The 55441-nt window shown below is 72.0% G+C and carries 61 protein-coding genes (1 of these 61 cut by a window edge); 26 read left to right on the top strand and 35 right to left on the bottom strand.

All coding sequences use genetic code 11. From position 1 onward, the window contains the following. From QL987_RS00360 to QL987_RS00345, 4 genes are all read left to right on the top strand, one after another. On the top strand, nt 1-708 hold the 3' portion of the coding sequence (locus QL987_RS00360) for an aldo/keto reductase (protein ID WP_111074079.1). It extends 174 nt beyond the left edge of the window; the window shows 708 of its 882 coding nt (coding positions 175-882); its start codon lies beyond the left edge, outside the window; it ends in the stop codon at nt 706-708. Nucleotides 709-865: 157 nt separating this feature from the next. Next, nucleotides 866-1468 (top strand): PadR family transcriptional regulator, encoded by a 603-nt coding sequence (locus QL987_RS00355; protein ID WP_290155644.1) that lies wholly within the window; start codon nt 866-868, stop codon nt 1466-1468. Next, nucleotides 1465-2196, top strand: a complete 732-nt coding sequence (locus tag QL987_RS00350; RefSeq protein WP_253465547.1) for an ABC transporter ATP-binding protein — start codon at nt 1465-1467, stop codon at nt 2194-2196. The genes QL987_RS00355 and QL987_RS00350 overlap by 4 nt, the downstream gene beginning before the upstream one ends. Beyond that, the gene (locus QL987_RS00345) at nt 2193-5006 is read left to right on the top strand and encodes an FtsX-like permease family protein (RefSeq protein WP_290155640.1); all 2814 of its coding nucleotides are present in this window, start codon (nt 2193-2195) and stop codon (nt 5004-5006) included. The genes QL987_RS00350 and QL987_RS00345 overlap by 4 nt, the downstream gene beginning before the upstream one ends. A gap of 82 nt (nt 5007-5088) precedes the next feature. Here the strand turns inward: QL987_RS00345 and QL987_RS00340 are convergent, their stop codons facing one another. The 4 genes from QL987_RS00340 to QL987_RS00325 all read right to left on the bottom strand — a co-directional run bounded on the left by QL987_RS00340 (nt 5089) and on the right by QL987_RS00325 (nt 7326). After that, nucleotides 5089-5373: a hypothetical protein gene (locus tag QL987_RS00340; protein ID WP_111074083.1), complete on the bottom strand. Its 285-nt coding sequence runs from the start codon at nt 5371-5373 to the stop codon at nt 5089-5091. Nucleotides 5374-5614: 241 nt separating this feature from the next. Further along, nucleotides 5615-6280, bottom strand: a complete 666-nt coding sequence (locus QL987_RS00335; protein WP_290155635.1) for an SDR family NAD(P)-dependent oxidoreductase — start codon at nt 6278-6280, stop codon at nt 5615-5617. 82 nt (nt 6281-6362) lie between these two features. Further along, the gene (locus QL987_RS00330) at nt 6363-6764 is read right to left on the bottom strand and encodes a cupin domain-containing protein (RefSeq protein WP_290155633.1); all 402 of its coding nucleotides are present in this window, start codon (nt 6762-6764) and stop codon (nt 6363-6365) included. 55 nt (nt 6765-6819) lie between these two features. Then, nucleotides 6820-7326 (bottom strand): hypothetical protein, encoded by a 507-nt coding sequence (locus QL987_RS00325; RefSeq protein WP_290155630.1) that lies wholly within the window; start codon nt 7324-7326, stop codon nt 6820-6822. 138 nt (nt 7327-7464) lie between these two features. On the opposite strand from QL987_RS00325, the gene QL987_RS00320 reads away from it, so the two are divergent. Further along, a complete protein-coding gene (locus tag QL987_RS00320; protein ID WP_290155629.1) occupies nt 7465-8583 on the top strand; it encodes a PQQ-dependent sugar dehydrogenase in 1119 nt (372 codons plus the stop codon). Between the two features lie 26 nt (nt 8584-8609). Here QL987_RS00320 and QL987_RS00315 read toward each other — a convergent pair whose 3' ends face one another. Further along, on the bottom strand, nt 8610-9677 hold the full coding sequence (locus QL987_RS00315) for an SDR family oxidoreductase (RefSeq protein WP_290155627.1): 1068 nt from the start codon (nt 9675-9677) through the stop codon (nt 8610-8612). Nucleotides 9678-9885: 208 nt separating this feature from the next. Here QL987_RS00315 and QL987_RS00310 point away from each other — a divergent pair, with 208 nt between their 5' ends. Together QL987_RS00310 and QL987_RS00305 are read left to right on the top strand one after the other, a co-directional pair. Continuing rightward, the gene (locus QL987_RS00310) at nt 9886-11418 is read left to right on the top strand and encodes an NlpC/P60 family protein (RefSeq protein WP_290155625.1); all 1533 of its coding nucleotides are present in this window, start codon (nt 9886-9888) and stop codon (nt 11416-11418) included. A gap of 109 nt (nt 11419-11527) precedes the next feature. Continuing rightward, entirely contained in the window at nt 11528-12766 is a 1239-nt protein-coding gene (locus tag QL987_RS00305) for an MFS transporter (protein ID WP_290155623.1), read from the top strand. 55 nt (nt 12767-12821) lie between these two features. Here the strand turns inward: QL987_RS00305 and QL987_RS00300 are convergent, their stop codons facing one another. The 3 genes from QL987_RS00300 to QL987_RS00290 form a co-directional block, all read right to left on the bottom strand. Beyond that, complete coding sequence (locus QL987_RS00300) at nt 12822-13460, bottom strand: ATP-binding cassette domain-containing protein (protein WP_290155621.1); 639 nt, start codon at nt 13458-13460, stop codon at nt 12822-12824. Beyond that, entirely contained in the window at nt 13460-15487 is a 2028-nt protein-coding gene (locus QL987_RS00295; protein ID WP_290155619.1) for a hypothetical protein, read from the bottom strand. The genes QL987_RS00300 and QL987_RS00295 overlap by 1 nt, the downstream gene beginning before the upstream one ends. Nucleotides 15488-15598: 111 nt before the next feature. Beyond that, nucleotides 15599-16579, bottom strand: a complete 981-nt coding sequence (locus tag QL987_RS00290) for an NAD(P)-dependent oxidoreductase (protein ID WP_290155617.1) — start codon at nt 16577-16579, stop codon at nt 15599-15601. Nucleotides 16580-16667: 88 nt separating this feature from the next. On the opposite strand from QL987_RS00290, the gene QL987_RS00285 reads away from it, so the two are divergent. After that, on the top strand, nt 16668-17648 hold the full coding sequence (locus tag QL987_RS00285; RefSeq protein ID WP_290155615.1) for an aldo/keto reductase: 981 nt from the start codon (nt 16668-16670) through the stop codon (nt 17646-17648). Nucleotides 17649-17690: 42 nt separating this feature from the next. Here QL987_RS00285 and QL987_RS00280 read toward each other — a convergent pair whose 3' ends face one another. Further along, nucleotides 17691-18023: a hypothetical protein gene (locus tag QL987_RS00280; protein WP_290155613.1), complete on the bottom strand. Its 333-nt coding sequence runs from the start codon at nt 18021-18023 to the stop codon at nt 17691-17693. A 141-nt stretch (nt 18024-18164) separates the two neighbouring features. On the opposite strand from QL987_RS00280, the gene QL987_RS00275 reads away from it, so the two are divergent. Next, nucleotides 18165-19058 (top strand): SGNH/GDSL hydrolase family protein, encoded by an 894-nt coding sequence (locus QL987_RS00275; protein ID WP_290155611.1) that lies wholly within the window; start codon nt 18165-18167, stop codon nt 19056-19058. A gap of 47 nt (nt 19059-19105) precedes the next feature. On the opposite strand, the gene QL987_RS00270 is transcribed toward QL987_RS00275, so the two are convergent. From QL987_RS00270 to QL987_RS00245, 6 genes are all read right to left on the bottom strand, one after another. Beyond that, nucleotides 19106-20068, bottom strand: a complete 963-nt coding sequence (locus QL987_RS00270) for an SDR family NAD(P)-dependent oxidoreductase (protein WP_290155609.1) — start codon at nt 20066-20068, stop codon at nt 19106-19108. A gap of 88 nt (nt 20069-20156) precedes the next feature. After that, nucleotides 20157-20651 (bottom strand): DUF4126 family protein, encoded by a 495-nt coding sequence (locus QL987_RS00265; protein ID WP_111074096.1) that lies wholly within the window; start codon nt 20649-20651, stop codon nt 20157-20159. Between the two features lie 57 nt (nt 20652-20708). Continuing rightward, nucleotides 20709-21635, bottom strand: coding sequence for a carbohydrate ABC transporter permease (locus QL987_RS00260; RefSeq protein ID WP_290155607.1), 927 nt, complete (start codon nt 21633-21635; stop codon nt 20709-20711). Beyond that, nucleotides 21632-22567 (bottom strand): sugar ABC transporter permease, encoded by a 936-nt coding sequence (locus QL987_RS00255; RefSeq protein ID WP_290155606.1) that lies wholly within the window; start codon nt 22565-22567, stop codon nt 21632-21634. The genes QL987_RS00260 and QL987_RS00255 overlap by 4 nt, the downstream gene beginning before the upstream one ends. Before the next feature lie 113 nt (nt 22568-22680). Continuing rightward, nucleotides 22681-24009, bottom strand: coding sequence for a sugar ABC transporter substrate-binding protein (locus QL987_RS00250; RefSeq protein ID WP_290155604.1), 1329 nt, complete (start codon nt 24007-24009; stop codon nt 22681-22683). Nucleotides 24010-24048: 39 nt separating this feature from the next. Beyond that, nucleotides 24049-25194, bottom strand: coding sequence for an ROK family transcriptional regulator (locus tag QL987_RS00245; RefSeq protein ID WP_111074099.1), 1146 nt, complete (start codon nt 25192-25194; stop codon nt 24049-24051). A 216-nt stretch (nt 25195-25410) separates the two neighbouring features. Here QL987_RS00245 and QL987_RS00240 point away from each other — a divergent pair, with 216 nt between their 5' ends. Both QL987_RS00240 and QL987_RS00235 read left to right on the top strand, forming a co-directional pair. Beyond that, entirely contained in the window at nt 25411-26316 is a 906-nt protein-coding gene (locus tag QL987_RS00240; protein WP_290155602.1) for an ROK family protein, read from the top strand. 150 nt (nt 26317-26466) lie between these two features. Further along, nucleotides 26467-27807, top strand: coding sequence for a hypothetical protein (locus tag QL987_RS00235; RefSeq protein ID WP_290155600.1), 1341 nt, complete (start codon nt 26467-26469; stop codon nt 27805-27807). A 16-nt stretch (nt 27808-27823) separates the two neighbouring features. Here the strand turns inward: QL987_RS00235 and QL987_RS00230 are convergent, their stop codons facing one another. After that, the gene (locus QL987_RS00230) at nt 27824-28381 is read right to left on the bottom strand and encodes a MarR family transcriptional regulator (RefSeq protein WP_290155598.1); all 558 of its coding nucleotides are present in this window, start codon (nt 28379-28381) and stop codon (nt 27824-27826) included. Nucleotides 28382-28596: 215 nt separating this feature from the next. Here QL987_RS00230 and QL987_RS00225 point away from each other — a divergent pair, with 215 nt between their 5' ends. The 3 genes from QL987_RS00225 to QL987_RS00215 all read left to right on the top strand — a co-directional run bounded on the left by QL987_RS00225 (nt 28597) and on the right by QL987_RS00215 (nt 31518). Then, a complete protein-coding gene (locus QL987_RS00225) occupies nt 28597-28722 on the top strand; it encodes a hypothetical protein (RefSeq protein ID WP_258366233.1) in 126 nt (41 codons plus the stop codon). A 258-nt stretch (nt 28723-28980) separates the two neighbouring features. Further along, the gene (locus QL987_RS00220; RefSeq protein ID WP_290155596.1) at nt 28981-30882 is read left to right on the top strand and encodes a glycoside hydrolase family 43 protein; all 1902 of its coding nucleotides are present in this window, start codon (nt 28981-28983) and stop codon (nt 30880-30882) included. Between the two features lie 108 nt (nt 30883-30990). Then, nucleotides 30991-31518: a hypothetical protein gene (locus tag QL987_RS00215; protein WP_290155594.1), complete on the top strand. Its 528-nt coding sequence runs from the start codon at nt 30991-30993 to the stop codon at nt 31516-31518. A gap of 80 nt (nt 31519-31598) precedes the next feature. Here QL987_RS00215 and QL987_RS00210 read toward each other — a convergent pair whose 3' ends face one another. After that, on the bottom strand, nt 31599-32177 hold the full coding sequence (locus tag QL987_RS00210; protein WP_290155593.1) for a TetR/AcrR family transcriptional regulator: 579 nt from the start codon (nt 32175-32177) through the stop codon (nt 31599-31601). 88 nt (nt 32178-32265) lie between these two features. Here QL987_RS00210 and QL987_RS00205 point away from each other — a divergent pair, with 88 nt between their 5' ends. Continuing rightward, nucleotides 32266-33147, top strand: a complete 882-nt coding sequence (locus QL987_RS00205; protein WP_290155591.1) for an SDR family oxidoreductase — start codon at nt 32266-32268, stop codon at nt 33145-33147. Nucleotides 33148-33221: 74 nt separating this feature from the next. Here QL987_RS00205 and QL987_RS00200 read toward each other — a convergent pair whose 3' ends face one another. After that, nucleotides 33222-33449 carry a hypothetical protein gene (locus tag QL987_RS00200; protein ID WP_290155589.1) on the bottom strand — a complete coding sequence of 76 codons (228 nt, stop codon included), beginning with the start codon at nt 33447-33449 and terminating at the stop codon, nt 33222-33224. Nucleotides 33450-33673: 224 nt separating this feature from the next. Here QL987_RS00200 and QL987_RS00195 point away from each other — a divergent pair, with 224 nt between their 5' ends. Beyond that, complete coding sequence (locus QL987_RS00195) at nt 33674-34093, top strand: MarR family transcriptional regulator (protein WP_356839063.1); 420 nt, start codon at nt 33674-33676, stop codon at nt 34091-34093. A gap of 83 nt (nt 34094-34176) precedes the next feature. Here the strand turns inward: QL987_RS00195 and QL987_RS00190 are convergent, their stop codons facing one another. The 3 genes from QL987_RS00190 to QL987_RS00180 all read right to left on the bottom strand — a co-directional run bounded on the left by QL987_RS00190 (nt 34177) and on the right by QL987_RS00180 (nt 38085). After that, entirely contained in the window at nt 34177-35943 is a 1767-nt protein-coding gene (locus QL987_RS00190; protein WP_290155587.1) for a hypothetical protein, read from the bottom strand. Between the two features lie 326 nt (nt 35944-36269). After that, complete coding sequence (locus tag QL987_RS00185; RefSeq protein WP_290155584.1) at nt 36270-37322, bottom strand: BLUF domain-containing protein; 1053 nt, start codon at nt 37320-37322, stop codon at nt 36270-36272. Between the two features lie 214 nt (nt 37323-37536). After that, nucleotides 37537-38085, bottom strand: a complete 549-nt coding sequence (locus QL987_RS00180; protein WP_290155582.1) for a hypothetical protein — start codon at nt 38083-38085, stop codon at nt 37537-37539. A gap of 143 nt (nt 38086-38228) precedes the next feature. Between QL987_RS00180 and QL987_RS00175 the strand changes: the two genes are divergently transcribed. The 5 genes from QL987_RS00175 to QL987_RS00155 all read left to right on the top strand — a co-directional run bounded on the left by QL987_RS00175 (nt 38229) and on the right by QL987_RS00155 (nt 42201). Then, the gene (locus QL987_RS00175; RefSeq protein ID WP_290155580.1) at nt 38229-40193 is read left to right on the top strand and encodes an alpha/beta hydrolase; all 1965 of its coding nucleotides are present in this window, start codon (nt 38229-38231) and stop codon (nt 40191-40193) included. Between the two features lie 110 nt (nt 40194-40303). Further along, the gene (locus QL987_RS00170; RefSeq protein ID WP_290155578.1) at nt 40304-40702 is read left to right on the top strand and encodes a hypothetical protein; all 399 of its coding nucleotides are present in this window, start codon (nt 40304-40306) and stop codon (nt 40700-40702) included. Beyond that, nucleotides 40699-41187: a hypothetical protein gene (locus tag QL987_RS00165; protein ID WP_290155576.1), complete on the top strand. Its 489-nt coding sequence runs from the start codon at nt 40699-40701 to the stop codon at nt 41185-41187. Before QL987_RS00170 ends, QL987_RS00165 begins: the two co-directional genes overlap by 4 nt. Nucleotides 41188-41234: 47 nt before the next feature. Beyond that, nucleotides 41235-41708, top strand: a complete 474-nt coding sequence (locus QL987_RS00160) for a hypothetical protein (RefSeq protein WP_290155574.1) — start codon at nt 41235-41237, stop codon at nt 41706-41708. Between the two features lie 7 nt (nt 41709-41715). Next, complete coding sequence (locus QL987_RS00155) at nt 41716-42201, top strand: hypothetical protein (protein ID WP_146248083.1); 486 nt, start codon at nt 41716-41718, stop codon at nt 42199-42201. A gap of 32 nt (nt 42202-42233) precedes the next feature. Here the strand turns inward: QL987_RS00155 and QL987_RS00150 are convergent, their stop codons facing one another. The 9 genes from QL987_RS00150 to QL987_RS00110 all read right to left on the bottom strand — a co-directional run bounded on the left by QL987_RS00150 (nt 42234) and on the right by QL987_RS00110 (nt 49538). After that, nucleotides 42234-42518: a hypothetical protein gene (locus QL987_RS00150; RefSeq protein WP_111074140.1), complete on the bottom strand. Its 285-nt coding sequence runs from the start codon at nt 42516-42518 to the stop codon at nt 42234-42236. An 81-nt stretch (nt 42519-42599) separates the two neighbouring features. Continuing rightward, complete coding sequence (locus tag QL987_RS00145) at nt 42600-43520, bottom strand: PfkB family carbohydrate kinase (protein WP_290155572.1); 921 nt, start codon at nt 43518-43520, stop codon at nt 42600-42602. Further along, nucleotides 43517-45025 carry a cytosine permease gene (locus tag QL987_RS00140; protein WP_253465641.1) on the bottom strand — a complete coding sequence of 503 codons (1509 nt, stop codon included), beginning with the start codon at nt 45023-45025 and terminating at the stop codon, nt 43517-43519. The genes QL987_RS00145 and QL987_RS00140 overlap by 4 nt, the downstream gene beginning before the upstream one ends. Before the next feature lie 89 nt (nt 45026-45114). Then, on the bottom strand, nt 45115-46149 hold the full coding sequence (locus tag QL987_RS00135) for an ADP-ribosylglycohydrolase family protein (RefSeq protein WP_290155569.1): 1035 nt from the start codon (nt 46147-46149) through the stop codon (nt 45115-45117). Then, a complete protein-coding gene (locus tag QL987_RS00130) occupies nt 46146-46856 on the bottom strand; it encodes a GntR family transcriptional regulator (protein ID WP_290155568.1) in 711 nt (236 codons plus the stop codon). The genes QL987_RS00135 and QL987_RS00130 overlap by 4 nt, the downstream gene beginning before the upstream one ends. A 56-nt stretch (nt 46857-46912) precedes the next feature. Continuing rightward, nucleotides 46913-47368, bottom strand: a complete 456-nt coding sequence (locus QL987_RS00125) for a hypothetical protein (protein WP_290155565.1) — start codon at nt 47366-47368, stop codon at nt 46913-46915. After that, nucleotides 47365-47550 carry a hypothetical protein gene (locus QL987_RS00120; RefSeq protein ID WP_146248084.1) on the bottom strand — a complete coding sequence of 62 codons (186 nt, stop codon included), beginning with the start codon at nt 47548-47550 and terminating at the stop codon, nt 47365-47367. The genes QL987_RS00125 and QL987_RS00120 overlap by 4 nt, the downstream gene beginning before the upstream one ends. Nucleotides 47551-47897: 347 nt before the next feature. Beyond that, nucleotides 47898-48935 carry an alcohol dehydrogenase catalytic domain-containing protein gene (locus QL987_RS00115; protein ID WP_290155560.1) on the bottom strand — a complete coding sequence of 346 codons (1038 nt, stop codon included), beginning with the start codon at nt 48933-48935 and terminating at the stop codon, nt 47898-47900. A gap of 39 nt (nt 48936-48974) precedes the next feature. Continuing rightward, nucleotides 48975-49538: a TetR/AcrR family transcriptional regulator gene (locus tag QL987_RS00110; RefSeq protein ID WP_290155558.1), complete on the bottom strand. Its 564-nt coding sequence runs from the start codon at nt 49536-49538 to the stop codon at nt 48975-48977. Between the two features lie 91 nt (nt 49539-49629). Between QL987_RS00110 and QL987_RS00105 the strand changes: the two genes are divergently transcribed. Further along, nucleotides 49630-50706 carry a zinc-binding alcohol dehydrogenase family protein gene (locus tag QL987_RS00105; RefSeq protein ID WP_290155555.1) on the top strand — a complete coding sequence of 359 codons (1077 nt, stop codon included), beginning with the start codon at nt 49630-49632 and terminating at the stop codon, nt 50704-50706. Continuing rightward, nucleotides 50706-51392 carry an NAD(P)H-binding protein gene (locus QL987_RS00100; RefSeq protein ID WP_253465664.1) on the top strand — a complete coding sequence of 229 codons (687 nt, stop codon included), beginning with the start codon at nt 50706-50708 and terminating at the stop codon, nt 51390-51392. The genes QL987_RS00105 and QL987_RS00100 overlap by 1 nt, the downstream gene beginning before the upstream one ends. Here the strand turns inward: QL987_RS00100 and QL987_RS00095 are convergent. From QL987_RS00095 to QL987_RS00075, 5 genes are all read right to left on the bottom strand, one after another. Next, a complete protein-coding gene (locus QL987_RS00095; protein ID WP_253465667.1) occupies nt 51389-51556 on the bottom strand; it encodes a hypothetical protein in 168 nt (55 codons plus the stop codon). The genes QL987_RS00100 and QL987_RS00095 overlap by 4 nt on opposite strands. Beyond that, on the bottom strand, nt 51549-51707 hold the full coding sequence (locus QL987_RS00090) for a hypothetical protein (RefSeq protein WP_253465670.1): 159 nt from the start codon (nt 51705-51707) through the stop codon (nt 51549-51551). The genes QL987_RS00095 and QL987_RS00090 overlap by 8 nt, the downstream gene beginning before the upstream one ends. 162 nt (nt 51708-51869) lie before the next feature. After that, on the bottom strand, nt 51870-52184 hold the full coding sequence (locus QL987_RS00085) for an SMR family transporter (RefSeq protein WP_253465673.1): 315 nt from the start codon (nt 52182-52184) through the stop codon (nt 51870-51872). After that, the gene (locus QL987_RS00080; RefSeq protein ID WP_111074151.1) at nt 52184-52531 is read right to left on the bottom strand and encodes an SMR family transporter; all 348 of its coding nucleotides are present in this window, start codon (nt 52529-52531) and stop codon (nt 52184-52186) included. Before QL987_RS00080 ends, QL987_RS00085 begins: the two co-directional genes overlap by 1 nt. Next, nucleotides 52528-53142 (bottom strand): TetR/AcrR family transcriptional regulator, encoded by a 615-nt coding sequence (locus tag QL987_RS00075; RefSeq protein WP_221849282.1) that lies wholly within the window; start codon nt 53140-53142, stop codon nt 52528-52530. Before QL987_RS00075 ends, QL987_RS00080 begins: the two co-directional genes overlap by 4 nt. A 150-nt stretch (nt 53143-53292) precedes the next feature. Between QL987_RS00075 and QL987_RS00070 the strand changes: the two genes are divergently transcribed. From QL987_RS00070 to QL987_RS00060, 3 genes are read left to right on the top strand one after another with little or no spacing between them, the layout of a single operon-like run. Then, on the top strand, nt 53293-54177 hold the full coding sequence (locus tag QL987_RS00070) for an alpha/beta hydrolase-fold protein (protein ID WP_290155544.1): 885 nt from the start codon (nt 53293-53295) through the stop codon (nt 54175-54177). 44 nt (nt 54178-54221) lie between these two features. Continuing rightward, the gene (locus QL987_RS00065; RefSeq protein ID WP_290155542.1) at nt 54222-54716 is read left to right on the top strand and encodes an ASCH domain-containing protein; all 495 of its coding nucleotides are present in this window, start codon (nt 54222-54224) and stop codon (nt 54714-54716) included. Beyond that, entirely contained in the window at nt 54713-55237 is a 525-nt protein-coding gene (locus QL987_RS00060) for a hypothetical protein (protein ID WP_290155540.1), read from the top strand. The genes QL987_RS00065 and QL987_RS00060 overlap by 4 nt, the downstream gene beginning before the upstream one ends. The last annotated feature ends 204 nt before the right edge of the window (nt 55238-55441 follow it).

Raw genomic sequence — 55441 nt, 5'->3', positions numbered from 1 at the left:
GTCGAGCTCGGCGTGAACTTCTTCGACACCGCCGACTCGTACGGCCCCTACGTCGCCGAGGAGCTCCTCAAGGAGGCCCTGCACCCCTACGGCGACGACGTCGTCATCGCGACGAAGGCCGGCCTGACCCGCACCGGCCCGAACGAGTGGCCGCCGGTCGGCCGCCCGGAGTACCTGCGCCAGGAGGCCGAGATGAGCCTCCGCCGTCTGGGTCTCGAGCGCATCGACCTGTTCCAGCTGCACCGCATCGACCCGAAGGTCCCGCTGGAGGACCAGATCGGTGAGCTCAAGAAGCTGCAGGACGAGGGCAAGATCCGCCACATCGGCCTGTCCGAGGTCTCCGTCGACGACGTGAAGGCCGCGCAGGAGATCGCCACGATCGTCTCCGTGCAGAACCTCTACAACCTCACCGACCGCTCGGCCGAGGAGCTCCTCGACTGGTCGGAGCAGCAGGGCATCGGGTTCATCCCGTGGTTCCCGCTCGCGACCGGCGGGCTGACGGGCACCGACTCGCCGCTGACCGAGCTGGCGAAGCAGAAGGACGCCACCCCGGCGCAGGTCGCGCTGGCCTGGCTGCTCAAGCGCTCCCCCGTCATGCTCCCGATCCCGGGCACCTCGAGCGTCGACCACCTCGAGGACAACCTGCAGGGCGCGACGATCGAGCTCTCCGACGACGAGTTCCAGGAGCTGTCGAAGCTGCACAGCTGAGTTGTTCCGGTTCGACGGGAGGCCCGTGGCGGGATCGCCACGGGCCTCCCGTCCGTCGTCCGGATGATGTTCGCGCCGTTCGCTTGCCGACCCATACCGAGTATGTGCATACTCGGTATGCCCGCGGGGAAGTGCTCCGCCGGGTCGAGGGAGAACGATGAGCGTTCGCATGGGCGTACTCGCACTGCTGGTGGCCGAGCCGGGCTACGGCTACCAGCTCCGGGGGGAGTTCGAGCACCGCACGGGGGGCAGCTGGCCGCTGAACATCGGCCAGGTCTACACGACGCTCGACCGGTTGGAGCGCGACGGCCTCGTGGCCCGCGGCGACGCCGACGACGACGGACACGTCGTCTACACGGCGACCGACGCGGGACGCGAGGCGGTCGACCGGTGGTTCAGCGAACCGGTGCCCGCCAAGCGCGGCCGCGACGAGTTGGCGATCAAGTTCGCCATCGCGGTGACCGTGCCCGGCGTGGACGTGCAGCGCCTCGTGCAGGTGCAGCGGACGGCGGCGGTCCGGGCGCTGCAGGACCTGACCCGACTCAAGCGCACCACGGACCCCGAGACGGAGCTGGCGTGGTCGCTCGTCCTCGAGTCGATGGTGTTCCAGGCGGAGTCCGAGGTGCGGTGGCTCGACCACGTCGAGTCGAGCGTCGCGCGGTACCGACCCGCTCCCCGGGCGAGCGCCGACACCCCGGACGACGAAGACGTGTACGGCAGCGAGCCCACCGCCCGCCGCGGCACGGGTGTCGCCCGATGAGCACGACCGCGCTCCTCGAACTCGACGCCGTCGCCGTGCAGTACGGCAGCGGAGCGCAGGCCGTGACCGCCCTGGCCGGTGTCGACCTGACGATCCGTCCCGGTGAGATGGTCGCCGTGATGGGCACCTCCGGCTCCGGGAAGTCGACGCTGCTGTCGGTCGCCGGCACCCTGATGCCCCCGACGAGCGGCGAGGTCCGCATCGACGGCGAATGGGTGTCCGACCGCCCGGCCCGCGAACTGGCAGCCCTGCGGCGACGCGTGCTCGGCTTCGTGTTCCAGGACTTCAACCTCATCCCCTCGCTGACCGCGGTCGAGAACGTGGCGCTGCCGCTCGAGCTCGACGGCTGGCGCACCGGACGTGCACGGAAGGCGGCGGAGCTGGCGCTCGAGAGCGTCGAACTCGGCCACCGGCTGGACGCCTGGCCGGACGACCTCTCGGGCGGGCAGCGACAGCGGGTCGCCATCGCCCGCGGGGTCGTCGGCGACCGCAAGCTCGTCCTCGCCGACGAACCGACCGGGGCCCTCGACTCCCAGACCGGCGAGGTCGTGCTCCGCATGCTCCGCCGACACGTCGACTCCGGTGCCGGTGCACTGCTCGTCACGCACGACGCCCGGCACGCTGCGTGGGCGGACCGGATCGTGTTCCTCCGCGACGGCCGCATCGTCGACGAGACCGTGTACGCCGGCGTCGAGCTGGCCCTGACCGACGCGCAGGACCGCCCGTGAGCGAGCGGCCCCGTCGGGACACGCACCGCCCGACGATCCGCAGTCGGACCCCGTTCGCCGTCCGGCCGGCACTGCTGCTGGCCCGACGTCTGGCGTTCGCCCGACCCGGGCGGGCCGTGCTCGTCGCGGCGCTCATCGGGCTGCCGATCGCCGGCCTGGCCGCGGGTGGGGTGCTCATCGCGTCGACCACGCCGAGCACCCAGGACCGTTTGGACGTCGAACTCGGGCAGTCCGCGGCGATGCTCGAGGCGAACGGCCCCGACCTCGCCGGCATGCGGCAGGACCCGGTCGACCGGTACACCTCGACGATCGCCAAGAAGAGCCCGCTGCAGCGGTACTACGACCGACCGGACACCTCCGACGCCGACGCCAGCGCCTTCCCGACGCCGGACCTGCTCGGCTCCGTACCCGACGGGGCGGCGTCGATCCCGGTCCGGCAGGGCACCGCGGTCGTCAGCGGCCCGAAGGTCCCCGTCACGGTCAACGCCGTCGAGGGGCAGACCTGGGCCGGCGCACTGCAGGGGCACTGGCAGCACCTCGAGGGCAGCGTCCCGGAGTCGGGAGACCAGGTCCTCGTCACCCCGGCGACCCTCGACCGGTTGCACATCGCGATCGGCCAGACCCTGCAGCTCGACGACCCCGTCCAGCGGCAGGTCACCGTCGTCGGGACGCTCCGCGACCTGGGCATGCCGAACTCGAACCTCGCGGTCTTCGGGGAGTGGGGGTCGCTCGGGCTCGCAGACGACGGCACCACGCAGGTGTTCCTGCCCGACCGCAGCATCACCTGGCCGGAGATCCAGCGGTACAACGACCACGGCATCGTCGTCGAGTCGCGGGCCGTCGTGCTCCACCCGCCGTTCCCGAGCGCGAGCTCTCGCGGCTCGGGGTCCCTCATCAGCTACGGGTACGTGGGGCTCGCCGGGGTGTTCGCGCTCTTCGAGGTCGGGCTGCTCGCCGCGGCCGCGTTCCTGGTCAGCTCCCGCGCCGACACCCGCACCCACGCCGTGCTCGCCAGCGTCGGCGGGGACCGGCGCTTCCTGTTCACGGTGGTGTCGTCGTCCGGGCTCGTGCTCGGTGCCGTCGGGGCGGCCGTCGGGACCGCGCTCGGCATCGTCGGTGGCGTCGTCGCGTTCCACCTGCTCGACTCGGGCGACCGGTTGCAGTACCCCGGCGTGCACCTGCCCTGGCTGGTGCTGCTCGTCGTGCTGGTGCTCGGCGTCCTGGCCGGCTGGGCCGCGTCGCTCGTCGCCGCCCGGAGCGCCAGCCGGGTCGACGTCGACAGTGCCCTCCGTGGAGCCACCCGTCCCGCCCCGGTCTCCCGGCGGCGCTGGGCAGCGGCGGCCGGACCGGTGCTCACGGTCGTCGGCATCGCGATGACCCTGGTGTGCGGTGTCGTCGTCCTCGCGCTCAACGCCCGCCCCGTGCAGGAGGACCACCTGGCCCTCATCGTCGGTGCCGGCGTCGCCCTCGGACCCTGCCTGGCACAGCTCGGCATCGTCCTGGCCGCCCGGCGGCTGCTCGGCGCGGTCGCCCGGGTCGGCGAGCGGTTCGGCCTGCCCGCTCGGATCGCCGTCCGGGACGCCGTCCGCAACCCGGTCCGGACCGTGCCGGTGCTGGCGAGCGTGATGAGCGTCGTGTTCGTCGCCACCGTCGTCCTGACCTTCACGGCGTCGCAGTCGGCCCAGAGCAACGAGCAGTACACGTTCCGGACCGCTGAGGGCGTCGGTACGACCTCGGTGACCGACACCGACGGGGCAGCGGATGCCGACCTCACCGCGCGGGCGGTGCGCGTCGTGCGACAGGTCGTCCCGGAGGCGCACGTCCGCGTGCTCGGGGCGAGCATCGAGAACCGCTCGGACGACGGACCGATCACCCTGCCCGTCGACGTCCACCGGCCCGACTGCGCGAGCGGTGACAGCGGACCCTGCTCGGCCTGGTTGGCGGGGCCGGACAGCAGCAGCCCGCACGTCCTGACGGGCAGCGCCGACGACCTCGGCGTGCTGATCGGGCACCAGCCGTCCCGAGCAGCGCGCGCGGCCCTCGAGCGCGGCGACGCGGTGGCGGTCCGGAGCGAGTTCGTCGAGGACGGCGTCGTCCGCTTCGACACCCGAAAGGCCTCGCAGTTCGCGATGTACGGGGAGAAGCCGACCGGCAAGGCGCTGCACACCACGACCGTGCCGGCCGTCGTCGAGCAGACCGACGAGCCGCTGCAGATCGCCGTGTTCCTCACCCCGCAGGGTGCCGCACGGCACGGCCTGGAGACCGCGCCGAACTACCTGGTCGGCAGCTTCCCCGACGGCATGTCGACGGAACGCGCGGACACCCTCGCTGCCACCTGGCAGGCCGCCGCCGGGCAGCAGGCCGACACCTGGTACCCGTCGTTCACCGTCGAGACCGGGCCACAGGACCCGTTCCGTCCGATCGCCCTGGTCGTCGTCCTGCTCGCCGGCATCGTCACGCTCGGGGCCACGACGGTCGCGATCGGGTTGGCCCGCGCCGATGGTCGCCGTGACGACGAGGTGCTCGACGCGATCGGCGCCTCCCCCGGGGTGCGTCGTCGGGTCTCCACCTGGCAGGCCGCGGTGCTCACCCTGGTCGGCTCGCTGGTCGGGGTCGCGCTCGGGATACTGCCGCTCCGTGCGCTCACGCTGCGGTTCACGCCGACGCCGCTCGGCGTCTCGCACCTGCCGTTCGCGCCGGACCCGACCTCGCTCGTGGTGCTCGCGATCGGGCTGCCGCTCCTGGTCACCGCCGGGGTGTGGGCCGTGGCCGGGCGTCGGCGGCGGGTCGCGGTGCGCCGGACGGCCTGACCGGCGGACGGTCTGACCGGCGGACGGGAGGTGCGGTGCCAGCGGGCACCGTGCCTCCCGTCCGGTGTGTGGTCGCGGACCGCTACTCGGTCAGCCGGACGAGCAGGGGCAGGAAGAGCCCGGCGAGCCAGGAGAGCACGAGCACCGAGGCACCGACCGCCAGGAGGCGGCGGCGACTGCGCTGCTTCGGGCTCTCCGCGATGCCCCAGACGCCGGCGCGGACGAGCAGGCGGTTCGCTTCGCCGACGAGGCGGCGGACCTCCGGGTCCTCCATGTCGAGGTCGCCGTTCTCGGCGTGCTCGGCGATGGCGGTGGCTTCGTCGACCGTCAGCGCGGTGTCGCCCGTCGCACGGTCCCTGCGTCGCATGCGCCCACGGTAGCCCGCGGGTGCCCGGAGGGCCACCGTGGCGGCCGCGGGGCGGCGCGCGGCGCGCTCGGGCTGCGCACAACGGAAACCGGCTCGAACCACGGACTCCCGTGGTTCAAGCCGGTTGCGGTTGTGCGGCGGCAGCTCGCGCCAGCGGGCCGCCGCGCGCCAGCGGGCCGTGGGGCCGCGGCAGACGGGAGGCGCGGGGCGGGCCGGCACCGCGCCTCCCGTCCGGCGGCGGTCACTCGGGCAGCGGCTCCGCGTACGTGCGGAAGTCGCCGCGCTCGGTGTGGATCGCCCACAGCCGCTCGGCGATCGACCGACCCGAGTGCTCGTCCTGGCCGTCGTCGATGCCGAACGGGATGATCAGCTGGCCGACGTGGACGTCCTCGTCGCGGACGGCGTCGTGGAGCAGCTGTGCGTACGCGGTCTCGCCGGCGAACGCGACCGAGGTGCCGGTGACGCGGGCTCCCGGGCGGACGGCGCTGCCGCCGTTGACGAACAGGATCGTGCCGTGGCCGAGCGCCCGCATGCCGGGCAGGACCTGACGGACGGCGTTCACCGAGCCGTAGACCGAGAACTCGATCGGGCCGACGAGGTCCTCGGCGGTGGTCTCGAGGACGGGCCGCATGTACTCCTTCGCGGGCAGCGGGCTGTACTGCAAGACCTCGATCGGGCCGAGCTGCTCGGTGGCCTGCTCGAGGGCGTGGCGGAGCGAGTCGCCGTCACGGACGTTCGCGGCGAACCCGGCCGCCTGGTGCCCCTGCTCGCGGAGGGACGCGGCGAGCTCGTCGAGCCGCGCCTGGTTGCGGGAGATCAGGGCGACGGCGAAGCCCTCGCGGGCGAAGCGTTCCGCGACGGCGAGCCCGAGGCCCTTGCCGGCGCCGACGATGGCGATGGTGGTCATGTGGTCCTCCGGGGACGGTTGGTGGTCGTTCCACTGAACCAGGCGGCCCGGTGCGGCAGCCCGGGGTCGGTGGCCGGGACGGTCAGGGGCGGTGGTACTCGTCGTCGGCGACGTGCTCCAGCCAGGTCGTCGTCGTCGCGGGGTCGTCGGCGTTGTCGAGCATCGCCAGGTGCGCCATGAAGTCGTCGGGGGTCGCGCCGTGCCAGTGCTCCTCGCCCGGGGGCGTGTACAGCGTCTGGCCGGGGTGCAGTTCGACGACCTGGCCGTCCCGCGTGCCGACGAGGGCGACCCCGTCGGTGACGTGCAGCGTCTGTCCCTTGACGTGCGAGTGCCAGGCGGTCCGGGCTCCCGGTGTGAACCGGACCAACGCGACGGTCATCGTCTGCCCGGGCTCCTTCGGCGCCGCGATCGGGTCGAGCCAGACGTCGCCGGCGAACATCTCGGGCGGGTTCTTCGTGGTGGGCTGCTTCGGTTCGATCTGCATGCCGTCGACGGTAGGACGATCGGGTCGACGTCGGGAGGGTCTGGTCGAACACCCCTCAGCGGGAGCCAGAGACCTGCGGCGTCCACCCGGGTGTGGCGATCGTGCCGTACCAGAGCGCGTACTCCGACCGGTCACTCGTGCGCGCCTGGATCCACACCCCGGAACGAGCGGGCACGGTCACCGGGATGCGCGCCGTCCGTCCACACCGCAGCGCGGCCCGGCCCGCGACGACGCCGTCCTCGCCGTCGCGGCCCTCGGGGAAGACCCGGACCGTGACCCGGACCGCTCCGGCATCGCGGCAGACCGCGACGACGTCGTAGTCGCCAGCCGGGGTCGACTCGCTGATGAGGCCGCCCTCGGCGACGTCGCCGCTGCGGAGGAGCTGCCCACCGCCGCTGTCCCAGCCGTCGGGGTCGGCGACGGTGTCCGCGGTCCGGTCGAGCCAGGCCTGGGCGGAACGTTGCCGGTCGGCATCGGTGCCCGAGCACGCCGTCAGCGCCAGGACGCCGAGGACGAGTGCGGCGACGGCGACGAGCCGGCGGCTGCCAGCGGTGGTCTGCATGCCCGGAGCATGGCACGGCCGACCGACACGACGAGCGTGTCCGTGTCGTGTCCGTGTCGTGTCCGCGACCCGCACACGCCCAGCCCCTCCGCACCTCCGCGGGGTGCAATCGGTCCACACCCACCCCGGAGGCACCCCATGACGCAGACCCGTCGTACCGTCTCGGCCGTGAGCGTCGCGCTCGTCGCCCTGGCCCTCACCGCCTGCACCGGCGACGACCGGAGCGACCCGTCGGGCGCACCCCGGGCCTCCGCCCCGGCCGACCTGGCGACCGGCCAGGTCGCACCGGACGGGCCAGCGAGCGACGTGGCCACCGGACTGGAGGCGCCCTGGTCCGTCGTGCGCACCGGTGACGGTGCCGACGCGCTCGTCAGTCTGCGCGACTCGGCCGAGGTGCTCGAGCTGTCAGCCGACGGTGACACCCGCACCGTGGGCACCGTCCCCGGCGTCCGGCACGGCGGCGAGGGCGGCCTGCTCGGGCTCGCCCTGCACGACGACGACCTGTTCGTCTACTCGACCGGCGAGGACGGCAACCGCATCGAGCGCTACGACCTGCGAGGCTCGACCGGCTCGTACACGCTCGGTGACGCGACGACCCTGATCGACGACCTGCCCGCGAACACCTTCCACGACGGCGGCCGGATCGCGTTCGGACCGGACGGCATGCTCTACGCCAGCGTCGGGGACGCCGGCGCGAGCGAGGACGCGCAGGACCAGGACTCGCTCGCCGGCAAGATCCTACGACTGACCCCGGACGGCGACGTGCCGGACGACAACCCGTTCCCGGACTCCCCGGTCTGGAGCCTCGGGCATCGGAACGTCCAAGGGCTCGGGTGGAGTGCGGACGGCACGATGTTCGCCTCCGAGTTCGGGCAGGACCGACGTGACGAACTGAACGTCATCGAGCCGGGCAGCAACTACGGCTGGCCCGAGGTCGAGGGCACCGGCGGCGAGGACCAGGGGTTCGTCGACCCGGTGCAGCAGTGGGCCACCGACGACGCCAGCCCGAGCGGTCTGGCCGTCGTCGGCGACACGGTGTTCATCGCGAACCTGCAGGGACGGGTGCTCCGTGGCGTGCCGGTCGATGACCCCGGCAGCGCGCACGAGTACTTCGCCGGGGAGTACGGCCGGATCCGCACGGTCCTGGCCGGGCCGGACGACACGCTGTGGTTCGTCACGAACAACACCGACGGGCGCGGTGACCCCGGCGCGGGCGACGACCGGATCGTGCAGGTCCCATTGACCACCGGGTCCTGACGCCCCTCGTCGAGGACGCCCGGCAGTCAGGGGACGAGCCGCTCCGCCCGGTAGCGGTCGAACAGCCGGGTGAACGAGTCGAGGGTGCGGTGGTGCTCGGTGAACCCGGCGAGCCGGCTCTTCGACATGTCGGTCATCACCTCGATGTCCCGACCGAGGTCCGCGTCGGTGTGCCACCAGGACGCCAGGCGCTCCAGGTCCGGCTCGACCAGGCCGTGCTCGGCGACGATCTCGGCCCAGACCGGTGCCGCGTCGGCCATCTGCTCCTCGAAGGGGCGCGGGGCGGTGTCGAAGCCCTCGGCCTCGACGCCCAGGTGCGCGGCGATCCGCGGCCACATCCAGCGCCAGCGGAACACGTCGCCGTTCGCGGTGTTGAACGCCTCGTCGGCCCCGGCCGGGTCCGTCGCCGCCCACACCATCTGCGCGGCGAGCAGGTCGGCGTCGGTGACGTCGGTCAGGCCGTTCCACTGCGTCTCGCTGCCGGGGAACACCATCGGTCGGCCGGTGTGCCGGCTGATCGCCGCGGCGACCGCGATGGTGAGCCCCATGTTCATGGCGTTGCCGACCGCGTACCCGAGGACGGTGTGCGAGCGGTGCACCGACCAGGTGAAGCCCTGACGCGCGGCGACGGCGAAGAGCTCGTCCTCCTGCGCGTAGTAGAAGTTGTCGACGTCCAGGCGCGGCTCGTCCTCGTGGAACGGGGTGTCCGGCATCGCGCCCTGCCCGTACGCCTCGAACGGGCCGAGGTAGTGCTTCAGCCCGGTCATCAGCGCCACGTGCTGCACCGGTGCGTCGGCGAGCGCGGCGAGCAGGTCGCGGACCATGCCCCCGTTGACGGCGATGTTCTCGGCCTCGGTCGCCTGCCGCGACCACGCCGTGAAGAACACGTGGGTGGCGGGGACGTCCGCCAGGGTCGTGGTCAACGACCCTGCGGAGCGCAGGTCGGCGGAGCGCCAAGTGACGCCGTCGCGTTCCGCTCCCGGGCGGCGGGAGAGCGCGGTGACGGTCCACCCGTCGGCGACGAGGTGGTCGACGATCGCCGATCCGGCGATGCCGGTGGCGCCGACGACGAGGGCGTGCGGGGTCGCGGTCATGCGGGTCCTTCCGGTGGAGGGCGGTGAACCGGAGACAACACCTGTCGGCTGTGTGCATTCCGTCCCGCGCGTGGTCCTCCCCGAGCCCGCCCCGCTGAGACTCCGCACACCTCTGCGGCCGCGATGCCAGTACCGGAGCGGGATGTCCCCCAGCGGTCCTCCGAATGCCGGACTTGTCGACCCCTGGCAGCGGCCCGAGCATTCGATCGTGAAGCACACTCAAGGGGAACTCGGAACGACGCCGAAGACGGCGCGCTCCCGGGTCAAGGTCGGATTCATCGGGATCGTGACAGCCACGATCGCTCTGGTGGGGGCGGTGGGGCTCGCCACACCGGCCCTCGCCGCACAGCCCGGACAGAACACGGGCGGCGGGCCTTCCACAGCGGCCAACGACGCCATCGCCTACGCGGAGAGCATGTGGAGCACGAGCGACGGCGGCCAGAACAACAGCACCTACTACGCACTCGGCGGCAACGGCCCCAGCGCATGGGACTGCTCGGGCCTGGTCTGGAAGTCGTACCTCCAGGCCGGCATCGACCTGTCGAACGGTGCGTCCCGCCCGGTCGTCGGTGACGAGTACAACGCGTTGAAGAGCAACCTCGTGTCCCGGGCGAACGCGGAGCCCGGCGACATCCTGTTCTGGACGAGCACCGGCACCACCGGCGGCGACTTCCTCCACGACGGCATCTACCTCGGCAACGGGTACATGGTCGCAGCGGCCGCTCCGGGCGAAGGCGTCAAGGAGCAGACGCTCTGGTCGGAACCCGGTGAGCAGCTCCTCGACGTCGTCGGGCGACCGACCGGTTCGCTGAGCGGCTCGGGCTCGGGCGGCAGCACCGTGAAGACCACGACCTACGTCACCGCTGCACAGGTCAACACCGGCAAGCTCTGGAGTGTCACGGCGGGCAACGCAGCGACCGCCTACCCGGTGGGCGTCGCTGCGGGAACCAGCCCGGCGATCGCCACCCTCGGCGGCGGCAAGTACGTGACCGCGTTCCAGGCTGCGGGCGGTGCGCTCTGGACCGTCGATTCGGGCGGAGCGGCGACGTCGTTCCCGGTCGGCATGAAGGCCGGTACGAGCCCGTCGATCATCCCCACCTCCGGCGGTGGGTACGTCGTGGCGGTGCAGACCAACACGGGCAAGCTCTGGACGATCACGAACACGAAGGCGGCGACCGCGTTCGACATCGGCATGGCGGCCGGGACGAGTCCCTCGATCGCGGCTGTCGGCAGCGGCTACGTCGTCGCCGTCCAGACGAACACCGGTGACCTGTGGAGCGTCACGAACACCAAGGCCGCGACGTCGTTCGGCGTCGGGATGCAGGACGGCACCAGCCCGTCGATCACTGCCACCGCGAACGGTGGCTACGTCATCGCCGCGCAGACGAACACCGGTGCGCTGTGGAGCGTGACGAACACGAAGGCCGCAACCGCCTTCCCGATCGGCATGCAGGACGGCACCAGCCCGTCGATCCTCGCGCTCTCGAACGGCGGCTACGTCATCGCTGCGCAGACGAACACCGGCAAGCTGTGGACGATCACGAACGGCAAGGCGGCGACGGCGTTCGACATCGGCATGGCATCGGGCACCAGCCCGGCCATCGCCGCGGTCGGCAGCGGTTACGTCGTGGCGGTCCAGACGAACGGCAACGACCTCTGGACGGTCACGAACGACAACGCCGCAACCTCGTTCAACGTGGGCATGAAGGCAGGAACGAGCCCCGCGATCCTCGCCCAGTAGTCCGTCCTGCCCGATCAGGAGCACCCCGCACCACCCGGTGCGGGGTGCTCCTGCACGAGGTACGGACGTGACCTCCCTCGTGTGGTCGTCTGCGCCTACCGTCGTGGAGGTGACACCACAGACCCCGAACCCGTCCGGACCGCACGGCATGACGACCGGCCGTACCCTCCTGTTCGCCGTCGGCGGTGGCGCCGCGGTCGGGAACCTGTACTGGGCCCAGCCGCTGCTCGACGAGATCGCCGCGGACCTGCACGCTTCGTCGTCGCTGGCCGGGTTGCTCGTCACCGTGACGCAGGTCGGGTACGCGCTGGGGATCCTCCTGGTCGTCCCCCTCGGTGACGTCCTGGACCGTCGGCGTCTGGTCCCCGGGGTGCTCGTCGCGTCGGCCGTCGCGCTGCTGCTCGCCTCGGTCGCACCCTCGTTCGGCGTGCTGCTCGGTGCCCTCGGCCTGGTCGGGCTGACGACCGTTGCCGGGCAGCTCCTGACACCACTCGCCGGCGACCTGGCCGACCCGGCCGCCCGAGGTCGTGTGGTCGGCACCGTGGCGTCCGGCATGCTCACCGGCATCCTGGTGTCGCGGACGGTCAGCGGGCTCGTGGCCCAGGTGGCCGGCTGGCGCGCGATCTACGTCGTCGCCGCGGTCGCCGCCCTCGTGCTCGCGGTCCTGCTGCGCCGGGCGATCCCCCACCTCGACCGTCGCGACCGCGTGCCGTACCCACAGCTCATCGGGTCGGTGTTCCGGGCGGTGGCGCACCACCGGTCGGTGCAGGTGACCCTGGTGCTCGGCGCGTCGGCGTTCGCGGTGTTCACGATGTTCTGGACGGCGCTGACGTTCCTGCTGAGTGCTCCGCCGTTCGGGTACTCCCCTGCCGCGATCGGTCTCGTCGGGCTGGCCGGGCTCACCGGGGCTGTCGCAGCCCAGCGTGTCGGACGTCTGCACGACCGCGGATTGTCGGTGCCGGTGACCGGGGCGGCGCTCGCGCTCGGGCTCCTGTCACTGGTCGTCGCCGGGCTCGGAGCGCGGTCGATCGTGGTCGTCCTCATCGCAGTGGTCCTGCTGGACGTCGGGGTGCAGGCGGCGAACGTGCTCAACCAGACCCGGCTGTTCGCGATCGACCCGGCAGCTCGGAGTCGGCTCAACACGGCCTTCGTGACCGGGAACTTCATCGGGGGCGCCGTCGGTTCCGCGCTGGCCTCGGTGCTCTGGGGGCTCGGCGGGTGGACGGCGGTCACGATCGGTGGGGCCGTCCTGTTCGGGTTCGCCTTGACGGTGTGGGCGGTCCACCGCCGCGGGGCACTCGCGCTGCCGGGTGGTGGTGACGCCGCGGCGGGAGCCGGGAGGCCCTGACCACGACCGTCGCGGAGCAGCGGTCACACCGCACGCCAGGACCACTGCCGGTGGCTCACCTCAGACCCGTCGGCTCCAGCCGCAGGACGCTCGCCGCCCAGGCGACGACGGAGGGGTCGTGCGTCGCGACGAGCACAGCAGCTCCGGCCGATGCGAAGTCGGTGAGCGTCTCCGACACCATCCGGGCGTTGTCGTCGTCGAGTGCGCTGGTCGGTTCATCGGCCAGGATGACGTCGGGCTGCTTCACGAGGAGTCGAGCGAGTGCGACGCGCTGCTGCTCACCGCCGCTGAGGTCGTGCGCACGGTCGCTTCCACGTCCTGCGAGTCCGACCCGCTCCAACGCCTCGGCAGTCCGCATCCGGGACCCCCTTCGTGCACGACCCGGACGTCCGATGTCGATGTTGGCGTCGACCGTCATGTCGTGGACCAGGCCGAAGTCCTGGAAGAGGTAGCCGAGGTGGTCCCGCCGGAGTCGTCTGGCTCGACCGAAGCTCCTGCCCGCGGTCGTCCCGTCGATGCGCACAACCCCGGAGTCCAGCGAGTCGATGAGCCCGATGCAGTCGAGCAGGGTCGACTTGCCCGATCCGCTCGGTCCGGTGAGTGCGAGGACCTCGCCTCGCGCCACACCGAACGACAGGTCCTGCCAGAGCAGCCGGCCACCCCGGCGCTTCGTTGCACGGTCCACCTCGAGCATCACGATCCACCTCCACGGGACCGGACGACCGCCCGGGTCGAGACGGCGACCACGGCCACGGCCACCAGCGCGAGCAGCACGAGCACCGCGGCTGCCGATGCTCCACCCACGCCCGCCGAACGCGCGGCGGGATCCAGTGCCGAGACGGCTCCCGACCCGTCAGGTCGTGCTCGCCACCAGCGGTTCACGACCGCGACAGCGCCCACTGCCAGCAGGAGGCACTCGATGAGCAGCAGGTCGCCGTTCGCTCGAGCCGACGGGCGACCGGCCGCGATGCCGGTGAAGAGTCGACGGCCGTGACGTCGGTGATGTGCCGTGGTACCGATCACGGCGAGGGCGACGACGACCGCCAGACCACTGATCGTCGCGAGCACCGCGATGCCCACGGCGGTCTCGGCCTGGCGTCGACGTTCAGCTGCCGCCTGCCCCACGGACACGACTGCGCTGAACTCGTCGCCGAGATCGGCCGCGTCGATGGCGCGATCGGCAGCGGCTTCGGAGGTGAAGACGACGTCACCGGTGGACAGCCAAGCCCCGAGCTGGTCCGGCGTGAAGACACGGGAGGCATCCGGGACGACGACGACCACGGCATCGGTCAGCCAGGAGACCGCCGACGAGTCACCCGCGTACGTGTACGCCCCGGCGGATCGGAGGACCCCACCGCCGATGTGCCGTCGCTGCTCGTCGGACGCCCCGCGGAGTTCCCAGCCCACCAACGCACGGACCACCGCCGCTCGGTCGAGGTCGGACCCCGGCGGGGTCCAGACCGCGATGCGGTCGTCGGTCACCGTGATGCGGTCACCGTTCTCGGCCCGGAGGTCCTGATGACGCAGGTACTCGGCGTCGACGAACAGCGCGGGGGCGGACTCCGAACCGGTTCCCGTGCCGACCTCGACCGCGGCGGTGAGCAGGGCGTCGTGCCGGTCGAGCGCGGTGCCGACGAGATCACCGATCCGGTCCCAGTAGTCCTGCGTCGTCGATCCGGGCCGGGGGTCCGGGGTGACCCACAGTTGCACGGCTTGGCCGGCCGCACGGAGCTCACGGTCACCGGATCCCGACCGGGCCGCTGCGACTGCCGCCGTGAGGTCGAACACCGCGGCGACCAGAAGCAACGTCGCGGAGAGTCGAGCAACCTGTGCCACCAGGACGATCGTCCCCGGAGGGCGAGCTCCCCTGAGGGTGGCCGCGATCGGACGGCGGGCCGCGATGAGCGTTCCGCCGACGTGGACCGCCATGACCGGGATGAGCAGGGCTGCCAGGAACACCGCTGCCGAGGTCGCGAAGGTCGCCCACGCCGCGAGACCGTTGTGGCACCAGAGGATGAGTCCGACGACCGGTGCTCCGACCAGCGCGACGAGCACGGTCGCCCGGGCCTCGGACAACTCGGAGCCGACGATCGCCCAGGCGCTGCGACCGTGTAGACCGCGGACAGCCGTCCGGCGTGGCGATCCGACCGTCCCGACCAGGCAGAGCGTCACACAACCGAGCACGAGGCAACCGACGAGTCCGGACGTGCCCTTGACGCCCCCGGCGACGCCGAGGCGGTCGAGGACGGGGACCGACTCGGAACTGGTCGTGAAACCGGCGGCCTGCAGCGCTGCGACAGTGGCCCGTCCGGCGCCGTCGTCACCGATGACCTCGTACGAGCCGGCGGGGTCGTAGCGGTCGAGTGCCGCCATCGGCCGCACCGTCGTGCGTACCGTCCGGGAGAAGTCCGCGTAGCCGTCCCGCAGCCACTCGGCACCGTCGGTCCCCGGCGCGGCGGTCACCAGAGCGGTGCGCCGGGCGGTCGGTGCGGACCGGTCGGCGACGGTCCGGACGACCGTGGCCTGGTGTCGTCGTGCGACGTCTTCGAGGGCGGCGGCGATCCGGCCGTTCGACGTGATCCCGCGCTCGGCCACGGCCGTCACGACGGAGGCGACACCGACCACGCCGGACTCACTGAGTCGGGTCGCTCCGAGGAAGGCGAGGACGACGGCGAGCAGTGGGGGGATGACGTAGGCGAGACGCACAGAGCGCATCCGCATGGGTCTCCTTCCACGCAGCAGCAGTCACGACCAGGGAGCTGCCATGACCAGGGTGCCGGGTGGGGACACCCCCGGAGGAGTATGCCGTATTTCAGGCGTGCGAAAGGGGCGTCACACGAGCAACGCCCCCGCCACCTCGACCTCCCCGTGCTCCACGAGCCACCGCACCGCGTCGAGCACCGTCTCCTCCGCCGTGTACCGCGGCGCGTACCCGAGCAGCCGCCGAGCCTTGTCGATGCTGAACACGTGGCTGCGCGACAGGTGCTCCCAGCTCGCGTCCGCGTGCTCGGCGGCGGTGGCCTCGCGGAACCGGTCCCACGTGACGGGCTCGAGCCGGGCCTCCTGGCCGAACCAGGACGCGGCGAGCGCCGCGTACCCCCGCGCGTTCAGCGCCGTGGCGGCGACGATGGTGAAGTCCTCGCCGACGGCCGCGTCGCGGTGCTCGACGGCGAGCGCAAAGGCCTGGGCGACGTCGTCAGCGTGGACGTGGGCCATCGTCTCGGCACCGAGGCCGGGCACGAGCAGGGGTTCCCCGGCGCACAGCGTGCGCCAGACCGACGGGTCGAGGTTGCCGACCGGGCCGATCGGTGCCCAGCCCGGGCCGCTGATGTGCCCCGGGTGGAGCGAGGTCGTGGCGAGACCCCCACGGGCGGTTTCTTCCTTGAGCATCCGGGCGATGGCGTCCTTCTGCGTGCCGTACTCGCCCACCGGCGGGGTCGCGTTCTCCTCGGTGACGGGCAGCACGGCGCTGGGTCCGGCGCGCCAGATCGAGCCGCAGTGGACCAGGTGCACGTCGGTGCCGCGGAGCGCGTCGACGAGGGCGGTGGCGGACTCGAGGGTGAAGCAGACGAGGTCGATGACGACGTCGGGGCGCAGTCCGACGATGCGGTCGCCGAAGACGCCGTCGCGGTCCTCCTGCTCGCGGTCGGCGGTGACCTGCTCGACCTGCTGCCACTCCGGGGCGTCGACGTAGGCCGCGCGGGTGCCGCGGCTGATGGTGACGACGTCGTGACCGGCACGCACCAGACGGGGGACAAGGAAGGTGCCGATGTGGCCGGTGGCACCGATGACGACGACGCGCTGTCTGCTCATGCCGTCACCGTACGCGCGGCCCGCCGCTCGCCACGCGCAGCGGACGATGCCATCGTCCGCCCGGCGACCAGGGGCTAGCGTCGGTCCCATGCAGCGACGCACACTGGGCCGTACCGGCCGTGAGACCTCCGTGATCGGACTCGGCACCTGGCAGTTCGGCGGCGACTGGGGTCCGGTCGCGGCCGAGGACGCCTTCGCCGTGATGGACGCCTCCGCCGAGGCCGGCACCACCCTGTTCGACACCGCCGACGTGTACGGGGACGGCCGGAGCGAGCAGCTCATCGGCCGATGGGTCGCCGCGCACCCCGAGGCCGGGGTGACCGTGGCGACGAAGATGGGTCGCCGCGTCGACCAGGTGCCGTCGAACTACGTCGCCGCGAACTTCCGGCAGTGGGTGGACCGGTCGCGTGAGAACCTCGGCCAGGACACGCTCGACCTCGTCCAGCTCCACTGCCCGCCGACCGAGGTCTTCTCCGACGACGCCGTCTACGACGCGCTCAACGCCCTGGTCGCCGACGGGTCGATCGCGGCGTACGGCGTCAGTGTCGAGACCGCGGACCAGGCCCTGACCGCGATCGCCCGACCGGGGGTCGCGAGCGTGCAGGTCATCCTCAACGCGTTCCGCCTGAAGCCGCTGGACCGCGTGCTGCCCGCCGCCCGGGAGGCCGGGGTCGCGATCCTGGCGCGCGTCCCGCTGGCCTCGGGGCTGCTCACCGGCAAGTACACGACGGAGACGACGTTCGCGCCGGAGGACCACCGCACCTACAACCGGGAGGGTCAGGCCTTCGACCAGGGCGAGACCTTCAGCGGCGTGCCGTTCGAGGACGGTGTCCGTGCCGCGCAGGAGTTCGCCGCGTCCCTGCCCGAGGGCGTCTCCGTCCCGCAGGCAGCGCTGGCGTGGGTCGTCGCCCAGGAGGGCGTGACCGCCGCGATCCCCGGTGCACGGAACGCCGAGCAGGCCCGGTCGAACGCGGCCGCCGGGTCCCTCGACCTGCCGGACGACCTCGACGCGACCGTGCACGAGCTCTACGACCGGTGGTTCCGCGCGACGGTGCACGAGCGCTGGTGACCGGCGGCCCCGGGGCCCGCTGACGTCCGGAGCGGTCCGGACTCAGGAGGGACGACGAGCCGGACCGCTCGCCGGGAGGATGTCGTCCTCCGTGATCACGAATGCCGTCACCCCTCGGAGCCGCCCGGTCGTCACCTTGTCGTCCAGGTGCACCATCAAGAGTCGGTACCCGAGGTCCTCGTCGTCGATCCCCGCCCGCCGACCCCAGACGGCCCGGCCGGATTCGACGAGCCGCGGCAGCATGCGCTGAACGTGCGTCTCGGAGAATTGGACCGTGATCGTCCGACCGCGTGACGACGTGCTGAAGTCGAAGGTGGTCGCCCCGACGTTGCTGGCGTCGTCGCACGTCAGCAGCCAGTCACGGAAGCGTCGCATGGTCCTCCTCGGGCGCGCAGTGGTGGCGCTCAGTGTCCCACGGCCGGGTTCCTGTGGTCCGCTCGGAAGGACCTCAGGAAGCGGGACCACTTCACATCCGGCCCGCGGCCTGCGCGGGCCGGCCGGTCCTACGGTGATGCCGTGCAACCACGTGCCCTCCGTCAGCCCCGCGTCCACGAGCCCCGTCCGGGTCGTCGCCGACGCATGCTGTGCGTCGCGGGGGTCCTCGGTGCCGCCGCCCTGCTCGGCGCGGGCGTGGTGGTGGTGGTGCCGGGCATCGTCTCGGCGGCTGAACACCCGGCGGTCGTCGGGAGTGCGCCCCACGAGCGCGGAGCGGGCGTCGTCCCCGCGGGCACCGTCCGGGTCGACGCCGAGCGCACGTGGGAACTCGACCACACGCCGGACCAGGTGCTGACCGGGCCGCTCGGTGCGGCAGCACCGGGTGCCGTGCGCTTCGCGTACGCGGGAGACTCGGTCACCGCCCGCCCCGGTTCGTGGTTGCGGGACCTCGCCGCCGATCCTGCCGTCCACGCCATCGGCGGGTACGCCCACAGCGGGTACCGTGCCGACCAGGTCGCCGCGCTCATGCCCGCCGTGCCCGGAGCCGACGTCCTGGTCGTCGAGCTCGGCACGAACGACGTCAACCAGGACGTCCCGGCCACCCGCACGATCGCGGCGATCAACGCCCTGGTCGCCCGTGACGGCGCACCGCACGTCCTGGTCGTCGACACCCCGCCATCCGACCACACGACGAGCCTGTGGGGCGTCGACCGGCGGACCGGGAACGCCGAGATGAACCGTGACCTCGCGAGCGACGCCCGGCACCACGGCTGGACGGTGATCGACCCGTTCGCCGCCGTCCGCACCGCAGACGGCGCGTACGCCCCGGGCACGTCGCTCGACGGGATCCACCCGACGACGGCGGCCAACACCGCGATCGCGCGGCGGTTCGCCCGGGCGATCGTCGCCGCGGGCCACTCGGCGACCACCGCCACGACGGCGGCCGGCACGACCGCGACAGCGACCGGGGCCTGACGCCCCGACGTGCTCGGGGCGGCACCGCAGCGTGCTCTGCTGACCGCTCAGCGCGTGGCGAGCAGCGCGTCGCTCGCGTCCCACAGCCGCTCGGCGGACTCCGGGTCCAGCGCCTCCGGGCGCACTCCCACGAGCGGCCGGTCGTCGCTCGCCGGCACCGCCTCGGCGCAGTCCTCGAAGTACCGGCCGCCGACACCCTCGACGAGCGGTGAAGCCGCCACGAGCACCGAGGTCGCGGCACCCTGCTCCGGGGTCTTGAAGCCCTCGGCCGGCGAACCGTCCTCGTGGACGATGCCGATCGCGAGCGCCTGCTCGTGCGACAGGTGCCGGGAGAGGTCGGTGAGGATGCCGCCGGGGTGCACGGCGTTCGCGACGATGCCGTCGGCGGCCCAGCGTCGGGTGGCCTCCACCGCAAAGAGCGCGTTCGCGGTCTTCGACTGCCCGTAGGCCACCCACGGGTCGTAGGGGCGCCGCTCGAACATGAGGTCGTCGAGGTCGATCCCTGCGGTGTGGTGCCCCGCGGAGCTCAGCGCGACGACCCGTGCGGCGCGTCCGGTCCGGTCCGCCCCGGCGCGCAGGGCGTCACGGAGGCCGGTGACCAGGCCGTGGTGCCCGAGGTGGTTCGTCGCGAACTGCAGCTCCCAGCCCTCCGGCGTCCGGAGCTCGGGGGTCGCCATGATGCCGGCGTTGCCGATGACGACGTCGAGCGGCCCCGTCCACGCGGCGACGAAGGCGCGGACGGAGGCACGGTCGGCGAGGTCGAGCGGGCGGACCTCGACCGAGGCACCGGGGACGTCGGCGCGGAGGCGTCCGGCCGTCCGCTCCCCCTGCTCGGGCCGCCGCACGGCGAGGACGACCGAGGCCCCGGCACCGACGAGGGCGGCCGAGGTCGCCGCGCCGATCCCGGCGGCACCGCCGGTCACGATGACCCGCAGCCCCGTGAGGTCGATGCCGCGGAGGACCTCCGCGGCGGTGGTCGTGGCGTCGAACGGGGTCGTGATCCTGGACATGTCCGGAGTCTACGCAACAGGTGTCGTTGACGGACGGGAGGCCCGGCGCACGTCGTGTGCCGGGCCTCCCGTCCGTCAGGTGGTCACGTCAGCCGGCGCGCACCACCGCGCGCGAGCCGGCGATGACGGCGACGTCCTCGGCGACTGCGACGACCGGGTCGGGCAGGACCGTGCCGACGGCCTTGCGGGCGGCCCAGGCGACGTAGGAGCCGACGAGGGCCCCGATCGCGCCGAGGATCGCGCCCTCGATGCGCAGGTCCGACTTGCCGGACTTCGTGGTGGTGCCGAGGGCGAGACCGGCGAACGCGCCCGCACCGATGCGGCCGAGGAGCGCCGGGAAGGCGATCCGGTTCGGGGTCTTCGGCATCTTGTCCGCGACGATCTCGCCCGCGGCGCCGACGACGAGACCGGCGCGACCGATCGACGAGTCGAAGGTCTTCCAGTCCTGCCACTCACCGCGCAGGTCCTTGTCGCCGTGGTGCAGTCCGAGGACGGCGAGCGGCGTGGCGGAGCGACCGCCGCTGAGGATCCCGAGCAGCAGGGCTCGCGTCAAGGTGCTGGTGGTCCGGCTCTTCTTCGACATGTGTTCCGTCTCCTTCGTGTCCCGGTCGACGCTACTCAGTCCGGCTGTCTCCGAGGCTCAGCCCTTGACCGCTCCGGCGGACATGCCGGACACCAGGTTGCGCTGGATGATCATGAAGAACACCACGACGGGCAGCGAGAACAGCACGGAGGCGGCCATCTGCCCGGTGAAGTCGGTGCCGGCGGTCTGCGTGGTGAAGGACGCCAGCCAGACCGGCAGCGTGTAGTGCGCCTGGTCCTGCATGAACGTGTAGGCGACGATGTAGTCGTTCCACGCGGCGATGAACGCGAACACGCTCGTCGCGATCACGCCGGGCATCACGAGCGGGAACAGCACCTTCGTCAGGACCTGCCAAGTGCTCGCGCCGTCGATGCGGGCCGCCTCTTCGATCTCGATCGGGATGGCGAGGAAGAACCCGCGCATCACCCAGATCGAGAACGGCAGCACCGCGGCGACGTAGGCCAGGATCAGGCCGAAGTAGCTGCCGGTGAGCCCGGTCTGGTTGAAGATGAGGAACTGCGGGATGAGCAGCGCGGTGCCGGGCAGCATCTGGACGAGCAGGATCACGACCAGGATCGTCCGGCGTCCGCGGAACCGGAAGCGCGACAGCGCCGCCGACGCCAGGATCCCGAGCACCAGCGACAGGACGACCGCCCCGACCACGACGATGCTCGAGTTCTTCAGGTAGACGAGGAAGTCGGCGCGGGTGAACGCGGTGACGAAGTTGTCGATCGTCGGGTGTGCGGGGGCGAACAGCGGGGTGCTCGTCAGCGCTTCCGACCGCGGCTTGAACGCGGTGTTCACCATCCAGTAGACGGGGAAGATCCACACCACGCAGAAGACCACGGCGATGGTGCTGCTGATCCACCGCACCGGTCGGCGGCGGCGGCGGATGCGCTCGGTGGCCGCGACGCCCTTCGGGGTGGGGACGGCGGCGGGGACGTCGGCGTCGACGGGTACGCCCGTCGGCAGTGCGGTGGTCACAGCTCTTCTCCCGATCGGACGAGGTTCCGGATGTAGAGGGCGCTGAGGGCCATGAGGATCAGCGCGGCGATCACGGCGACGGCGGACCCGGTGCCGATGTCGTGCCCGACGAAGGCGGTGATGTAGGTGAAGACGCCGAGGGTCGAGGTCGCACCGTCGGGGCCGCCCTGCGAGACGAGCCAGATCTGGTTGAAGACGTTGAAGTCCCAGATGATCGAGAGCATCGTCACGAGGAGCAGCGTCGGGCGGAGGTACTCGATGGTGACGACGCGGTAGACGGTCCACTCGGAGCCGCCGTCGAGTCGGACGGCTTCCTTCACCTCGAGCGGGATCTGGGTCTCGGCCGCGTAGAGCGTCAGGGCGATGAACGGCACGGCCTGCCAGACGACGAGCATCCAGATCGACGTGTACGCCAGTCCGGCGCTGTTGCCCCAGTCGGTGTTCGTCATGTCGCCGAAGACGTGCAGCTGGGTGAGCACCCAGTTCACGACGCCGTAGCCCGGCTGGAACAACCAGTTCCACACGAGCGAGGACGCCACGTTCGGCATGCCCCAGGCGCAGATCAGGACGATCGTCACGGCGTACCGGAGGACCACGCCGAGCCGGGTCATCAGGTGGGAGACGCCGGCGCCGATGAGGATGCTGCCGAGCACCATCGCGGCGGTGAACAGGACCGTGCGCACCAGGGAGGCCCAGAACGCCGGGTCGGTGAGGATCTGCACGTACTGCGCCAGGCCGACGGCGTCGTAGGCCCCGGTGTAGAGCGAGCGCTGGTCGTAGTCGGTGAAGGACGTGAAGACCAGGAAGACGATGGGGGCGATCGTCACGAAGACGAGCACCAGGCCCGCCGGCGTGAGGAGCCACAGCGGGGCGGACGAGCGAGCGGGACGGCCGGTGCGCTCCTGGCTCGGGCGGGTGGCGGAGACGGTCACGTCTGGCCTTTCCGTGAGGGGCGGACGGTGCGGGTGCCGCGGCGGTCGCCGTGGCGGGTGCCGGGGTGGTGCCGGGGCACCCGCGCCGTCCTGCGTCGGTCGAGGAGTGCGGCCTACTTCTTGTTGAGCGTGGCGTCGGCTGCCTTGTCGAAGGTCGCGGCGGCCTCCTCCGGGGTCTTCGAGCCGGAGACGATGCTCGAGAACAGGTCGTTGATGCTCTGGTCACCCTCGAGGTCGGCCCAGCGGGAGTTCGCCGGCGTCGCCTTCGAGTTCAGGGCTGCCGTGAAGAAGCCCTTGTTGATGTCGCTGAGCGTCGAGTCGGCGGCCTTGATGCCGTCGGTGCTGTTCGGGATCCAGCCGTTGTCGCCGTAGACGTACTTGCTCTGCATGTCCGGGCCGGACGCGATCTTCACCCACTGCAGGGCCAGGTCGGTGTTCTTCGACTTCGCGGCCACACCCCAGTCGGAGCCGCCGAGCATGACGGGCTGGGTCTTCCCGGACTTGCCCGGGAACGGGAAGGTGCCGAGCTTGTCCGCCGTCATCTCGGGGTTCGCCTGCTCGATGAGCCCGAGCGTGCCGCTGGTGCTGAGGATGGCCGAGGCCTTCTCGTCGGCGAAGACCTGGTTCATGTCCGGGCTGTCGGTGTTGAGCGTCGCCGAGGCCTTCGAGGAGTAGTCGTTGGCGAACTCCTTGAAGTCCGTCAGACCCTGCTGCGCCTTCGCGTCACCGAAGCCGGCCTTCCAGGTGCCGTCCTGCTCGGTCGCGATCTCGCCGCCGGCGTCCCAGACGAACTGCATGCCGGCGTACCAGTACTGACCGGGCATGTAGAAGGCCGAGAAGTCGTTCGCGGTGTTCTTCGCCTTCACCTTGTCGAGATCCGCGGTCAGTTCCTCGTAGGTGGTCGGGGCCGTCGTGATGCCGGCGTCGGCCCACATCTGCTTGTTGTAGATGACCGACCGGGCACCGGCGAACCCGGGGACACCGTACAGCGAGCCGTCGACGGTCGCCGGGTCCGAGAGCCCGGCGAGCCAGGTCTGCCCCTGCGCCAGGTCCTTCTTGTAGGGCGTCAGGTCGAGGAGCGCCCCGTTGGCGGCGTAGCTGGCGACCTGGGTGTTGCCGAGGTCGAGGACGTCCGGCGGGGTGTTCGTCGCCAGGGCGGTGGAGATCTTCGTCGTGATGCCGTCCCACTGCTGGATCTGCACCTTGACCTTCGCACCGGTCTTCGCCTCGAACTCCTTGTTGATCGCGGCGATGGTCTTGTCCGAGTAGTCCCCGGTCATGGCCCACACGGTCAGCGTCTTGCCGTCGCCCTTGACGTCGGCGACGTCCTTGGTCCCACCGCCGCCCCCGCCACCGGCGTTGCCGGCGCTGGAGCAGGCCGTCAGGCCCATCGCGATGGTCAGGGCCACGGCAGCTGCTGCCGCGAACTTCGTCGTACGCATTGCTTCTCCTTGGTGGTCGTTCTGCTGTGTCGGGTCGGGTCAGCTGACGCCGAGCTCCGCGGCGAGCAGGAAGGCTGCTCCGCCCCGGAGGATCAGGTCGCTGTTGGTGGAGGTGGCGGTCACGGCGAGGTCGTTGCCGACGCTCGCGAGGGTCCGTGCCGTGGCCGTCGCGCGGACGGCCTGGATGAAGGGACCCTGCACCAGATCGGCGGGGCCGGTGACGACGATCTCGGTGATGTTCACCGCGCTGATGATCGGCGCGAGGACACCGCCGAGGGTGCTGCCGGCGGAGCGCAGGACCGCGTCGCGGCCGTCGGGCGACGCGGCGATCCGGCGGGTCAGGTGTTCGGCGCCGATGAGGACCTCGAGGCAGCCCCGGCGACCGCAGAGGCAGGGTTCGCCGTCCTCGTCGATCGTCAGGTGCCCGATCTCACCGGCGGCGAACCGTTCGCCCAGCACCAGGCGGCCGCCGAGCACCATGCCCGTGCCGACGCCGTGTTCGAGTGCGACGACGAGCAGGTCGTTGCCGGGCTCGGCCTCGAACGCGTGCACCCCGAGGGCCGCCGTGTTGGCGTCGTTGAGCACGTGCACGGGCAGCCGGAAGTGCTCGGTGAGCTGTGCCTGCAGCGGCAGGTCGGCGCCGAGGGCCACGGAGTGCAGCACGGTGCCGTCGGCGTCGATGACCCCGGGGCAGCCGACCGCGATGCCGAGCAGGCGGCGGGTGGTCATCGTCGCGAGGCGTTCCACCAGCCGGATGATCCGGACGACGGCCTGTTCCCCGGTGGCACCGTCGACCTCGATCTTCGCGCTGTCCACCACGTCGCCGCGGAGGTTCGTGACCGCGCCGACGAAGTGGTCGGGGAGGGACAGGTCGACGACGACGATGTGGAACGCGTCCACGTTGAGGGTGATGAGGGTCGCGGGCTTGCCGACCCGCAGGTCCTCCCGCGGGCCGAGCTCGGTGACCAGTGCGTCGACCTCGAGTTCCGCCACGAGTCCGGACACGGTGGGGCGGGTGAGGCCCGACTGCCGGGACAGGTCGGCGCGGCTCATGGCCCCGTCGGTGAAGAGCGTCTGGAGGATCAGCGAGCGGTTGTGGGCTCGGCTGTGCTGCGGGAGCGCCTTGCTGCGGGAGCGTCGGAGCTGCGCGCCGAAGGTGGTCTGGACGTCCGTCTCGTTCGGCATCAGATCTCCTCCCTCCGAGCGGTTGCCTTAGTAAAGGACCGTTCCTAATCACCTGTCAAGACCCGATCTGCAGCCGTAACACGTGCGTGATCTGGCGGAAACAGGCGGAAGTCATCGCTTGCCACGGATGCGTAAGGCGTGTTTACTAACCCGCATGCGCAGCCCAGACGCCGCGTCCTCGACGCCGAGGCCGGACACCCCGACGACCGGTTCCCGATGAGGATCGGCCTGGACATCGGCGGGACGAAGATCGACGCCGTCGCGGTCGCCCCGACCGGCGAGACCGTCGACCGGGTCCGCGTGCCGACCGGCTTCGGCGCCGACGCCGTCGTCCGGAACACCCTGCAGGTGATCGACTCGCTCCGCGCCCGGACCGGCACGGCACCGACCGCGGTCGGCATCGGGATCCCCGGGCTCATCGACCACGAGACCGGCTGGGTCCGGCACGCCGTGAACCTCGGGTTGTCCGAGGTCGCCCTCGGACCGCTCGTCGCCGAACACGTCGGACTGCCCGTGCAGGTGGAGAACGACGTCAACGTCGCCGCGCTCGGAGCGGCGCAGGCCATGCAGCTCGACGGGCCGCACGCCTACCTCAACATCGGCACCGGGTTGGCGGCGGGCATCGTCGTCGACCGACGGCTCTGGCGCGGTGCCCGGGGCAACGCCGGCGAGGTCGGTCACATCCCCGTGCTCGCCGACGGCCCGGTGTGCGTGTGCGGGCAGCGCGGCTGCCTCGAGACGGTCGCGTCGGGCTCGGCACTGGCCACCGCCTGGCCCGGACACCCGGGCAGCACCGCCACGAACGTCTTCGACAGTGCGGACGCCGGGGACCCGGCCGCGACCGCCGTGCGGGACCGGTTCGTCGCCGGCGTCGCCTCGGCCGTCCGGATCCTCGTCGTGACCGCCGACGTCGAGTCCGTCGTCATCGGTGGCGGGCTCGCCACCCTCGGCGAGCGCCTCCTCCTGCCGCTCCGCGCGGACTTCGACGAGGCCGCACGCGCCTCCCCCTTCGTCGCGTCGCTCGGCCTGTCGTCCCGCGTGCGCCTCGCACCGCTCGACCAGCCGCTCGCCGCACTCGGTGCCGCCCACCTGGCTCCCGAGTCCGCCGTGACGACCGCCTGACGCGAGGGGCGGGACCCGGCCGAGCCGGGCCTCCCGTCCGCCGCGTCGGTCGCCACGGCCCTGTCGGCGCCGACCACCCGGTCGGTCCGGCGCCCCTCCCGTCCGGATCCACCGTCCGCCGCGACCGCCGCGGCTGGAAGTGAGCACGCCATGACCGACCCGACACGTCCCTCCGAGCCGTCCGCCCCTGCCGACCACCGTGCGTCCGGCTCGCTCAGCCGCCGTGGCGTCGTCCTCGGTGGCGCCGCCGCCGTCGCCGCCGCAGCCGTGGCCCTCGGTTCACCGGGGGTCGCCTCGGCCAGCCCGGGAGGCGCGGCGACCGTCGCGAGCACCGGCCGCCGGCCCGGCGCTCCCACGCTGTCCCGCACGCGCTCCCGGGACCTGGCGTACGAGTACCTCGACCTGCGGATGGACGAGTACGGCAGCGGGACCGCCCTCCGGCTGCCGCGGAGCTACTCCGGCGGCTACTTCGCGTCGCTGCCGACGGAGTTCGTGTCCTCGTTCGCGTACGACGACGCGCTGATGGTCCTGGCGTGGCTCGGACGCGGTCGGCGGAGCGACGTGCAGCGGGCGACGGTCCTCGGTGACACCCTGTTGTCCCTGCAGGCGGCGGACCCGATCGGGGACGGCCGGACGCGGGCGTCGTACCAACCGGACACGTTCCCGGTCGCGAGCCCGCCGCGGCCGATCGGCATCGGTTCCCCCGCCGCCTACACGGGCAACCAGTCCTGGGTCGGGATGGCGTTCTGCCGGTTGTACGCGGTGACGCGGCAGCGACGGTTCCTGGACGGCGCCCTCCGCCTCGGCACGTGGATCGAGGAGCACACCCGCGACGACGTCCGTCAGCCCGCCGGGTACACCGGTGGCCGGAACGCCGACGACCAGCCGATCACCTACAAGTCGACCGAGCACAACATCGACGTCACCGCGTTCTTCACCCAGCTGGCGCAGCTCAGCGGCGACCGGGTGTGGAAGCGTCGAGCAGCACTGGCGGAGTCGTTCGTGCGGGCGATGCAGGACCGGACGGACGGGCACCTGTGGACCGGCACCGACCCGGACGGCGTGACGGTCAACCGGGTGCCGATCCCCGAGGACGTCCAGGTCTGGGCGTTCCTGGCGACCCTCGACCGCCGGTACGCGGCATCGGTGACGTGGGTGCTCGACACCCTCATCGCACACGACGGTCCGTACACCGGGCCGTCGTTCTCGGACACCGACACGAGCAAGGTCTGGTTCGAGGGGTCCGGGCAGCTGGCGCTCGCGCTCGAGGTCCGTGGTGCGCGCGGCGACCGGGCCCGGGCCTCGTCGATCCTGGACAGCGTGCAGCTCGCGCAGCGGACGCAGCCGAACGGGGACGGCAAGGGGATCGTGTCGGCGTCGTCGGACGGGCTCGACACCGGGTTCGGGGACCTGTACTACGCGAGCCTGCACACGGGTGCGACGGCGTGGTACCTGCTGGCGGTGACGCGGACGAACCCGTTCCGCCTCTGACGGCGCCGTGCCGGGGTCAGTGGTGCGCGGGCAGTGCCACGGCCCCGGCGCCCCGGGCGTCGTCGGGCACGGGGTCGCCGGTGGCCGCCTCGTCCATCGCGGCGGTCATGTCCTCGAAGAAGGCGCTCATCTCGGTGAGGGTCGTCGCCGAGAGCCGGTCCGCGGCGGCGATCATCCGCGCGTGCACCCCGGTCAGGTGCGACCGGACGGTGTCGTCGCCGTTGTCCGTGGCGACGAGCAGGAACCCGCGGCCGTCGCTCGGGTCGGTCTGTCGTTCGACGTGGCCGGCGGCGACGAGTCGCTTCACCAGCGCCGTGGTCGACGCCGTCGTGATGCCGAGGTGCGCCGCCAGGCCGGTCGGCTTCACGACGGTGCCGCGCTGTCGCGCCTGCAGCAGGAAGCGGACGGCGGCCATGTCGGTCGGACCGAGCTGCATGGTGTCGCGGGTGCGCTGCCGCATGGCGACCTCGGCGGACCGGTAGCGGCGCATCGCGTTGAGGAGCTCCACGCCGGTCTTGGTCGCGCGGTCGGGGTACCAGTACCCGGACTCGTCGTAGGTCCTCGCGTCGACCATGGCGTCCCACCTCGTCCTCGACCGCGGGGTGCAGCCGATCCCCCAGGAGTACCAGCACGTCGGGGTGCCGGGTCCAGCGCCTCCGCGGACTTGTCCCCCGACCGCCGACTGCTCGAGAGGCGCCCGCCCGCGCGTCCCCCGCGAAGTGGACGGAGGCGGGAATGCGCGCAGGGATCCGCGTGTACAGATGATCACCTCGACGAAAGGAGTCCGCCGTGATCGACGACGACCGCACCCCAGGCCAGCGCACCGACGTGGCCCAGCACCCGCAGTTCCGCCTGCAGGACGACGAACCGACGGGCTTCGGCCGCTGGCTCGGACTCATCAACGCCGGAGACTGAGCGCTCCGGCCGCGCCGGCCGCCGCTCCGGCGGCGACCACGACACGGACGGGAGGCGCGGTGCCAGCTGGCACCGCGCCTCCCGTCTCGTTGTCCGTTCCGCCCCGGAACCTTGCGCTCCCCGTGGCCTGGCCACAGGATGTTGACGTTGCCAACGGAGGCAGCACGAGCTGAGGAGGCCGGATCGATGGGGATTCGCCAACGACGGACAGAGCGCGACACGACGTCATCGGGCCGGTGGTGGCGCCTCGCAGCAGGGGTGACCGCAGCCGCCCTCGCGATCGGGGGGCTCGGTGCCGCACCCGCCCTCGCGGACACGACGCCCGCGACCTTCCACCCGGGCCAGCAGTGGCTCGACGACACCGGGCAGCCGATCCAGGGACACGGCGGCCAGGTCGTGACGAGCACGGATGACGCCGGCGGGACCATCTACTACTGGTACGGCGAGGACCGCGTCAACGGGTACACCGACACCCGCGGCGTGCACGTCTACTCGTCCCGGGACCTGACGAACTGGACCGACCAGGGCCTGGCCCTCCGGACGATGACGGCACGGTCGGACTTCGACCAGCCGTACTTCTCGGCCCTCTACGGCGGCTACGACGGCTCGCAGCGCGACGACGTGTACCGCGACCTCGGGGTGACGGCCGAGAGCGCCACCCGCCCCGGCGCGATCCTCGAGCGGCCGAAGGTCATCCACAACGCGAAGACCGGGCAGTGGGTGATGTGGGTGCACGCCGACGGTCCCACCGCCGACTCGGACGCGCAGTACGCCAAGGCCACCGCCGGCGTCGCCGTGTCCGACTCCCCCACGGGGCCGTTCCGCTACATCGACTCGTACCGCCTGGACCGGGTCCCCGCCGACGACCCGACCAACCACCAGCCGGACTCCCCCGGCATGGCCCGCGACATGAACCTGTTCGTCGACGACGACGGCACCGCGTACATCGTCTACGCCAGCGAGGAGAACCTGACCCTCTACATCTCGAAGCTCGACGCCGACTACACGAACCTGTCGGCCGAACCGAGCAAGGCCGTGGAGGGCGTCGACTTCCGCCGCCCGCAGCCGTGGATCGGCGGGCAGCGCGAGGCACCGGCCCTGACGAAGGTCGGCGGCACCTACTACCTGGTCACCTCGGGCGCGACCGGCTGGGCACCGAACGCCGCCGCGTACGCGACCGCCACCGACCTGCTCGGCACCTGGACCGCGCACGGCAACCCGGCCACCGGCACCGGCGCCGACACGACCTGCAACTCGCAGAGCACGTCGCTGCTGAACCTCGGCGACGGCCGCGTCGTGTACATCGGCGACCGGTGGAACAACGCCACTGACCTGCGGACGGCACCGTCGGTGTGGCTGCCGGTGACGTTCGGCGAGGGCGGAGCGATGTCGTTCTCGTGCGACACGACCTCGTGGTCACTCGCCGACCTGCATCCCTCCACCCCGTGGACGGTCACGACGCCGATCGCCGGCCAGGCCACGCTCGACGACGACACCAAGGCGCTGCCGGGCAGGGTCGCCGTCCGCGAGGGCTCCACCACCCGCACCCACCGCGTCACCTGGGCCGACGACGCCCTGGCGACCGCGGGCGAGCGGACCGTCACCGGGACACTCGACGACGGCCGCACCTTCACCCGCACCGTCACCGTGTTGCCGAAGAAGATGTCGTACTTCGTCGACGCCGGTGGGCAGGGCACCGCGGACCACACCGCGGACCTGGCCTTCCTGCAGAAGCGCGGCGACCGTCTGCTCAACAGCGTCGAGGACCAGCGCTTCGGCGTCGACCCCGCCACCGGGAACCACTGGGGGTACCTCGGCACCACCGGCGGCACCTCGGGGACGAGCGGCGGCACCATCACGGACACCGTCCGCTGGCAGGCCGACAAGACCGACCTGGAGTACGCCCTGGGCGGCCTGAAGAAGGGCTCGTACCGCGTGGACGTCGGGTTCTGGGACCCGTGGACGAAGAGCGCTCCGGGTCGGGCTGCCGCGGTCGCCGTCGACGGCGAGACCGTGACGACGGACCAGCCGATCGACGGCACCTTCCGCACCCTCGCGACCACGGCGACCGTGGGCAAGGACGGCATCGTCGACCTGCGCATCTCGCCGGCCACGAAGTACGGCATCCAGGTGAGCTGGATCATGGTGTCGAAGGGCTGACACGCACCGACGGGAGGCCCGCCACCGGTCTGCGGGACCGGTGACGGGCCTCCTGTGCGTTGCCCCGGCGACCAGCGCCACGCACGCCGACGCGGGTACGGTCGGAGCGTGCACGGGATCGGTGAGGTCGACGAGGCCGGACGGCTGCGGCTGCTCGGCAGCGCCGCGGCGGGTGCGGGCTTCGCGCTCGTGTTCACGATGCTCGTCCTGTCGTCGTTCCAGACCGCGACGCCGCAGGTGCTCGTGTCGGTCGGACTGCCCGCGGCGCTGATCGGTGCCGGGGTCGCCGGTTGGTTGCAGCTCCGCTCCTGGCGGGTCGACGGCGGCTACGAGGCCGTCGTGATGGTCGAGCGCTGGGTGACCGAGCGGCAGGTGCCGACCGGGGTGCCCGCGGAGATCTGGGTCCCACGGCTGCAGGCCCAGGCCGACCAGCAGACCGCCGGCTGGGGCAAGATCGTGCTCGCGGTGTTCTGGAGTGCGATGACGTGGTCGATGCGCGACCAGCACGGCACCGTGATCACGCTGCTGCTGCTCGGGCTGTGGGCCTGCCTGGCGCTGTGGAGTGCGCTGTGGGTGATCCCGCGGTCTCGCGTGGCGCGCGACATGCTGCGGCAGGGCGTCGTCGTCCGCGACTGAGCTGTCGGGTCAGCACCACGGGTCGGATCAGCACCACGGGTCGGGTCAGCACCACGGGTCGGTCAGCCTGACCGGTCGGGTCAGCCGAGCGCCGCCGTCGCGGTCCGGAGCTCCTGCAGGACGTCGAGCGCGTGACGCGCGAGCCCGTCGTCGTCGCTCCGCTCGCCCTCTGACCAGCGCGCGTAGCCCTGCTTGAACGCCAGGACCCCCATCTCGCTGGCCAGGTGCGCCGTGGTCTCGGGGACGCCGCGCTCGAGCAGCGCCGTGGTCATCGCCGCAGCCATGCCGACGCTCTTCAACGCGTCCCGCTCCTGCAGTTCGGTGCTGGCGGCGACGGCGGCCTTCAGGCGCGGGCCGAGTTCGCGGTTCCGGGGACCCATCTCGCCGGAGGCCCGTTCGAGTCCGGCGGCGACGGCCTCCAGCGGGCTGGCGTCGGCCGGGGCTGCGGTGATCCCCTCGGCGAGCAGGCGACTCAGGGTCTCCTGCCCGGCGACGAGGAGCTCGCGCTTGTCGGGGAAGTGCCGGAAGAAGGTGCTCTTCGTGACCCCGGCGCGTTCGGCGATCTCGGTGACGGTCGTCGCGTCGTAGCCCTGCTCGGTGAACAGGTCGACGGCGGCGAGGACGAGCCGTTCGCGTGCTCCTGGTTCCCATCGCGCCATGGTCCGATCCTAGTCGATGAGACAATTGTCCCATCACGGGTCTACAGTGACGGTACACATGTCCCATCACTCGACTCGAGGAGTCCCCATGCACGTCTTCGTCACCGGTGGCACCGGCACGATCGGCACCGCCGTCGTCGCCGAACTGCTCGCCCACGGCCACACCGTCCTCGGCCTCGCCCGCTCGGACGCCTCCGCCGCCACCCTCACCACTGCCGGCGCAGAGCCACTGCGCGGCTCCCTCACCGACCTCGACGCCCTGCGCGCCGGTGCCACCCGCGCCGACGGGGTGATCAGCCTCGCCTTCAGCCGCGACTACGGCAGCGCCGAAGCCCTCGAGCAGGGACTGACCGAGGAGCGTGACGCGATGGCGACCCTCGGTGCCGCGCTGATCGGCACGGACAAGCCGCTCGTCACCGTCTCGGGCACCCCGTGGGTGACGGGACGCGCCTCGACCGAGGCCGACCCACTGCCGACCGAGGGCCCGGTCGCGAGCCGCGCGATCGCCGTCACCGACCTGCTCGCACTGTCGTCGCAGGGCGTCCGGACCTCGGCCGTCCGGATGCCCCGCACGGTCCACGAGGACGGGCAGGGCGGCTTCGCCGGGCTGCTCACCGACGCCGCCCGGCGCTCCGGGATCGCCGGCTACCCGGGTGACGGTGAACAGCGCTGGCCCGCCGTGCACGCACGCGACGCCGCTGCGCTCTTCCGGCTCGCGCTCGAGTCCGCACCCGGTGGCACCGCCTGGCACGCCGTCGCGGACGAGGGCGACCGGGTCGTCGACATCGCCACCGTCGTCGGGCGTCGCCTCGGCCTGCCGGTGCAGTCCGTCCCGGACGAGACGTTCGGCCCGTTCGGACCGATCTTCGCGATGGACCAGCCGTCCTCCAGTGCGCACACCCGGCAGGCGCTCGGGTGGGAGCCGACGCACCCGTCGCTGCTCGAGGACCTCGAGGTGCTGCAGCCCTGACCGACGCACCGCGCGGCGGACGGGAGGCGCCCCACCGGCTGGTGGGGCGCCTCCCGTCCGTGCCAGGAACGCGGTCAGCGCCGATCGCTGCGGTTGCGGAGGCGCAGGCGCGCGACGGTACCGACGTACGCCCCGCTCGCCCCGGTGGCCACGCTCGAGGCCAACACCCCGATCCAGTGGGTCGGGGTGTCCATGGTCGCCGCGAAGCAGGCGGAGCCACCGACGAGAGCACCGATGGAGACGATGATCGCGAAACGCACGCTCGTGAGCACGCGGACGAGGACCTTTCGGGCGTTCGACAACCTCGCACCTCACACGTTCAGGTCGCCCGACCGGCGACTCGTGTCGGAACCGTACCGAAGCGCCGCGAGGACCGCAATGTGATGTTCCAACAGATCGGCCGGCGGCACTCAGTGCTCGACGAGCGCCGGCAACGCGCGGTCGGTCTCGGCGACCTCGGTGAGCTCCGCCGCGAGCGGGCGGAGCGGCTTCGCCATCGCGGCCAGCGCCGCCATCGCCCATCGGCGTGACGCACCATCCGGCGTCGCCTGCCGTCACCACGTGCCCGCGGTGCCACGTCGACATCCGCACCTGCTTCGGACAGGTGCTCTGGGCCGACTCGTCCGGGGATCCGCTCTCACCCGCTCGGCTCGGGCAGCGGATCGGCATGACCTCCGGCTCCGTCACGGTCCTGGTCGACCGTCTGGAGGCCGCGGGCCTGCTGGCACGGAGCCGTGAGCACAGCGACCGCCGCCGGGTGACCCTGCGGCCCACACCCGCGGCGCGGGAGCGTGCGCGCGCGTTCCTGGCGGAGTCGAGCGCCGAGATCGCCGCCGCGCTGCAGGGGTCGTCCGCCGCCGACCTCGCGACCTCGACGGCGTTCGTCCGCACGATGGCCGCCGCCGCGTCGGAGGCCACGACGAGGCTCCGGGCCGGACGCTCGTAGCCGGCACCACCTGACGGACGGGAGGCCCGGTACCAGCTGGTACCGGGCCTCCCGTCCGTCAGGTGGTCGCGTCGCGACCGCGGTCAGTTGTAGCTGGCCACCCGGTTCGGCGCGGTGTTGCCCGCCGGGGTCGGGACGGCACCACCGACGCCGTTGATGACGCTCGAGATGGTGCCGGTGTCACCGAGGGACACCGTGACCAGCCCGTGTGCCTTCACGCCGGCGGTCTGCGGGACCTCGAACGCGCGGTCGGCGTGCACCGACTTGTTCGTGTTGAAGAAGCAGTAGACACCGCCGCCCCAGATCTCGTGCGTCGTGACCGTCGACGCCACCTTGTAGGCGGCGTACCCGGCGCCGGTCGGACTCTGCCACGAGGCGTTGTCCGGCACGTCGTACGGCATCTCGTTCTGGAAGAAGATCGTCTTCCCGTTGTTGCCGTTCCACTGCACTTCGTACTTTTGGTAGTGCTCGACGAAGAGTCCGGTGGCCAGGACGTCGTTGCCGTTCACCTCGACCCCGGTCGCGCCGGTGTTGACCGTCCAGCCCGTGGCCGCCCCACCGTGGTCGGCGCGCCAGGCCCAGATGTGGTCGACGAGGGTGTCGTCGGCGTTCACCTGCAGCGTCGTCGTCGCCCGGCCCTGGATGCTCGAACCGACGCGGAAGAACACGTCCTGGATGCTCTGCGGGTCGGCCGCGTGGTCGACGTGCGAGCCGCTGGTGCCGAGGCGGAGCAGCTGTGCGCTGTTCTGCGAGCCCGCGTCGACCACGAGGTTCGACACGTTCACGCCGGCGACGTCGGACGAGGTCAGCACGGCGTTGCCGGCCGTCGGCACGAGCGTCGGGAAGCCGATCCCGGTCACGACGGTGTCCGCCCTCGTCACGTTGAGCGCGGCGTTGAGTTGATAGGTACCGGGCGTGAAGAACAGGTTGAGGCCCTGCGCCAGCGCGCTGTTGATCGTCGCCGCGGAGTCACCCGGGTGCGCCACGTAGAAGTTCCGCATCGGCAGGTCCGTGCCGCCGGTGTTCGGCCAGGTGACACCGCTCGAGTTCTGCTTGAGCGACGGGACGAAGACGTGGTACTTGTTCGACGAGTCGATGTACAGGTACGGCTTCTCGCGGGTCGTCGGCGTGGTGGCGAGCGTCGTGTAGCTCTTCGAGAAGTCGTTCGCCGGAGCACCCTGCACGCCCGAGAACGTCATGTTCCAGTTGCCGCCCTGCCACGACCCGAGCGTGGAGTTGCGGGTGTACCACTGCTGCTGCGAGCCCGAGGTGACCGTGCCGTCGACCTTGCTGTCCGCGATGTACCCGCCCGACGAGTAGCCCTGACCGCCGTCCTGGTTCGACGGCCCCATCGTCAGGTTGCCCTTGATGTGTACGCGGCGCATCGGCGCGGCCTGCGACACCGCCCAGCGGTCGGTCCCGCCCTCGGGCACGATCGCCAGGTTCTCGACCGAGCGCCAGAAGTTCTGCGTGGCGTTCGACTCGTCACCGGCGTTCCACCCGGAGTCGACGTTGACCGCACCGTTGATCGTGACGTCGTCCGGGTTCTTGCCGAGGCCGGCGACCGAGGTGTAGAACCCCAGGTTCGCCCACACCCGGCCGTAGTTGCCCGGCTTGAACAGGAACGTCGACCGCTGCGTGCCGAACTGCGCGGTCGGGCTGCGGAGCTGGGCGTTGAACGCGGCGTCGACGTCGGCCTGGATGGTCGACGTCGGTGTCGAGGGGCTGTAGACCTTCACGTTGCTGCCGAAGTCCGGGGTGTCGCTCGTCGTGACCGCCTGGGCCGACATCGCCGGGACCAGCGCCCCCACGACGCCGGCACTCACGGCGAGGGCGACGAGACTTCTCATCCGTCGTTGCATGATGCTCGATTCATGACCGGTGCGGCGTCGTTGCCGCACGGTCGCGACGCTAGACCTGGTCGAGCACGCTCCGCAGTCCCACGAACGGCGGACAAGTGCCGACCCGGAGAATGCGTTCGGCCGCCTGATCACCACCCGAAGGCGACCAGACGGCCGGCTCACCACCCTGGGTGAGAGAGCAGGGCGCAGATACCCGGTCCACGCCCTGGGGACCATCATGGCGGAACCGGGAGCCCTCCACCGCCCCCACTCCACGGCTAGACCGGTTGGTCGGGGCGGAGCGGGGTGCGGCGGGGCGCGGCGCGGCGCTCCGCTCAGCGGGACGGGGCGACCGGGATGTCCCAGTACGTCGGCTGCTCGTACTGCTCGGACCAGCCGCGGCGCATCCGGGCGGCCGCGCGGTCGAACGCGTCGATGGGGTCCGTGTCCGGCGTGAGCAGCGCCTGCAGCCGGAGCCCGTCGTAGAGCGCCAGCAGCTGCTGCGCACCCCGCTCCGGGTCCATCGTGGCCGGCTCACGACCGTCGCGGACGTCCGCGGCGAGCGCCGTCCGGATCGTCTGCCGGAACTGCAGGTACGCCGACCGGTAGTAGTCGGCACCGTCGACGGTCGGGTCGGTGGCGGCGCCGAGGATCGAGGCCAGCAGGCGCATCAGGCCCGGCTCCTCGACGTGGGCGGCGAGCAGCGTGTGCAGGAACGCGACCGTGCCGCGCTCGGTGATCATCGGCAGGAGCGGTGCCGACACGGCGAGGCTCCAGCGTTCGACGGTCGCGGCCAGCAGGGCGTGCCGGTTCGGGAAGAGCCCCTCGACCTCGGCGACGCGCATGCCGCACCGCTCGGCGACCGCCTCGGTCGAGAACGCGACCGTGCCGGCGTCGTGCAGCACCGCGATCGCACCGTTCAGGACCCGGGTGCGCGGTGCTTCGGCGTCTGCCGAGTCCTGGCTCGTCAGCGGTGCGAGCGGGTGCTTGCGGAACCACTCCAGCAGCGCGCGGGCCCGGGAGGCGCCGGCCTCCGCGTCGGTCGGGCGCTGCGTGTCGAACAGGTCGCTGAAGCCGGGGACCTCGCGCATCAGCGGGTCGAGGGGCTGGAACGCCATCGACCAGTCCGGGAACGAGCGCTGCTGCACCGGGTCGTCGCAGAGCACCCGCACGTTGGTGTGCCGCGGGTCGAGGCGGATCTGCTCGAGGCGCTCGTGGACGACGTCGTCCTCGCCCTCGATGATCCCGATGCAGTTGGCGTCGCGGTGGGCGAGCATGCCGGTGACGCCCATGCGCGTGTTCTTCTCGCGGCCGACGGCCAGGATCTGCGCGAGCTCCGAGTCCGAGATCGGCCGGGTCTGCGTGCTGGTGTAGACGAGCGAGCGCATCGCCGGCCTCCCTGTGTCGAGGAAGGGGGCGGTGTGCCCCCGGAACGAGTCAAGCGCTCCGCGGGCTGCGGCACCAGCCCCGTCTTCGGGTCGCGTGGGCGCGGTGGCGGCGGGACCGCCGGACGGGAGGCGCGGGGCGGGGCCGGGCCGCGCCTCCCATCCGGCAACCGGTCACCGGGTCACCGGGTCAGCGCTCTCCGTCTCTCCGGCTGGGTCAGGGTGTCGGAGACGACGTGCTCTGTCGTCTCCGTTCCTCGACCGCGCTGCCCTCGGCGCACTCGGAGACGCCGACGACGCTGAAACGTCGCGCGTCGGCGAGGAAGTCCATCGACGTCGCGGGGCCGCCACGTCCGCGGATGCCGAGGATCGGGTCCGCGGCTCCCGATCGGTACCGCTCGGTCGTGATGCCCCTGTCCTTCCACAGCTTCTCCACCGCTGCGACCGCCTTCGCCGGATCGATCCGTGGCCCGTCCTGCATGAGGATGTACGTGTAGGTGAGGCCGTCGTCGGCTGCTTCGGTGCAGGACTCAGCGGTCGGTTCGCTGTACACCTTCCAGTGGCCGCCGATCGTCGCTGTCGTGTCGTCCACGACGCTGACGATCGACTTCTTGGCTTCTTCGGGCTTCACGTGCGCGCCACCGGTACAGGCGGTGAGGGCCAGCGTCAGCGCGACGACTGATGCCGCAACGACGCTGCGGGTGCGGACGCGGTCCGCGTTGGACGCCAGTCGCCCTGTCGTACCGGTCGTCGTCGCGTGCTGCATCCCCGTGCCTCCCCCGGTGCGCCCGGACGCACCAGCACGACAGTAGCCGCGTGGTCGCGCCGGGAACTCGACCATGGGCAACGAGCGACACGGTGGGTACAGTCGGACGAGCACACCTGTGAGGGTGCGCAGGGGGGAACATCGTGGGGGACATCCAGTACGACGAAGCGTCCGCCGACGCACTCGTGCGCGCGGCAGATGCCGCTGCCGAGCAGCTGCGCGGGCAGGGCACCGGACGCCGGGCCGCGGTCGAGAAGGGCACCGACGACTTCTCGGGCGCCTACGCCACACGCTTCGAGGAGTCGGCGCAGATCGAAGCGGCGGACCGGCCGAAGCTCGCGACCGTGCTCGACGACCTGAGCGACCAGGTGACCGCGGCGACCGCGGCCGCGAAGCGCGAACGTGAGCGGCAGGAGGACCTGGCCGCGTGGCAGGTCCGACAGGACGAACGGGACCGTAAGGCTGCCGAGTCCCCGACCACGTTCTTCGAGCCCCCGCCCACACTGGGCTTCGACTTCAAGCCGTCCGAGACACCGATCGCGCCGCCGAGCATCTCGGCAGCGTTCTCGGCGCGGTCTCGGACACGGACCGGCAGCGGGACGTCCGGCGGGAAGAGCTCAGCCGACCCGGACCACCTGCGGTCCTTCGCGACGGACTACCGGGCTCTCGACCTGGCGACGACGGAGAAGCAGACGACGCTGCGCAACGCGTGGAACGGCTTCACGGGCTCCTGCGGGTGGGTGCGTGTCTCGTCCGCGACCTTCTTCATCGGCTTCGACCGGTTGCTCGAGGAGAACGGCGAGGACGCTGCCTGGGCCGACCGGATCGCCGACGCGTTCGAACGAGCGGGCGGTCAGGGGTCGATCTCGAACGCGACGCTCGACGTCTCGGCCGCTGCGGAATTGCCGGCGGCCATCACGGAGCTGCTCGACCCGGACCTCACCCCCGCGCAGGTCGCCGAGCGCTGGGCGGCGCTCGGGTACTCGAAGGCGGACCAGCGCGACCTCGAAGCCCTCCCGATCCCGGTGCTCAGCAAGATCGGCAACCTGGAGGGAGTCGACTACTGGGCGCGGGACACCGCCAACCGTGCGGTGCTCGACGCCCGCATCACCGCTGCCGAACAAGAGGTCGAGTCCCTGCGCAACACGATCGCCTACGACAACGGAGCCTCGTGGGGGAAGGCGTCGACGAACCTCGAAGCGCTCCAGGCGATCAAGACCGCCAGCGAGTTCCAGGGGGACAGCAAGGCCGGAGAGCGGTTCATCGTCTCCCTCACCGACGACGTCCCACCGCTCGCAGCGGTCTCCATCGGCGATCTCGACACCGCCGACAACGTCACCTGGGCCGTGCCCGGCATGGGTTCGGACACGACGGGCATGGTCGGCTGGACGGACTCGGCGCAGAACATCTACGACCAGCAGAAGGACATCGGTCCCGACGATCGAGCCGTCATCAGCTGGATGGGCTACGACACCCCGCCGCAGCCGGTCATCTCGGGGGAACTGGACTTCGGCGTCCTCGGCAGCGAGTACGCCCAGAAGGGCGGCGACAACCTCGCGGACTCCATCCGAGGCCTCGACGCCGTGCGCTCGGGCGATGTACCGACGACGAACATCGTCGCGCACTCCTACGGGACGACCGCCTCGGCCTACGCGCTGACCCAGAGCGACGTCCACGTGAACACGCTCACGACCGTCGGGTCCGCCGGCCTGCCGAACGAGATCGACCAGGCGACCGATCTGCACGTCGACGACGTCTACGCCGGACAGGCGCAGGACGTGTGGCTGATCGAGCCGGAGAAGGGCGACCAGTGGGCGTGGACGGGGCGCCTCAGTCCAGAACACAGCCAGAACCCGATCGACCCCGACTTCGGAGCCACACCGTTCGGTACCGACGGGATCGTGACGGACGGGGGCGACGTGAACCCGGTGGAGGACCACGGCACGCACACGGGCAACGACCGGGGGTACCTCGATCTGGGTACCGAGTCCCTGCGGAACGTCGGCTACGCCACGACCGGACATGCCGACGACATCACGGCCGACCCGCCGAAGGGCCCGACCCAGTACCAGAGGTCCATCCTCGAGACGCCGCAGTGGACACTGTGATGGTGCATCGAGGAAGCCACGGCCCCGTCAGGACGAGCATCGGCGTCGCTCTCGTCCTGACGGCGGGCCTGACCATGACCAGTTGTAGCGACAGCCCCGGAGGCAGCACAGTGAAACCGTCGGATGCGAAGAAGTCCGTCGTCGACCTCGTGAAGGAGTCGACTGACGCTGTCGGTGGCGAATGGACGCTCTACCGAGGTCCCTCCGCTGAGGTCTGCGAGCAGCCCGGTGGCGGTGAGGGTGCACGTTTCGTGTACATCCTCGAGCGCGCCGGCGCGGACGGTGCCGCTCCGGCCGCCGACATCCGCAAGGTGGAGGATCTCTGGAAGAGCAAGGGGATCACGACCGAGCGCTTCGAGAGCGGGAGCGCTGACCCGCTCACCGGCATCAACGGGGTGGACGGTCCCGTCACCTCCGTGGGGTTCAACGCGTACCCGCAGGGCTACACGATCAGCGGAGTCTCGAAGTGCTCCGACGGTGACGTCGCGGAACTGCGCCAGGCGGAGTGAGAACACGCGTCATCTGGGCGGTCGCCACGGGTGCTGCCGTCACGCTCCTCCTCACCAGCTGTGGGAGCAGCGACTCCGGCGGGACCGGGCGACAGCCGTCGACCGTCGAGAAGTCCATCGTCGATCTCGTCGAGAGCTCCACCGCTGCGATCGGCGGCAAGTGGGAGGTGTACAGCGGTCCGTCGGTGGAAGCCTGCGGCGACGGCGCTTCTGACAGCGCGCGCTACGTGTACATCATGGACCGTGTCGACCGACCTGGCGGCGACCCGACCGCGGACCTCGACGAGATCAAGGCGCTCTGGAAGGGCGCCGGTATCGAGGTCTCCGACTACGAGAGCGGCGGTGCGGACCCACTGCTCGGCGTCCGCGGATCCGGCGGCCCGACGACGTCCATCGGCTTCGACGCCTTCCCGAAGGGCTACAGCATCACCGCGGTGTCCCAGTGCGCTGACGGGAACGTGAGCGAACTACGCAAGTCGGAGTGACCGGCATGACGAACAGGAGACCACTCGTGGATGCTCGACGGGCAGCCGTGGCAGCGATCGGGGCGCTGCTCTGCTTGGGCACGCTGGCGGGCTGCAGCGCCAGCAGCACCTCAGACGACAGCGGCCGCGAACCAGCAACCGTGCGGAAGTCCGTGGTCGATGTCGTCGAGCGCTCGGCCGCCGCTGTCGGCGGGAACTGGAAGGTCTACAGCGGCCCCTCCATCGAAGGGTGCGGGGACGGTGTGGAAGACAAAGCCCGTTACGTCTACATCATGGAACGGTCCGGCTCGACCGGTGACGAGCCGGCCGACGACGTGAAAGCCATGGCGGAGTTCTGGGACGGCGAGGGGATCGCCACCACGGCGTACAAGAGCGGCGGGGCGGACCCCCTCCTGGGGATGCGGGGAAAGGGCGGTCCGATCATGACGATCGCCTTCAACGCGTACCCGGAGCGGTACAGCATCACCGCGGTCTCCGCGTGCGCTGACGGCAACGTGAGCGACCTGCTCGAGGACGAGTGATGACGCGATGACCGGCGCGGATCTCATCCGAGGGCTTCGGGGAACACTCGTCGTGGTGCTGGCCGTGGTCGCCCTGTCCGGCTGCAGTGCCGGACAGACCGACGCGCGGCCATCGGTCGTGAAGAAGGAGATCGTCCACTCCGTGACGCTCGCAACGTCGGACATCGGCGGCGACTGGCGGGTCTACCGCGGGCCTGACGTGGAATCGTGCAGCGACCATGACGAGGACCACGTCCGGTACGTCTACATCGTGGAGCGTCCGAAGAGCGCGGACGACGACGTCGCCGCCGACATGCGGAAGCTCGAGGGATCGTGGGAACACGCGGGCATCGCCGTCGAGCGGTTCTCGACGAAGGGGGAGAACCCGACCGTCGGGCTCCGGGGATTCGGCGGCCCCGTCACGTCGATCGGGTACGTGTCGTACTACGGCGGCTACCGGATCACCGGTGCCTCGAAGTGCGCTCCCGGCGACGCCCTCGACCTCTCCGACTGAGGCGGGGCGCGTCCGTCCCACGATGCGGGTGGTCAGCGCATGAACAGGATCTGCACTGCGGCGATGACGATGACGGCACCGATCGGCACGCCGGCGATCACCAGCGCAGCCGGGATCTGCGTCCGTCGGATCGTCCGGGGGCCGCCGGCGCCGCGGGCGAACTCCGTGGCCGCGACGAGTTCCGGCGCAGCGGCGGGCGGGATCGGTGGCGGAGCGGGTCGGTCGTCCTCGAACGCCGGGACCTCGACCACGAAGGCGGCCGGGTCCACGGTCGGGGGCAGCTGGGTGTACCGGTTGCGTACGGTTCGTTCGTCCATGGTGACCCTCCCTCCGTGCACACTATGCCGCCTGCCAGGGGTCCGGTAGTGCAATCAGTTGCTCGCACCTCCGCTCACGGTTCACGCCCCGGCGAGCAGCGCGTCCGTCTCGCCCGCCGTCGGAGCGGTCGCCGGTCCGGTGCGGGTCACCGCGAGTGATGCCGCCGCGTTGGCCCGGCGGACGGCGTCCTGGAGGCTCGCCCCACGACCCAACGCCGCCGCCAGTACGCCGTCGTGTGCGTCACCCGCCCCGTTGGTGTCGACCGCGACGACGGGGAACCCGGGGACCAGGACCGGTTCGCTGCCGGACTCGACCACCCAGCAGCCGTCCGCGCCGTCCCGCACCAGGGCGGTGCCCCGCGCTGCCGCGGCGATGGCGGCGGCAGCCTCGGCGAGGGTGGCCGACGTCGGGGACAGCAGGCGGGCCTCCCGGCTGTTGGCGCTGACCACGTCGGAGCGGGCGGACACGGCGGCCAGGACGGCTGCCGGCAGGGTGTCGACGAGGGGTGACGGGTCGAACACCACGCGGACGGACGACGGCACCGTGCCGAGCCAGTCGGCGATGGCCGCGCCGTTGACCGCGTGCGCCAGGCCGTAGCCGGAGACGAAGACGACGTCGTCGGCGCGGAGCGCGACGCGGTCGAGGTCGGCGCGGGTGAGCTGCCCTTCGGCGCCGACGCTCGTGACGAAGGTGCGTTCGGTGGTGGCGTCGACGAGGGCCACGCAGTAGCCGCTGTCGGCGTCCGGGAGCCCGGGCTGCACGACGGTGACCCCGGACTCCTCGAGCGCCTGGCGGACGACGTCGCCGAACGGGCCGGTGCCGTACTGCCCGGCGAAGACGACGTCCATGCCGTCGCGACGGGCGGCGACCATCGTGTTGAGGCCGCCGCCGGCCGTGATCTCCGAACCGTCGGCGATGACGTCACCGCCGGGCTCGGGCAGGGCACCGATGCGCATCACGATGTCGACGATGACGTTGCCGACGGAGACGAGGCGGCTCATCGGATCGTGTGCTCGGTGCGCGGGAGCGGCGCGGACTGGTCGGGCTGCTCGTGCAGGGTGCCGCGGGGGCCGCCGGTGAGCAGGTAGACCGCGGCGGCGACGATGAAGGTGACGACCCAGCCGAGGCCGTTCGCGCCGATCCAGGTGTCCGAGAAGGCGCCGACGAACACCGGGTCGGCGTCGCCCACCTGGACGTTGGTGAACAGGAAGCCGACGACGATCGCGACGACCCAGGCGGTCACGGCGCGCCAGGCGATGCCGCCCGCGTACCAGTAGCGACCACCGCGGCGCAGGTCGAGCAGCGCGCTCGGGTCGTACCAGGTGCGGCGGAGCATGTCGGCGATGAAGACCCCGAGCCAGGCGGTGATCGGGACGGCGAGCACCGAGATGAACGTGATGAACGGGGCGTAGAAGCCGTCGGCGACGAGCATGAAGTACATGGCGCCGAGCGTGGTGATGACGACGTCGACCGCGACGGCCCAGACCCGCGGCACCTTCACGCCGAGGGTCAGCGTGGTGAGGCTGGCCGAGTACACCGACAGGTGGTTCGACAGCAGGAGCCCGCCGAACGCCGCGATCAGGTACGGCACGGCCATCCAGCTGGGCAGCATGTCGCGGATCGCGGCGACCGGGTCACCGGCCTGGGCGAGGGTCGGGTCGCCGGCGGACACCAGGGAACCCAGCCCGACCAGGACGACGAGCGGGATGCCGGCACCCGCGGCGCTGGCGGCGACGAGCTTGCCGGCGCGGACACTGGTGCGGGTGTAGCGGGCGATGTCGGCGCCGGCGGTGGCCCAGCCGATGCCGGTACCGGCGGCGATGGTGCCGATGCCGATCACCATCGCGGCGACGGGGCCGGCGGGCTGGGCACCGACGACGTCCCAGTCGATGCGGGCGACGAGGAACACGGCGACGAAGACGTTGAGGGCACCGAAGACCCACGTCGCCCACTTCTGCACGGCGACGATGAACGCGTGGCCGAGGCCGGAGATGAGCACGGTCGCGGCGACGAACAGCAGGATCGCGACGACGGTGACGACCGGGTGCGCCTTGGAGCCGCCGTCGGTGCCGAACAGGATGGTGAACAGCGAGAGCAGCACGAACGCGGCCGTGGTGGTGTTCACGGTCTCCCAGCCCAGACGGCTGAGGAGCGAGACGGCGGTCGGGCCGATGTTGCCGCGCACGCCGAAGACCGCGCGGCTGAGGGTCAGACCGGGCGCTCCGCCTCGACGACCGGCGATCGAGATGACCCCGACGACGGCGAACGAGCCGGCGGCACCGATGACGGCGACGAGCAGTGCCTGCCAGACGGTGAGGCCCTGGAACGCGACGAGGGTGGCGCCGAGGGGCAGCCCGAGGATCGAGATGTTCGCGGCGAACCAGACCCAGAACAGCGCACCGGGTGTGCCGGTGCGCTCGGCGACGGGGACCGGCTCGATGCCGCGCTGTTCGATCGTGGTCAGGGTGCCGGACTTGGTGCCGGTGTCCGTGGGGGTGGTGGTCATCAGGTCCTCTTACGTCATCGGAAGGGTGCGAGGGGTGAGGCCGGGCGACGGTGAAGGGGGGACACCGCCGCCCGGCGGTCTGTGGGGCGCTACCGGCGAGCGGCGGCGCGGAGGACGAGGAGCTGCTGGGTGAGCTCGTCGAGGTGCAGGTCGTTGACGGTCTCGACCTGGTGCACGGCGTCGTCGGACCAGGCCGGAGCACCGTGCACGGCGCCGAGGACGGCTCCGGCCATCGCGGCGATGGTGTCGGTGTCGCCGCCGATGCTGGCCGCGGTGCAGACGGTCTCCCAGGGGTCGAGGTCGAGGGCGACGAGGGCGAGGGCCGCGACGACCGACTCCTGCGACGCGACACTCGTCCCGACCAGTCCGGAGACGACGTCGATCCGCTGGTCGGCCGGCACGCTGGCGAGGTGTCCACGGGCCCACTCGGTGCGCTCGGCGATCGAGGCGCCGGCGACCCAGTGCCCCCGGGTCGCACCCAGGCGTGCGGCAGCGATCGCCACGTCGAGTGCCTCGGACCGGGTCGCACCGTCGATGCCGGCGGAGACCGCGGCGGCGATCGCGCTGGCGCCGGCGATGCCGAGGCCGGTGTCGTGGGTGACCCGCGAGGCGTCCTGCACCGCGTCGACGAGTGCCGCGACACCGCCTGATCCGGTTTCACCGACCCCATCGAGGGGCGTGGCGATGCCGACCGGGGTGATCCGCATCGCGGCACCGTTCGTGGTTCCCGTCGACCCGGCTTCGGAGGCCGGGACCCCGTCGAGGATCCGTTGCACGGCCGTCTTGGTGCTCGGCCCGAGGAGGTCGAGCGAGCCCTTCGCCGCCATCGTCCGCTCCCAGGCGATGAGCGCCTGGGCGAAGTCGACGGGGTCGAGTCGTCCGTCGCCCTGCACGAGCAGCTGCGCCACGAGGACGGCCTGCTCGGTGTCGTCGGTGATGCTCGCCGCGGGCATGCCGTGCGCGATCCGCTGGTGGGGCCCGGCGTCGACGAACCCGTCGATCACCCCGTGGTCGGCACGGATCTGGTCGAGGGACATCGACTGCGTGGGCATGCCCAGGGCATCACCGATCGCGAGCCCCCGGAAGGCCGCGAGCGCGTGCTCGTACTCGGCGCTGGTCGTCACGACTCGCTCCCGAACTTCATGTGCAGGCGGAACCGGCTCGGGTCGAGCAGGCTGTCGACAGCCTCCACGAACGTGCCGTCGGCCGTCCGGGAGACCCGTCGGCTGTGGAGGAACGGCTCACCGGGCGCCCTGTGGAGGGAGGCTGCCTCGTCTGCGGTGAGGGGCTGGATGTCGACCCACTGCTCGGCGAGCGCGGGCACCAGGCCGGCACTGGCGATCGTGGCGGTGAGGGAGTCGTCGACGAGCCCTTCGTCGACGGCGCGGACGAGCCTCCCGAACGGCGGGACCAGGCTGCGCTCGAGCGACACGTCCGGTCCACCGACCACGTGACGGACGCGGTCGACCGCGATGAAGTCGGGGTCGACGAGCCCGAGTTCGGCTGCCTGGCCGGGTCGGCTGACACGCTCGATGCGCAGCACCCGGACGGCGATCTCGGTACCGGTGGCCGCGAGCGAGCGGGCCCAGCCGCTGCGGGGGTCGAGCGCGGCGCCGTCGAAGGTGACGATCGAGCCGATGCCGCCGTGGATGGCGATGTACTCCTCGTCGGCCAGGTCGGCGAGCGCCGCCCGCACGGTGCCGCGGCTGACGGCGAAGCGCTCGGCCAGGTCGTGCTCGCCCGGCAGGCGTTGGCCCGGGGCGTACCGACCCGTGGCGATCGCGTCGCGCAGGGCGTCGGCGACGAGGCGTCGCTTCGATGAGACCGGCATGGACAGGAGACTACATGTACAAGACCTGTTCAGCCAGCCAGCGCGAACTCGAACGGTCAGCGACGCGAACGCGGACCATCACCGACGACGAGCACGACGAGGAGCACCGTCACCCCGAGCAGCAGCAGGCCGAACGCGATAGAGGCACCACCGAAGCTCGCACCCACGCCGAGCCAGAGGAGTCCGGCGCCCCCCGAGATGATGGCCAGCACGATCCCGGCGGAGTTCACGGGCGCGCGCGGCGCGGGCACCACCCACAGGGCGACCACTGTGACGACGGCAGCCACGAGCGGACCCCAGACGAGCATCGGGAACGCGATGCTCGCGAGCGCGGACAGACCGGAGGCCTGGGCGAACATCAGGATCGGGAACGGCAGGCCCACCAGCAGCACGTCGACGACGAGCGTGAGCCAGGCAAGGACCCGCCAGTGGAGACGAACCGGCACGGCGACCGCGGTCTCCCCGTCGGGCCCGCGCACGGGCGGACGGACTCCGCCGCTGTTGGCGGTCATGGGATCCGCACCGGGTCCCACGCACCGGCCTCCGAGCCGTACGCACCGACCCGGGTCCGCGCGCCGTCCGGGACGTCCGTGTCGATCCCGAACGCCTCGACCGAGGGCGGCACCGTCAGGTCCCAGGTCTCGATCCCGTTCTCGGAGGACCGTGCGGTGGGTTCGGGGCCTCGATGGCTCACGCCGTGCTCGTTTCCGTCGGAGCTGGCCGACCCGGCTGATGCCGGTCCATCGGGTCCGGGTGCGCATCCGGTGAGGAGCACGACCACGAGGGCCGCGACCGCGGGTCCGACGACTCGCCGTGACGGTGTCACCGCCGCGCACCGCTCTGCCCGGTGGACGCACCGTCTGCAGAACGCGTCGCCCTGACCAGCGCCCCCGCTGCAGCGTCGTCGAATTCGACCCCCATGCTCGGCATCGTAACCACGTTGCCCGGACAGCGGTCCGGCGAGATGCTCGCGGCCGACGGTTCGACGGACGGGAGGCCCGTGCCCGGCTGGTCCGGTGCCTCCCGTCCGCCTCGGGCCGACTACAGGACGACGACCGTCGTCCCCGCGGACGTCGCCGGCCGGTCCATCGCCTCGAGCGCCGCCGGCGCCTGGTCGAGCGGGATGGTCCGGCCGACGAGCGGGGCAGGGTCGAGCCGGCCGTCGGCGATCTCGGCGAGCATCGCCGGGTACTCGTGCGCGGACATGCCGTGGCTGCCGAGCAGTTCGAGCTCGAGTCCGATGACCCGGCCGAGGTCGACCTGCGGGGTGGCGTCCGCCCCCGCCAGGAGTCCGACCTGCACGTGCCGACCACCCGGGCGGAGCGCGGCGATGCCCTGGCGGACGAGGGACGCGCGGCCGAGTGCCTCGACGACGACGTGCGCGCCGCCGTCCGTCGCGACGCGGATCTGCTCGTCGACGCCATCAGACCGGGCATCGATCGTGGTGGTGGCGCCGAGGGTGCGGGCGAGCGCGAGTGCCTCGGCGGAGACGTCGACCGCGACGACCCGGGCACCGCGTGAAACGGCGACGACGATCGCCGAGAGCCCGACTCCCCCGCAGCCGAAGACGACCACGTGCTCCCCCGCCGCCGTGCGTGCACGGTTCACGACGGCCCGGTAGGCGGTGGCGAAGCGGCAGCCGAGCCCTGCGGCCGTGGCGTCGTCGATGGCGTCGGGCACGGCGACCAGGTTGGCGTCGGCGTGGTGCACGACGACCTGTTCGGCGAAGGACCCGGGCCGGTCGAAGCCAGGCTGGGTCTGGTTCGGGCAGATGCTCTGGCGCCCGGCGATGCACGTCGGGCAGGTGCCGCACGCGTTGACGAACGGGGCCGTCACCCGAGCGCCGGGCTGCCACTGCCGGACCTGGTCGCCGACGCGCTCGACGACGCCGACGAACTCGTGGCCGGGGACGTGCGGCAGCGCGACGGTGTCGTCGTGGCCGTGCCAGGCGTGCCAGTCACTGCGGCAGACGCCGGTGGCGACGACCCGGACGACGACGGCGTGCGGTGGGCACGCGGGCTCCGGGACGTCGGTGACGACGGGCGTCGCGGAGAAGGAGTCGAAGGTGACGGCGCGCATGTGCCCGATCCTGCCACCCGGGCAGTCCGGGCCCGACGATCAGGGCCGGGCGGCGAGGGGCAGCGCGGCGAGGACCTCGTCGATCGTCGCCGACATCGAGCGGGACTCCGGCTCTGCACCGGCCCAGGTGTCCAACGCCACATGGAACACGAGCACGCCGAGCTCGGCCAGGACGGCGGCCTGCAGCGGCGTCTCGCCCCGTTCGACGAAGGCGCCCCGGGCAGCGCGGACCAGGTCGGCGCGCTTCCGGGCGTCGCGGTCGCGCAGTTCGTCGTTGCTCTCGACGATCCGACGCCAGGCCGCGGTCTGGGCGTGGTTGTCGTCGAACCGGGCGGCGGCGACCTGGTGCAGCACGCGGCGGATGACCTCGACCGGCTCGACGTCGGCCGGGGCCTCGGCGATGAGCCGTGCGGCGGTGGTGGGGATCTCGTCGCCGGCGAAGACGACCTCGCGCTTGTCGGCGAAGTGCCGGAAGAACGTCCGGGTGGTCAGGCCGGCACGTGCGGTGATCTGCGGCACGGTCGTGGCCGCGAAGCCCTGCTCGGCGAAGAGTTCGAAGGCCGCGCGCTCGAGTCGTCCTCGTGCATCGGGAGCCCATCGCATCGGTCGATCGTACCTGATGACACGACGTGCCATGAGGGCATACGATGACATCACGTGTCATCACGCTGGCACCGAGGAACGAGGAACCGAAATGACCGCCGCCGACCCCATCACCACCCCGCCGAACGAAGCACTGTTCCTGCTCGGCCCGCGCGGCCCCTTCGAGGTCCGCCCGACCGCGATGCCCACCCCCGGCGCCGGCGAACTCGTCGTCCGGGTCCGCGCGGTCGCGGTGAACCCCGTCGACGCCATCACCGGCCCGCTCCGCCGCCTCGTCTCGCCGTGGGTGCGGTTCCCGACCGTCCTCGGCAGCGACGTCGCCGGCGAGGTCGTCGCGGTCGGCCCCGACGTCACGGACCTCCGGGTCGGCGACCGGGTGACCGCGTTCGCCGCCGGACAGGAGAAGGCGCGGAACCGCCCGTCCGAAGGCGGGTTCCAGCGGTACGTGACGGTCCTCGAGCGCGTCACCACGCGCCTCCCGGCCGACGTCGCGTTCGACCGTGCCGCGGTCCTGCCGCTGGCACTCGCCACGGCCGCCGCCGGCCTGTACGAGGCGGACCAGCTCGGCCTGCCGTTCCCGACGGTCGGGGCGTCCCGCGCGGACGAGGTCGTCCTGGTCTGGGGCGCGTCGACGAGCGTCGGCATGAACGCCGTGCAGCTCGCCCGCGCCAGCGGCTACACGGTGGTCGCGACGGCCGGACGGGCGAACCACGACCTGGTGCGCGCCCTGGGCGCCGAGGCCGTCGTCGACTACCGCGACGCCGACGTCGACCGTCAGGTCGTCGCGGCACTCGGCGGACGGCGCCTCGTCGGCACCGTCGCGATCGGCAAGGGCTCCCTCGGACACGCCCTGCGCATCGCGCGCTCCGCCCCCGGCACGAAGCGGATCGCATCCGCCTACCCCGACCCGGTGACCAGCGTCCGCTCGCGCATCGAACGGCTCCGCGGCATGCACGTCACCGCCATCTGGGGCGGGACCCCGGTCGTCTCCCCGGTCGGACCGGCGGTCTTCCGCGACTTCCTGCCCGCGGCCCTGGCCGACGGACGGTTCCGCCCGGCACCCGAGCCGACGGTCGTCGGCGACGGACTGGAGGCCCTCCCCACCGCCCTGCAGACCCTCCGGAACGGCGTCTCGGCGACCAAGATCGTCGTCGGGATGGACGCCTGATGCCGTCGCAGCGCACGCTCCTGGTGTTCGGCGGGACCGGGCAGACCGGCCGCCACCTCACCGACCTCGCCCTCGCGGCCGGACACCGCGTCCGCGTCCTCGCCCGCACGCCCGCGAAGGCCGGACCCACACGTGCCGGACTCGAGGTACGGCAGGGATCCGTGACCGACGAGCTCGACCTCGACGGGCTGCTCGACGGTGTCGACGCGGTGGTCTCGCTGCTCGGAGACGTGCAGGCGCAGCGGACCGCGATGGTGAACACGGCGTTCGTCCGACGCCTGGTGCCCGCGATGCGCCGGACCGGGGTGCGCCGGTTCCTGTACCAGGCAGGTGCCCTCAGTGCGCCGCCGCACGCACGGTTGACGCCGACGCTCTGGGCGATCCGGAACACCGTCGCCCGCAGCTACGACGGCCAGCACCGGGACAACGAGGCGGTGATGCGGTACCTGGCCGACGAGGCGATGGACCTCGAGTGGATGGCGCACCGCGCCGGCATCGGGTCGGACGGCCCCTCGAAGGGCGTGCTCGAACGGACCGAGGGGACGCCGGGCATCGGGACGTTCGGGGACTGCGCCGCGTACGACCTGCGGCTGCTGGACGACCCGACGGCGGTGCACACGATGAGCCTCAGCGCGTACCGGAAGACCGGCCGGCGGGCAGGGGGCGTCGCGCGGGACCGCAGCTAGCGGAGCCGCGGTTCGGCGCGGAAGAAGTCGGAGTACCGCGGCTCTCCCGGCTCCCAGAGCCGCGAGGTCACGATGGCCGCCAGGTCCTCCGGCGGGGTCAGGCCGTGCCGCCGCCACTGCGCCGGATCGGCCCGAGCGGCGCTGATCGCGTGCCGGTCAGGCACGGGCACCGTCCCGCCGGTCGTCGTGGTGCAGGGTCTCACGCGGGGGCACGGGCGGCCGTCGGCACCGGCCGAGGCTGATCGAGCGGGTCGGCGGCAGGGAGACGTCGGCGGGGTCGATCCGGGTCGCGATCGGGGTGATGGTGGTGAACACGGGCGTCCCTCCCGGGGATCAGTGGAGCGCCCGACCGGTGGGATATGGACGCTGATGTTTCAACGTCCTCATGTGTACGACATGCAAACTGATATGGCAATGACCCGGTTCGGAACAGCTCGACACTCCCGACCAGCACCCTCCGGATCAGCACCCTCCGCCTCAGTGCCCGAGCTCGACGAGCAGCACCCCCACGATGATGAGTCCGATCCCGCCGAGCATCAGCCGGGTCAGCGGCTCGCGGAACAGCACGCGCCCGAGCACCGCCGTCAGCGCCACCCCGGTCGCCGCCCAGATGCCGTACGCGACCCCGATCGGCAACCCCAGGGTCAGGGCGACCGCGAGCAGGCTGAACGCGACGACGTACCCGGCCACGACCGGGACGTAGTAGCGCTTCTTGCCGTCAGTGGCGAGTTTCAGGCTGATCGTCGCGGCGACCTCGGAGACGATCGCGATCGCCAGCAGGACCCATCCCATCAGTGCGCCTCCCGCTTCCGTGCGGCCAGCGCTCGCTGCGACCCGAGCTCGACGAGCAGCACCCCGACGGCGATGAGCGTGATGCCGATCCCCATCACGAGGGTGAGCGCCTGCCCGAACAGCACCGCCGCCAGCACCGCGGTCAGGGCGACCCCGGACGCTCCCCAGATGCCGTACGCGACCCCGATGCCCATCCCGCGGCGGAGGACCAGGACCAGCATCCCGAACGCCACCAGGTACCCGACGACGACGAGCGCGTACCAGCCGGCGTGCTCGACGGCGGCCTGCAGCGCCAGGGAGGCGGTGACCTCGGCGACGATCGCGGAAGCCAGGAACACCCACTTCACGATGCGCTGCCGTCCACGAGGGTGGCGGTCGTCCGGGCCGCGAGCGCGATGGTCGCGGCGGCAGCGGCGTCGTCGCGGTCCTGCAGCCAGGCGGTGCTGACGCCGTCGGCGAGCGCCACGAGCAGACGGGCCACGGTCTCGGGGGGTGCGGTCCACCGGAAGCGCCGGTCGTCGGTCCACGCCTCCAGGTGGGCACGCACGGCGTCCACGTAGGCGCGCTGCTCCCAGTCGGCGACGTCCTGGAGGCCCGGGTCACGTCGTGCGAGGGCGAACAGCTCCACGAGTGCGAGCGCGGTCGCGGGGTCGGCGCGGGTCGTGTCGAGGTGGGCGGTGAGGCCGGCGGTGATCCGGGCCTCCGGGGCGAGTGCGGCGGTGTCGGTGGCGAAGGCGGCGGCCATCGCGGTGCGGAGTTGGCGTTCCAGGACGGCACGGAAGAGCGCTGGCTTCGTGGCGAAGCAGTAGTGGAAGGCGCCGTGCGGCAGCCCGGCGCGACTGGTGACGGCGCGGGTGGTGACGGCGGCGACGCCCTCGTCGCGCAGCACGGCGAGCGCGGCGTCGACGAGCTGGTCACGGCGTTCCTCGACGCTGCGGTGCTCCTGGGTGGTGGTCATGCTGCGACCGTAGCGTCGAACTTGGCCAAGTGGCCGAGTCTCCCAGCGTCTTCCGGGCTGATCGGGTGCTGAAGGGTTGCGCAGCGTGTCGCGAGGGCTTCCCCAGTACTCCCTGGGAACGTCGTCGCACCACAACGGAAGAGGGGTCCGATGACCGCACTGTCGCGACGCACGCTGCTCATCGGCGGCGGGTCGGTGGTCCTGGCGGCCGCTGCCGGCGCCGTCCTGGTCGAACAGCGCGTGCTGCCCGGACGGTCCGCGGCGGAACGGCTGCTCGGCATGACCGGACCGGCGGGTGTCGTCCCCACCACCGCACCCGGTCGGCGCCTCGAAGGCTCGTTCACCTCGGCTGCCCGCGGCGGCGCTGAGACCGGGTGGACGATCAGCTACCCGCCCGGCTCCCGCGAAGGTGACCCGCTGCCGGTCGTCGTGTCCCTGCACGGGTACGGCGGCGACCACCGCAGCAGCTTCGACCACGGCATGCACCTCGACCGGTTCCAGGCGGCAGGCCGGGCAGCGGGCGAGCCGGCGGTCGCGATCGCCTCGGTCGACGGCGGCAACGACTACTGGCACCCCCGGGCCTCCGGCCGGGACCCGCACCGGATGCTCGTCGACGAGTTCCTGCCCCTGCTGCACGACCACGGGTTGGACGTCGGACGGCTCGGGCTGTTCGGCTGGTCGATGGGGGCGTACGGGGCACTCCTGGTCGGCAGCACCCTGGGGCCGGAGCGAGTCCGGGCCGTCGCGGCGAGTTCGGTGGCGCTCTGGCCGACCCCGCAGCGCGCAGCCTCGGGGGCGTTCGACAGCGCGGCGGACTTCGCCCGGCACGACCTGACCACGCGGACCGCGGCGCTCGGAGCCCTGCACACCCGGATCACCTGTGGCACCGCGGATGCCTTCTGCCCGGGCGACGAGCAGCTCGTGCACCGGATCACGCCGGCGCCCACGTCGAGCTTCACCCTGGGCGCGCACGACTGGTCGTACTGGCGGCGCGAGGCTCCGGAGCAGCTTCGGTTCCTCGCGGCCGCGCTCTGAGGGCCTCTGGCACCGACCGAGTCGACACCGCTAGGGTCGGCGCCATGGACGCAGTGTCGCCTGCCGTGGCCGCCTTCTGGGCCGCCCGCCGTCTGGAGTCCCGGGACCTGCCCGTGGAGGTCCCCCTGGCCTGGGGCTTCGGCGCGACACCCGAGCACGCCGACGAGCTGCTCGCGCTGGTCCTGGACGGTGTGAAGGACGGCACGGCATCGTCGCTCTGGGACTACGAGGCGACCGCGGAACCCCTGCCCGAGGTCGGTGAACACAGCGTGGTCCTCGACGGCACCGGGCAGCCCCGCGCGGTCATCGTGACGACGGACGTCCGGACCGTGCCGTTCGACCGGGTCGACCCCGAGCACGCCCGAGCCGAGGGTGAGGGCGACCGGACCCTGACGTACTGGCGGGCCTCGCACGAACGGTACTGGCGGGAGCACTCCGAGGACCCGCGCGGCTGGGCGCCGGACATGCCCGTCGTCTGCGAGCGCTTCCGGCTGGTCTGGCCGACCCCGAGCGACGAGCCGACCCGGAGCGAGTCGTGACCCGGCTCCGGCGCCACACCCTCGTCGCAGCGGCGCTGATCGCCGTGGGCCTGGTGTCCGTCACCGCCTGCGCGTCCGGGTCGAGCGGCTCGAGGGCGCGGATGTACGACTCGGTCAGCAGCATGGCCGACAGCAGCTCCCTCGTCGTCACCGGCACCGTCGACGAGCAACGGGTCGCGAACGACGTCGCGAGCGCCGGCCCCACCACACTGTCCACCGTCCGGGTCGTGGACACCGCCAAGACCGACGCCGACCACCCGGCGGGATCCACGGTCATCGTCCGCCAGCACGGCACCGCGGGGTCGTCGCACCCGGGGATGCTCCTCCGGCAGGGCACCACCTACCTGCTCTACCTGGGTCCGTCCGCACTCGAGGGAGACCTGGCCGAGCAGTTCTTCGTCACGGGCGGAGCCGCCGGTGTGTACGTCGCCGAGGACGGTCGGACTGACTTCCGCCGGGGCATGGACGAGGGCGACGACCTCCCCGCCCGCCTCAGCCTCGCCGACGCCCTGGAGGGCTGAGCCGCCTTGACACGACCGGGGCGAGACGGACGGGAGGCGCGGTGCCAGCTGGCACCGCGCCTCCCGTCCGTGGGTCGGGCTCAGCCCACCACGAGCTGACGGACCAGCGCCGGGATCCGCTCCCGGAACGGGAAGAACCCGCGGGACGCGGACGGCCACGACGCACTGTCCCAGCGGCGACGGACGGTGACGAGGGCGACCCCC

This window comes from Curtobacterium sp. APC 4022 (assembly GCF_030407555.1).
In the GTDB taxonomy this organism is placed as follows: Bacteria; Actinomycetota; Actinomycetes; order Actinomycetales; family Microbacteriaceae; genus Curtobacterium.
The sequence above is the reverse complement of the archived record's forward strand: the minus strand, read 5'-3'. Positions and strand labels throughout refer to the sequence as shown.

Bases quoted from the DNA above. Each gene is read 5' to 3' on its own strand.
- QL987_RS00355 (WP_290155644.1), top strand. From the start codon at position 866: ATGAGCGTTCGCATGGGCGTACTCGCACTGCTGGTGGCCGAGCCGGGC.
- QL987_RS00265 (WP_111074096.1), bottom strand. From the start codon at position 20,651: ATGTCGAAGAAGAGCCGGACCACCAGCACCTTGACGCGAGCCCTGCTG.
- QL987_RS00190 (WP_290155587.1), bottom strand. From the start codon at position 35,943: ATGAGAAGTCTCGTCGCCCTCGCCGTGAGTGCCGGCGTCGTGGGGGCG.
- QL987_RS00205 (WP_290155591.1), top strand. From the start codon at position 32,266: ATGCACGTCTTCGTCACCGGTGGCACCGGCACGATCGGCACCGCCGTC.
- QL987_RS00240 (WP_290155602.1), top strand. From the start codon at position 25,411: ATGAGGATCGGCCTGGACATCGGCGGGACGAAGATCGACGCCGTCGCG.
- QL987_RS00210 (WP_290155593.1), bottom strand. From the start codon at position 32,177: ATGGCGCGATGGGAACCAGGAGCACGCGAACGGCTCGTCCTCGCCGCC.
- QL987_RS00185 (WP_290155584.1), bottom strand. From the start codon at position 37,322: ATGCGCTCGCTCGTCTACACCAGCACGCAGACCCGGCCGATCTCGGAC.
- QL987_RS00285 (WP_290155615.1), top strand. From the start codon at position 16,668: ATGCAGCGACGCACACTGGGCCGTACCGGCCGTGAGACCTCCGTGATC.
- QL987_RS00130 (WP_290155568.1), bottom strand. From the start codon at position 46,856: ATGCCGGTCTCATCGAAGCGACGCCTCGTCGCCGACGCCCTGCGCGAC.
- QL987_RS00290 (WP_290155617.1), bottom strand. From the start codon at position 16,579: ATGAGCAGACAGCGCGTCGTCGTCATCGGTGCCACCGGCCACATCGGC.
- QL987_RS00250 (WP_290155604.1), bottom strand. From the start codon at position 24,009: ATGCGTACGACGAAGTTCGCGGCAGCAGCTGCCGTGGCCCTGACCATC.
- QL987_RS00280 (WP_290155613.1), bottom strand. From the start codon at position 18,023: ATGCGACGCTTCCGTGACTGGCTGCTGACGTGCGACGACGCCAGCAAC.
- QL987_RS00335 (WP_290155635.1), bottom strand. From the start codon at position 6,280: ATGACCACCATCGCCATCGTCGGCGCCGGCAAGGGCCTCGGGCTCGCC.
- QL987_RS00140 (WP_253465641.1), bottom strand. From the start codon at position 45,025: ATGACCACCACCCCCACGGACACCGGCACCAAGTCCGGCACCCTGACC.
- QL987_RS00145 (WP_290155572.1), bottom strand. From the start codon at position 43,520: ATGAGCCGCCTCGTCTCCGTCGGCAACGTCATCGTCGACATCGTGATG.
- QL987_RS00115 (WP_290155560.1), bottom strand. From the start codon at position 48,935: ATGCGCGCCGTCACCTTCGACTCCTTCTCCGCGACGCCCGTCGTCACC.
- QL987_RS00070 (WP_290155544.1), top strand. From the start codon at position 53,293: ATGACCGCACTGTCGCGACGCACGCTGCTCATCGGCGGCGGGTCGGTG.
- QL987_RS00350 (WP_253465547.1), top strand. From the start codon at position 1,465: ATGAGCACGACCGCGCTCCTCGAACTCGACGCCGTCGCCGTGCAGTAC.
- QL987_RS00110 (WP_290155558.1), bottom strand. From the start codon at position 49,538: ATGCGATGGGCTCCCGATGCACGAGGACGACTCGAGCGCGCGGCCTTC.
- QL987_RS00155 (WP_146248083.1), top strand. From the start codon at position 41,716: ATGACCGGCGCGGATCTCATCCGAGGGCTTCGGGGAACACTCGTCGTG.
- QL987_RS00105 (WP_290155555.1), top strand. From the start codon at position 49,630: ATGACCGCCGCCGACCCCATCACCACCCCGCCGAACGAAGCACTGTTC.
- QL987_RS00295 (WP_290155619.1), bottom strand. From the start codon at position 15,487: ATGCGGATGCGCTCTGTGCGTCTCGCCTACGTCATCCCCCCACTGCTC.
- QL987_RS00340 (WP_111074083.1), bottom strand. From the start codon at position 5,373: ATGCGACGCAGGGACCGTGCGACGGGCGACACCGCGCTGACGGTCGAC.
- QL987_RS00180 (WP_290155582.1), bottom strand. From the start codon at position 38,085: ATGCAGCACGCGACGACGACCGGTACGACAGGGCGACTGGCGTCCAAC.
- QL987_RS00315 (WP_290155627.1), bottom strand. From the start codon at position 9,677: ATGACCGCGACCCCGCACGCCCTCGTCGTCGGCGCCACCGGCATCGCC.
- QL987_RS00235 (WP_290155600.1), top strand. From the start codon at position 26,467: ATGACCGACCCGACACGTCCCTCCGAGCCGTCCGCCCCTGCCGACCAC.
- QL987_RS00330 (WP_290155633.1), bottom strand. From the start codon at position 6,764: ATGCAGATCGAACCGAAGCAGCCCACCACGAAGAACCCGCCCGAGATG.
- QL987_RS00085 (WP_253465673.1), bottom strand. From the start codon at position 52,184: ATGGGATGGGTCCTGCTGGCGATCGCGATCGTCTCCGAGGTCGCCGCG.
- QL987_RS00075 (WP_221849282.1), bottom strand. From the start codon at position 53,142: ATGACCACCACCCAGGAGCACCGCAGCGTCGAGGAACGCCGTGACCAG.
- QL987_RS00230 (WP_290155598.1), bottom strand. From the start codon at position 28,381: ATGGTCGACGCGAGGACCTACGACGAGTCCGGGTACTGGTACCCCGAC.
- QL987_RS00065 (WP_290155542.1), top strand. From the start codon at position 54,222: ATGGACGCAGTGTCGCCTGCCGTGGCCGCCTTCTGGGCCGCCCGCCGT.
- QL987_RS00100 (WP_253465664.1), top strand. From the start codon at position 50,706: ATGCCGTCGCAGCGCACGCTCCTGGTGTTCGGCGGGACCGGGCAGACC.
- QL987_RS00300 (WP_290155621.1), bottom strand. From the start codon at position 13,460: ATGCTCGAGGTGGACCGTGCAACGAAGCGCCGGGGTGGCCGGCTGCTC.
- QL987_RS00245 (WP_111074099.1), bottom strand. From the start codon at position 25,194: ATGCCGAACGAGACGGACGTCCAGACCACCTTCGGCGCGCAGCTCCGA.
- QL987_RS00320 (WP_290155629.1), top strand. From the start codon at position 7,465: ATGACGCAGACCCGTCGTACCGTCTCGGCCGTGAGCGTCGCGCTCGTC.
- QL987_RS00150 (WP_111074140.1), bottom strand. From the start codon at position 42,518: ATGGACGAACGAACCGTACGCAACCGGTACACCCAGCTGCCCCCGACC.
- QL987_RS00325 (WP_290155630.1), bottom strand. From the start codon at position 7,326: ATGCAGACCACCGCTGGCAGCCGCCGGCTCGTCGCCGTCGCCGCACTC.
- QL987_RS00125 (WP_290155565.1), bottom strand. From the start codon at position 47,368: ATGACCGCCAACAGCGGCGGAGTCCGTCCGCCCGTGCGCGGGCCCGAC.
- QL987_RS00270 (WP_290155609.1), bottom strand. From the start codon at position 20,068: ATGTCCAGGATCACGACCCCGTTCGACGCCACGACCACCGCCGCGGAG.